Raw genomic sequence first — 57,671 nt, 5'->3', positions numbered from 1 at the left:
GTTGATATACCAGTGCTAATGGCTGGTCGTATGGAAAACCCAGATCTTGCTGCCCACGCTGTAGAAAATGGCATTGCAGATGGCATTAGTATGGGGCGCCCACTGTTAGCAGATCCTGACGTGGTGAATAAAATTCGTCGTGGCCGCTTTGATGAAGTGCGCCCATGCCTTTCTTGTCACTTAGGCTGCTTGGGCAGAATGGCTGAGATAGGTAACCTTTCATGTGCGGTTAACCCAAGTTGTGGACGTGAAGAAGAATTCAAACTTACGCCCGCCTACAAACATAAGAAAGTGGTTGTGGTTGGTGGTGGTGTTGCCGGTATGGAAACCGCGCGTATTGCCGCTGATCGTGGCCATACCGTGACTTTGTTAGAAAAGTCTTCTGCACTAGGTGGTAATGTTATCCCAGGTTCTCAGCCGGAATTTAAGCACGATGATAAGCTTCTTATTCAATGGTTTGAAGGTGAAATGACGCGCAAGAACGTTGATGTTCGTTTTAATACCGAAGCGAATAAAACAACGATCGAAGATCTACAGCCAGACAGTGTTATTTTCGCGACAGGTTCACGCCCGTTAGAACTAAATTGGCTTGAAGGTAAAGATCTAGAGCATGTGATGACGGCAGAGAAACTGTTGATGTCACCAGATCTTATTTCAGGTGAAAACGTGTCTATTGTTGGTGGTGGTCTTGTTGGTGCAGAAGCTGCGCTTTGGATGGCGCAAAAAGGCAAACAAGTAACATTGATTGAAGCTGATGACGATATTATTGGTGGCCCACACGGGACATGCTTTGCAAACTATCAAATGCTGAAAGAGTTGCTGGTTCAAGAAAAAGTGACCACCTTGACGTCTACAAGGTTAGTGAAGGTAACGCCAAACGGTATTGAGGTGAAGCTAGAAAGCTCGGAGCTAAACCAAATTCAAGCCGATCATGTCATCTTAGCTTTAGGCTACAAAGCGGAAGACCATTTGCACGAAGCGTTGGCTAATGAATTGGATGTTGATGAAGTCTTTAATATTGGCGATAGCCAACAAGCAAGAACCATCATGACCGCGATTTGGGATGGTTATGAAGTAGCTCGTCACCTTTAGACTTAACTAACGACTCGCTCTAATACCGCCGACTTAAACAGTCGGCGTTTTATTTTGAAGATTATTATACTGGTAACAAGCATTAGCAAATACTGGTAAGCACCCTTACTGAGTGATCACCATCAACTGGGTTCTGATAACGAACTTGGCATCCATATTCTGTTCTATCTCCCGTTGTAGGGGCACTACTATAAAAAATGTAAATTTGATTCAGAGTGGTAGATTTATCAATAAAGAAAGGGGCTGCATCTGGATTGGCAACGATTTCGGTTTTACTGACGGTGTCGATATTTAGCCAAGCTTGAACTTGTTCGTTTAAATCATCAAAAGAGTCACTACCATCAACGGCTGGGTAGCCATTATAAAGTGGGACCGCAACACCTCCAATGGTGATTTCACCATCTCCGCTATCTTGACCGTCAATCACCGCTTGGCTGTAGATCAAGCTCAATGCCGACGTCATCGAACTTCCGACTGTCGTCATTACTTCTATGCGAGCATCCGATTGAAAATTAAGAAACCGGGGGGCAGCAATAACAGCCAACGTTGCTAAAATGACGATGGTTACGACCAATTCAATTAATGTGAAGCCTTTATGTACGCTCATATCATACGATTGCCCAATCACACTACAAGAAACGCTATCACGTAACTGAACAGAAATAGCGTAGTGCTTAACCTGTAAATTATAGGCTTAATAGGTTAAGACTGAAAAATTGGCTTTATTAAACGCAGTTTACAGCCGTCTATCTCACCTTTATAAATCAAATATAGTTAAAGAGCTTTCCCATCAGGTTAATGAAAATGACAGTAAGATAACCATAATTTGTACGATAAAATGACTGGAGAATAGACTGCTATACTTGAGAAAATCCATCGTTTAGCCGTACCGATGAAAATTCCCTTTATATTGCTTCTGCACTTACTCCTACCATTACATGTCATGGCGACAGAGATCGCGCTGTTTGTTCCTCGTAACGAGACCCTTGCATGGCAATCACAGATCAAATTTGCTCAGGCAGCAGCCAATGATCTCGGTATCACGTTGCGAGTTTATAACGCAAATAACCAGTCAAAAACGATGCTACGGCAGGTAAACGAAGCTTGTAAACAAGGGGTCGATGGGATTTTGTTTATGAACTATGAGCAGGTGGGCGAAAAAATATTAGCAATAACCGAGCGCTATAGAACCCCAGCAATTTTGTACAACACAGGCTTTATTTCCGATGATTTAGTCCCTAGAACGAAGTATAAATTTTGGATAGGAAGTATTACTCCTGACGATCAAAAAGCAGGTGCGTTGCTGGCTGAACAACTTCTCATTAGTGCGGATGAGGAGGAGATTAAACAAGTGAATATGTTGGTCATAAATGGCAATCAGAAAGAGCTTTCTGCACAACAGCGTAATCAAGGCCTTTACCAAATAATAAAGCACCATCCAAAAGTTTCGGTTATTGCTGAAGGTGATACTGGGACAAGTTGGAGCCGGATTGAGGCGAAAAATCAGTTTAAGAAACATTTCAAACAACACCCGGAAATTAATGTTATTTGGGCTGCTTCAGACGAACTTGCTTTAGGCGCTAGGGATGCAATGGCTGAGCTTTCCTTGCCAATGGATAGCGTCATTGTGGGTGGTATTGATTGGTTGCCGGAAGCGCTTGAAATTGTCAAAGGGCCATTACCTTATGTCTCTGTCGGTGGCCATTTTACCGAATCAGCTTGGGGACTAATCCTGTTAAAAGATTACCTTGCTGGTAATGATTTTGCTGCGGAGTCGAGCCAGTTTCATACCCGGATGTATGCAATTAATTGGAACAACATAAATACATTCGACAGCTTTATCAGTGACAGTTGGCAACTCATCGATTTTAAAGCACTCTCAAAAGAACACGATAACGAAAAGCTATACAATTTCAGCATCAAGCACCTACTTGATACTTATTATCAAAATACCAAAGAACTTGAACTGACCGATGAAGAAACGGATTGGTTGAAACAGCACAAGACTCTTCGGTTGGCCATTGATATCGACTGGCCCCCGTTTGAATACGTTAACAAAGAGGAGAGATACCAAGGTATCGCAGCTGATTATATAAATCTGATTGGTGAGCGCTTGGATGTAAAACTGATCCCAAGTATAAATATGAGCTGGGCGGAAGTGGTCAACGCTGCTAAGCGGCGAGAGCTGGATATCTACCCTGCGTTAGCGATTACTGATGGCCGGAAAAGTTATTTGAACTTCACTCAGCCCTATCTTAGTTTTCCAATGATGATCATCACCAATCAAGATATCCCTTATGTCGCCGACATTAACGCATTGAATGACGCAGAAGTAGCGGTTGTTAAGGGATATGCCTCTCATGAGCTGCTCCTTGAGCATCATCCAGGAATCAAGCTGTTTGAAGCTGATAATATCTCTGATGCATTGAAAGCGGTCTCTTCAGGTAAGGTTACTGCATATATTGGCAATATTGCGACGGCCAATTATGTGATGACGCGTGAGGGCTTTACCAATCTGAAAGTTTCTGGTGTTACTCCATATCGTTTTGAGCTGAGTATGGCGGTTCGAAGTGATTGGCCAATCTTACAACGCATCTTGCAAAAGGCGCTCGACTCAATTTCAGAAGCGGAGAAGAAGGCGATCTATTCTCGATGGGTGACGGTTCGTTATGAGCACGGTGTTGATTACAGTCTTGTTTGGACGGTTGTGGTTGTATCGTTACTGGTTTTGATGCTGCTCAGTTACTGGACTCGGAAGCTCTCAAGCCTGAACCACAAGTTGAACAACGAAGTTATGGAGCGAAAAGAGATTGAGCAACAACTGCGGCAGGAAAAAAAGAAGATTGAAAAACTTGCCATCACTGATTCTCTGACTGGACTATTTAATCGTCGCCATTACAACGAAGCATTACCTTCTGAGATTCACAGAGCGAAACGAAGTGAGGAATGGCTCAGCTTTGTGATTCTAGATATCGACTATTTTAAGCAGTACAACGACAACTATGGCCACCATAATGGTGATCACCAGCTGATCTCGCTTGCTAATGTTTTGATGGAAAAATGTCACCGAGCATCAGATTTCTGCTTTCGATTGGGGGGCGAGGAGTTCGGGATTATCTTTTCAGGTCTCTCTCCTGAAGAGGCTGAAACCTTTGTTGAAGGGATTAGACAAGCCATTGAGGCATTACAGCTTGAACACAAATATAGCAACGCAGCATCCGTGCTGACAGCATCATTTGGCCTTGTGACCTCTAAAGCGCCAAAACAAAAGATGGAGGAACTGTATGAGGCAGCAGATGCAGCGTTATACAGGGCCAAAGATACTGGGCGTAATCGAGTTGAAAGCTTAGTACTCTGATTGGTGTTGTTAACGGGCTTAGGGTTAGGGATTAGAGGTTACGGCCTCTGTATTCGAAGGTCGCCTATGACGGATTCTTCACGCCAATAATTCACATGACAGAATATAACCAGCGCCTCGCCACTTACCTAAATGCGACATTATAGTGCATATAAGCCTGTAATGAGCCCAGCTTTGGTTCAATCTTACTTTATCTCTTGGAAATATCTTTATATTACAGTCTGTTAATCATTGGAACGATATTTGTACTGCATTACTTCATAGGATTTAATGATTAAATTCGTAATGGACGTAATTAGGGAGTGATGGATATGAAAGAGACGTTGACGGTAGTACTCGCCGGAGGAATGGGGTCACGCCTATCGCCACTGACGGATAATCGAGCTAAGCCCGCTGTGCCTTTTGGGGGGAAGTTTCGAATCATTGATTTTACGCTCGCCAATTGCCTTCATTCTGGGCTACGACGAATCCTAGTGCTGACGCAATATAAATCGCATTCACTCCAGAAACACTTACGGGACGGGTGGTCAGTGTTTAACCCTGAGCTTGGAGAGTATATTACGGTCGTTCCACCACAGATGCGTAAAGGCGATAAATGGTACAGTGGAACGGCAGATGCTATCTACCAAAATTTGTGGTTACTATCTCGAAGTGAAGCGAAATACATTGTCGTGCTGTCAGGCGATCATATCTATCGAATGGATTATGAACCAATGTTAGAGCAACACAAAAAGAGCGGTGCAGAGCTGACGATTGCTTGTATGAACGTTCCGGTAAAAGAGGCAACAGAGTTTGGTGTTATGGCCATTGATGAACAAAAGAAAATTGTCTCTTTTGAAGAAAAACCAGAAACCCCAGCGTCACTTCCCGATGATCCAGACCATAGCCTAGCTTCTATGGGCATTTATATTTTTACTACTGAAGCGCTTATCGATGCGCTAGAAAATGATGCACAAACTACGGGTTCAAGTAACGATTTTGGTAAAGATATCATTCCAAAACTGATTGATAAGGGGAAGGTATTTGCCCACAAATTTGGTGGTGATGATGGGCGAGTTACGAAAGATGCTTATTGGCGAGATGTCGGTACTATCGATTCATTTTATCAAGCCAATATGGATCTTTTAACGCCCGTACCACCTATGGACTTGTACCAAAAGGACTGGACTATACGTACGTACGAGCGTCAATTACCTCCGGCAAGAACGACATCCTCAGCCACAGGCAATGAAGGCATCTTTATTAACTCACTGATCTCAAGTGGCGTGGTTAACTTTGGAGGGGCGGTTCAGAACTCCGTACTTTCATCAAATGTTAAGATTAACGATGGTGCGACGGTCGCTGACTGTATTCTCTTTGATTACGTTGAAGTTGGAGAAAGCTGCCAATTAAAAAACTGCATTATCGATAAACATGTCAAAATCCCTTCTGGTACGGAAATAGGGATTAACCCGGCAGAAGATGCTAAAAAATTCACGATCTCTGAAAGAGGAACCGTCGTGGTACCGGAAAGCTATGTGTTTGCGTAACCATAATCAAAAGAGTTAACGGGAATTCTAGGCTGCAATATCGTTCAATACTGTAAATCCGTCATCATTTATCTTGTCTGCATAAAAGGAGAATGATGATATGAACAGTTTATTTTTTGCCATGGTGGTGTTTGCATTTGTAGGTGCTGTTACGCCCGGTCCTGTTAACTTATTGGCGACAAGTACCGCGGTGAATAGTGGTATGAAAGAGGCATTAAAGCATGTGACAGGCGCTTCAATTGCTTATGCTTTAGTTGTTTTTTTTTCCGGTAGCGTGCTGCAGAGTATGGCCAAATTATTGCCTAAGTTAGAGCTTGTTATGCAGCTGGTTGGTAGTGCTTTTCTTCTCTATCTTGCTTATCGAATATACACAGCGCCCACTGCCTCAATTGAAACTCAAACCAGTAACGGCATGAGTTGGTGGGTTGGCGCATTGACTCAACTACTAAATCCTAAGGCTTGGCTCGTAGCCATGTCAGGGGTAAGTTTGTACGTGATAGGCCAAGACAGCCCCCAGCAGTCGCTGGTTTTATTTACTTCGGTTTCACTCGTTGTTTGCTTTATTGGCGTCGGAGTTTGGGCAGTGATCGGGCAACTATTAGCCAAAAAACTTGAAAATCCAGTAAAACAGCGTCAGTTTAATAGAGTGATGGCGGTGATGCTTGGAGTGTCGGTGAGCCTGATCTGGGTTTAATTTTTTGTTTATTAATCGAATTACTTAGGGATGGGTGATGAAAAAGGATAACAGCGCGAGCTTTAAGCAGAGTACGTTGATCCCTTGGATAGAGCTCAGAGTTGCCGATCGTAGCACTGCTTGTTATCAAGCTCACTCCCATGATGAGTTTTCTTTTGGTCTGATACAGCAAGGTCGTGCTGCTTATCAAAATCGTGGTTCAATCCACCAGATCGGAGCGGGCGATATCGTAACAATCAATCCTGCTGATGTGCACTCATGTAACCCAGAAGCAGGAACATGGTCTTATAGCATGCTGTTTGTCGATACCTTGAAAATGGGTGAGTTTCAAAAAGAGGTATTAGGCTATGACCGAAAAATGCCGCTGGCAGATTACACACCATTTCTTCATGATCTAGAGCGCAGTCATGAAGTGGCTGCCAAATTTCAAACACTATTTGGCTCATTGCAGTCAGAGTCTAGCCCATTACAAGCACAGGCATGCTTGTATGATTTTATTGAGGCAAGTTTAGGTAAGGCATCCGCTCAATCTAAGAGAGAGCAGCAGCATCCTCATCTTAACCGTGTTCGCGAGAGACTTTTGGATGGTATCGATCATGTGATTCAGTTAGAAGAGCTAGCGGAAGAAGTGGGTTTAAGCCGTTATCAGTTATTGAGAGCATTTAAAAACCAATATGGTTTACCCCCTCATGCGTATTTGATGGACGAGAAAATCAAGCGTTCTAAACGTATGCTGAAAACAGGACAAGATATCTCTGAAGTCGCCTATCAATTGGGATTCTCCGATCAAGCCCATTTTCAACGCCAGTTTAAGAAAAAACTCGCGGTGACGCCGAAGTTCTATCAATCTCACTTTATTACACCAAACATAGCCATCAGCAAATAGCACTGAGCTATACTCTTTTATCTCGATATTCAGCTCCTACAACAAGTAACTCGTTGAACCTCTTCCCCAATCCCACTCTTTATATTTGATAAGTGAATACATGCACTGAACTCTGATGCTTTGTCTATTTTGTGAGCTATTTATAATTATCATGTTGCGATAATGTTAATATCGACAGTAAGTTAACACTATTTCTCATAATTAAGACGTAGCTCACTCGACAGAAGGGATCCGATCATGTGGCTAAATTGGCTAACGAATGTTTCATTTCGAATCAAGATGTATGTGCTAGTAATGGGTATTATCGCTATTACTATTATTACCTCTTACTTAAGTGCGAATTACTTTATTGGTAAGTCGGTACACGAGATGGATTCAAAGAACCTTGATATTCAAATGTCGTTAATTAAAGACAAAATTCAAGGTGATATTGAGCAGCAAATTAGCATGGCTGAAAACCTTCAATTCAGTTTGTTAGACATTACAAGAATCGTTGAAACTACCAATTTTTATGACGTTGTTAAAGTTACCATGGGTATCTCTTTCTCTAAAGATGGTGCAGTGGATGATGAGGTTCGAGCTGAGCTATTTCAAACCATGCTAGAGGCCGCAAACGGAGAAGTACAGGTGAGTAATATCATCACTCACGATGGCAAACCTATGCTGACCGTAGTGGTTCCTAGAAGGAAAGGCCTTGGGGATATTTTCTATATCGACCTGACTCAAACCCAGAACCTATTTGATGACTTTTCCAGCCAAGGTTTCAATTTCGTATTAAACGATGTGGCTGGGAATGAACTAAAAAGTGGCAATCTTGTTGGTAATTTCATCGAAATCCCAGACAACTTCAACATAAAGGGTGCTCAATGGAGTTTAACTGGCTACATTGATGCGAATGTTATTCAAGAGAATGTCTCTTCAATTAATCAACAAATCACTTTGGCTCTATTTATCTCTTCATTGGTGATTGCGCCATTGGGGATTGTTCTTATTAATGTCGCCTTTAGGCCCATTGTTTCTTTACGTCAGATCATTCTTGACCTTGCCAGTGGTGATGGCGATCTTACTCAGCGTTTGTCGGTCAAAACGAAAGGGGATCTTGGTTGGATAGCCGATGGTGTAAACCGATTTATTGAGAGTTTGCAGCTGATGATGATTGATATCAGTAAGTTTACCCAACAGACGAATGGCGAAGTGCAGACATTGCAACAGCGAGCGGAATCGAATCAAGCGTTATTGAATGAGCACCAGAAAGAGACCGAGCTTGTTGTGACTGCCGTTGAAGAGATCAACGCAACGACCAGTTCTGTCGCTCAAAATGCAGCTGTTGCAGCAGAGCTGACGACTCAAGCGGCGCAAGAGGCGTCAGAAGCAAAAGAGATGGTTAACGTGGCAGTAAACAGCGTGAACGCTCTTGTTGAAGAAGTCGATAGTATGTCTCATTCGGTAATGACGATGAGTAACGACACCAAACAGATAGCCGACTCGTTGCATGTGATTGGAGAGATTGCGGCGCAGACGAATTTACTTGCGTTAAATGCAGCAATTGAAGCGGCGAGAGCAGGGGAGCAAGGCCGAGGCTTTGCGGTTGTGGCTGATGAAGTCAGAAACCTAGCGTCACGAACACAAAATAGCACTACTGAAATTGAAGAGATGCTGAATAAACTGCGACAAGCCAATGACAAGGTTGTCTCGAACATGGACATCACTAAATCCAGTTGTCATGAGACCGCAGAAAATACCAGCCAAGTTATCAACTGCCTTGATGCGGTGAATACCTCGGTCTACAAAATCAGTGACTTATCAGCAGAGATCTCAGTAGCAGCTGAAGAGCAGAGTCAAGTCTCTGAGGAAGTAAGTCGTAATATGTCAGCCATTGGAAAAGTGATCCATACCATTAATAACAACGGCCTTGAAAGCGTTAAAAGCGTGACAGAGCTAAGCTTACATAACCAACAATTGGCTAGCATTGTTGGCAAATTCAAGGTCAGTTAACTACCGAGGTGTGCCCGTAACTTGAAGTTTGGGCACACTAGCCAAAGCTATTTTCCTATGTTAAGTTACCCGCAGGCTGATTGGACGCCTACCTCGCAAAAGCATCCGTACCAATATCAGCAACCTAATCAGTTGCACATACAATTTATTCAGTTTATACGCTGCTAGATTTTAAAAATATTAACTTCTGAAACCGATAGCGAGTAGGTTCAATATAGGGGAATATTATGCGTATTGAACAAGTAAACCTTGTCGAAATATGGCTTTATGAAGCCAAGCTATTACAAAAATCAACCAAATCTGATCAGCTTTCAAGCTCTCTGCCGATTTTACGTCGACTGTTAAAACACAGTGTGCTCGTTGGGTTATCATTGCCTGAATTGCAAAAAGACGTGACCATTATTCAGCGTAAGCACTTACTTCAGCTTATCTCGATAGAGAACGGTTTTAAAAGTTGGGTCGAGTTTAAAAGCGTTCTCGAATCATCAATCAACTCTTCTGATAAGTACCTACCTCAGCGCATTAAGCTGAAGAATATTGGTTACCCTGCACGATGGTTTTCAACCATGGAAGAGGCACAATCGTATGCCAATATTCATGGTGGCGAGGCTATATCAGTGGGTACTCAGGCGGTGATCGCGCCAAGCAATGATGAATAAGCTTTAACGATGGTATTGGTGCTACTCTCCTTGTTATGTAACTTGCGAGAGTGGCATTTTTCGTTCTCTCTAGTTTGGATAATGTCTTATTTTTCTTTAAAGTTGGCCTGTTGAAAATTCACTTTGAAGCCAAGATCTCAGCGCTAGGACACTCTCAGATTTTAACTTTTCAGGTAGGCACGCAAAATAGAAGCTCTGCTTAGGGTGTTTGATTGAGCTACCTACTTCGACAAGCATGCCGTGTTTGATTTCGTCTTTAACAAACTGTTTGTGAGTCACAAATACGCCGAGTTTTCTTGAGGCGGCTTGCACGGCGTGGACAGAGGCAATAAAACTCAGGTTTCTGTGTTGGCTTGGTGTCGCGACTTGATTGGCATGGCACCAATACTGCCAATCCCCGTCTCGGCGATCATTGGTGGCAAAAATAGCGGGGAATCGGTCCAAAAGCTCTTTGACTGTAGAGCCCTCTTCAGCCAAATCTGGGTGACACACCATCACCAGTTCATCATCGCCCAACTTTTCGCAGTGATAATCTTGCCAATCTTCATGTGTCCCATGAATCAGCGCAACATCGACGTTCTCTCGTTCAAGATTGAAAGAGCCAATGAGGTTGGACACACGCACATCGAGTTTAGGCGCATGCTGCTGAAATTCTTGCATACGTGGGATCCACCAATGAATCGCCAATGAGTTCACCATATTCAAAGTAATACGATTGGCGTGTTCAGGCTGCTGAATGGATACCGAGGCATCAACGATCTGCTCAAGGGCAGGCGCGACCTTCTTATAATAAATTCTTCCCTGAGTGTTTAGCTCTACCTGCCTACCAACTCGTTTAAAAAGTGGAAGGCCGAGTTGTGTTTCTAAGCTCTTTACCGATTGGCTGACGGCAGAGTGGCTGATATTGAGTACCTGTGACGCTTTCGTCATGCTGCCAGTCTCTGCTACGGCAATAAAAGCGTAGATACCTTTAAGGGGAACGAGTGTTTTCATTATTTATCCCACTGCTCTATTTGATTAATAGCTTATTTGGCTAATGGACTGTTTTAACAATAAGGTAATTGTTAAGTTTTTCTAACAGGTTTGGTTAATATTACTCGCTTTTTTGTTGTGCGTCATTTCCCTACTCTATGTACAAGAAAGGTACGCGCATCAAAAGAGAGTTGTATGTCCACTGAATATAGAGCCGCACTGCTTATGCTGTGCTCGACCTTAAGTCTATCTATGACAGGCCTTGTCGCCAAGTTTCTGACCGGAGAGTTTAGTCTCATGACTTTACTGTTTTTGCGTCTGTTTATTCCCGCAGCCTTAATGCTGGCAGCAGTGGCGAGTATCCAATTTGTTCTTCCTAAGAAAAACTTAATAAAACCAATAATGACGCGAGCTGTGTGTGTCGTCGGGTGCCAGATGTGTTTTCTTGCATCCTTAACTCAATTAACCTTGGTTGAAAGTGTGGTGCTTTTTGCAACGGGGCCACTGTTTATTCCTGTGCTTGAGCGCGTATTTTTTGGCATCAAGATTAAGACAATTACAAAGCTTGCTCTGTTGGTTACGTTTTCCGGCGTGCTACTGCTGACAAGTGATGGAAGCAGCATAACCTTTAAACCTGAGATGTTGATAGGCTTGGGAGCAGGGATGTTCAACGCAGGATCGCAGTTGAGTTTATATCGCTCAACTAAGGGAGATATGTCGCCAAGTGCCATCAATGGATGGAGCTTTCTCTTCAGTTCGATATTGGTGTTACCAATCAGTTTATGGTTTGGGTTATCAGAGTTGGACGTGGTTATTCTATCGGCGCCAACAGAGTACTGGCCGATATGGCTTGCCCTATTAGCGTTAGCAACGGTGACGATTAGCAATCAGATATTCCGCTCTATGGCGTATAAATTGGCAGACAGCAATTCGCAACTAGCACCGCTTATTTTTACTCACTTATTGTTTACTCTGGCTTGGCAGCTGATGTTTTTCGATGCGGAGATGACGCAAGAAAAAATACTAGGTGTAACACTGATTGTCGTTGCAAGCTTAATGCAAACGATGATGCCTAAATTGAAGCAGATATTTAAGTCGAATGGTCTACCAAAGTTGATTCGGTTGCCTAAATTGCAGAGGATAGAAAGGCTGTAAGGTAGGAAAGCTGTAGGTTCGGTAACGTTAGTCGCTTACTTGTATTTTCTCTTTTTATTAGAGATGCTTCAGCAAAGAATATGAGTAAGTAATACAGGTGGAAAAATGCAAAAAATCGATTTCTCAAAAGGAGAACTGGGCGAGCATGAGCAGAGCCAGTTGACCGAAGGATTTGAAACTCATAGCCAAGTTCAAGAGGCGCCTCCTTATCAAAAAGATCGTCTAAATTGGACGGTTAAAGATGATCACGGGAAGCTTGTTGCAGCCATGACTGCTGATCTTTTGTGGGGATGGCTGTATATCGATGAGCTATGGGTGCATGAAAGCTGTCGAGGAACCGGAATGGGGAAGCAGCTGATGAATAAGGCTGAACAGCACGCTAAGTCGGAAGGTTTATCGGGGATATGGCTGTGGACTCAAAGTTGGCAAGCGCCAGGTTTTTATCAAAGTTTAGGCTACGAAGAATTTACCCGATTTGAGGATTTCCCCAAAGGGCATAATCGCATCGGTTTAAGAAAATATTTGTAGGGAAAGGATTGTAAGAAAATGCTTTAAGAATGTATTTATAAAAAAAATATGGATAAGCAAGTTCAAGCCCTTTGCTGTCGAAGGGCTGATTTTCAATTCATATCTAAAGTGCTTATTTCTCTAAACAGTACATCAATACCAAGATTCAGGAATAGGATTGTCGTCGAGAAAGACGTCTTGGTTTTGCTTTAGAAAGGTTGTCGTGATATCGGCCATCTGTTTCGCACTGGCAAGAAAAACTTTCGCTTCTCCTACTTGTCCCCAGTGGCCAATACCAAGCTTGATAAAGGGCTTTTCTAGTTTGCCATAATGTTCATGGATACTTTTAATCGGACTCTTGTGGCGATGTAAGACCGTGTCAATAATATGCTCACCTTTGACAATCTTGATTGCTTCTGGGGTTAGGTCTATTCGGTTCGGGATCTCGCACCACTCTTCCACACCATGAATATAGGTATTTCGTGTCAGCGGACAGCCGAGAAATAGAATTTGTGCATCTGCATCATACAACTTTCCCCATACTCCATCTCTTGGACAGGGTGAAGTTGCCTTTTCCTCTCCAGCAATAAATTGTTCGGCATTGTTTCCAAGAGCAGCAACGGAGTGGGTAGGGTGAAGCGACCGAACGACGCCTGTTCTGTTTCTAAATAACTCACTTAATATCCCCACACATGTTGGCTCTTTCTCTGGATCAAATATGCCATCAGCCAGATTGTGCTTGTCCCAACTGTGAGTGGGTAATAATAGTAGACCGTTAGACATGAGATCAGACAAGGCATCGAGTACGGTGTCAGCACCACCTTCAACAGATCCTATTGCCTTCATGGACGAGTGAATAAGCAAAACACCATTAGGGTCGACGCCAAGACGATTTAAATCATCAATAAGATTTTGTTTAGTGAACATAATGGCTTTTTCTTCTATCTTCTATGTAGGTAGAAATGGGTAGAAAGCTATTTTACAAAACTATCAGTGAAAAACCACTCTCAGCGACAAGCATAACTTGTAACGAAGAGTGGCTAAGCGGCTGAAGCTATTCGGTTGCAGATTGGGCCATTGGCACCAGAATTTGACCTGATTGATATTCCAACCCATTGATTTCTGGCACGCCTAATAATACAGGACCGTCTAAATCAACAACCTCAGCTCTTGTTGCAATGGGTAACGCGGCTTTCATCGCGATGGATGTTCCTAGCATACAACCAACCATGATACTCAATCCTTGCTGCCTAGCTTGGCGCTCCAGATTGAAGGCTTCTGTTAGCCCGCCTGTCTTGTCGAGCTTGATGTTGATCATTTCATAGCAGCCTAAAAGTGCAGGGAGATCTGCTGAAACATGGCAGCTTTCATCGGCGCACAGTGGAATAGGGTGCTCGATATGACGCAAACATTCATCTTCCCCTTTCGGGACAGGCTGTTCAATCATGGCCACTTGATAACCAGCTAATTCGTTAAAGAGCGACTCTAACGGTAACCCTAACCATGCTTCATTAGCGTCTAAAATTAATTTGGCTTCTGGGGCTGCGCCACGCACGGCAGCAACACGCTCGATGATTTGTTCACTGTCCAATTTCACCTTTAGAAGTGTCGCTCCTAACTCTACATAGCCTTTCGCCTGCTCTGCCATCGCTGATGGAGAGTCTATAGAGACTGTCATTGCGGTTTCAATTTGTGAGGAAACATCAAAATAAGGGCTTGGGAATGTACTCTCTGCTTGTAGAGCCGAAAGCTGCCATAGTGCACAATCAATTCCATTACGAGCAGCGCCAGCGTGGACTTCATCTTGCAGTAATTGCTTAACTTCATCAGCACTCGGTGGAGACGCTAGAGATTGCATTTTGTTGGAAAACTGATTGATTTGTTCTATGACGGATTTCACTGACTCGCCATAACGCGCATAAGGCGTACACTCACCAACAACCGTTGTTTCACCATGCTCTATCGCGACACGCACGACATCAAGGTGAGTACGAGTTCCACGAGCAATACTAAACGGTCTCGCGAGTTTAATGGCTACGTGTTGAGCGGATATTTTCATGCGACTCTCCTAAACAAGCTGATCGATAATGCTTTCTACACTAAATCGTACTGGGTCGGTAACCGGAAGTTTATAGTGTTCACTCCACTGCGCACAAAGCTCTCTGGCTTCATCTTCTGTGAGACTAGAAGTATTTAAACAGATGCCGACCACAGATGCATTAGGGTTGGTCAATCTTGCCGCTTGTTGATTAGCTGAAATAGTCTGTTCAATCGTGGGTAGTTTAGCGTGAGGAAGGTGTCGGATATGTTGGCGACCTATCTCATGGCACAGTACCATTGCATCTGGTTGTGCGCCATGCAAAAGCCCCATACTCACACCCGCAAATGAGGGATTAAATAGTGAGCCCTGACCTTCGATAATATCCCATTCATGATCCGTAAAATCTGGGCTTACCGCTTCAACGGCACCTGATATAAAATCGGCAACCACGGCGTCAATAGAAATGCCGCTACCTTGAACCAAAATACCGGTTTGTCCGGTTGCTTTAAATTGGGCATTAACGTTACGCGCTTTAAGCGCTTTCTCTATTGCAAGAGCAGTAAACATTTTACCAACAGAGCAGTCTGTCCCCACTGTTAATAAGCGTTTACCAAGGCGCTTTTTACCTGACCCAACATCTAGGGGCTCGTCAAAATGACGTACATCATGCAAGCGGGTTTTCCCTGCTTCTTTTAGTGCTTGTAAAGGATCTAAGTCAGACAACCTTTGGTGCATTCCGGACGCAATTTCAAAGCCCATTTCAGCCGCCGTAGTGAGTGTCTCTTGCCAGCTTTCAGGGATCACGCCACCCGCATTTGCCGTACCAATCACCAATGTTTTGGCGCCTTGAACTTGCGCTTCTTGCAAGGTTAAGTCGTTCAACCCTAATGACACTGTTTCTTCGGTCAAACGGAGTTGTCCAACGCAAACATGAGGTCGCCATTGATGAATACCGCGCGCTGTTTTAGCGGCTAGTGGATCAGTAACATCACCAAGAAAAAGTAAATAAGGTTGAGAGATAGACATAAGAATCCTTGCGTTATAGCCATTAACAGTTGAAGTGTCAGCTTAAGCAATACTGCCCGCCGTGCCGAATACCTATCTATTAATAGCCTATAACGTTAGGTTATATCTGGCTAGGAAATCGCCTCTTTTAACTGCTGAATGAATTGCTGCGCGGTGATGGAAAGGGGCTGATGTTCGGCATGTAAAATCGAGACATGCAAAGGAATAGTGGGTTCTAGTTGTAGGATCTGAACCTCTTTTGAATGTTGATACTGCTGCGCCGTCCATGGATCTACAATCGCTGATCCTGCTTTGTGTCGAACCAACTCTGCGGCAGCACTGTAGCTTCGCACTGAAATTTGGTGATGGTAGTCAGGAGCCGCACGCCCGATAGCTTGATGCAATAACTGCCCAAGCGGATCACGAGGATCCAGACCGATAAGTGGCAATGAATCTTCCAGTAACTCTGTCAGAGTAATGGTTTTTTTCTCTTGAACCATCGGCGTTAGCGTCACCATACAACGGGTCAATAGCCTTTCATGGTTGACGGCTGCTGGTGCGTCGTCGCCAAAACAGACGGCAACATCCAATTCGTTTTTGAGCAGTGACTGGCACAGTTCATCACGATTCGCTGTCGACAGTTCAACAGACAAGTTTTTATCGTCACATAGAGCAGAGATAATAGGGCTGAGTAAAGCGCTGGCCAGAACAGGAGGCGCACCAACTCTTAGGTGCAAGTTTCCTTTTTTTACCTTGTTGGTTAAGGAGCGAAACTGGCCTAATTGTTGATAGATGCGTTCGGCTTCAGGTAACAGGGTTTTCGCTTCTTGGGTCGGTACTAAGCGACCTTTGACACGGTCAAACAACTGAAAACCAAGCTGCATTTCGGTATGAGACAGGACTCTTGTCACATTGGGTTGAGAGACATGGAGGTTTTTGGCCGCTCCCGAGATCGTTCCCGCTTGCATAATGGCATAAAAAATTTCGAGTTGTCTCAGGTTCATTACGATTCAGTCCTTAAAGTCACGATTTCATTCTATTACAGCCGAAAATTGAAAGCTGTAGCTGAACACTAAATTCAAACTATCTGATGGGTGAAGTGGTTGTTGTCCATTGCTGTGTATGTAAGCCACTGCGTTTATTCTTCCTCATCCCAATAGGGAGTATCTCCAAAGTAACCGCTGACAAAATCAATAAAGGCGCGTGTTTTTACAGGCAAAAATTGGCGGTTAGCGTAGATAAGGTATAACCCAATCGGTTTTGGTTGATGCTCGGGTAAGAGCTTAATTAGCTGACCACTCTTAATCGCATCTCCGGCGATAAAGGTCGGCTGGATGGCGATTCCGCCCCCCCAAATTGCAGTATTAACCAATAGGTCTCCATTATTGGCAGTAATTGCGCAGCGAAGGTTTCTATCTGACACACTTGTTCCGAGTATGTTCATCACCAAGTTTTGATCGGCATACGAATAGTTTAGAAAGTCATGTTCTGCGAGATCTTCCTGCGTTTTCGGTGTGCCGTGTTTCTGCAAGTAATCAGGGGAGGCTAACAGGGCAATCTGAATGTCGGTGATCCTTTTAGCGATGATGGTTTCACTTTTTAAATCACCGATTCTAAGAGCGACATCAACCCCTTCTTCGACGATATTGACCTTGTGATCGGTGAGATTCAAATCGATTTTCACTTCAGGATAACGCTGTTGAAAGTCGATGAGCAGCTTTGGCAAATGACGATGACCAAAAGACATTGGCGCGTTGATGGTCAGAACGCCTGCCACTTTTTGGTGCCAATCGCCTAAAGAGTTTTCCATTTCATTAATATCACTCAGCACTTGAGCACATCGAATGGAATAGAGGTGGCCCGCTTCGGTTAGATTGATTTTACGTGTGGTTCGATGTAGTAACCGAGTTTGAAGATTATCTTCGAGTGCTGAAACGTACTTACTGGCCAGTTGTGGTGAGATTCCCCGTTTCTCGGCCGCTTTAGAGAATGCGCCTTCTTGGACCACCGACATGAAGGTTTTCATCATTTCTAGTTTATCCATACGTCACCTTTATAAACACTGTGTTGATAATTATTCAATGTTAGCGTTATTTATCAATAAATACACTTCAATTAATCTAGCTACATCAACACGAACCTTCATAACAATAACGTCGAAGTCCAAAAAGGAATAGAGCCATGAATACTCAACTAATCAACAAAATATTTAACTCAAACAATAGCTTTGCACCACTTCTTCTTCGCCTACCACTAGGCCTAATTTTGATGGGTCACGGCGCTCAGAAACTCTTTGGTTGGTTTGGAGGCTACGGGTTAGAAGCCACAGGGCAATGGATGGCGAGCATTGGTTACACCCCCGGTTTTCTAATGGCATTACTGGCTGGTAGTGCAGAATTCTTTGGTGGGTTGGCATTGGCAATCGGCGTGTTAACGCGTCCAGCCGCAATTGTCAGCGCATTCACTATGCTGATGGCCATGATGGTACATATCGGTAACGGCTTGTTCTTAAGCAACAACGGCTACGAGTTTGCTCTTATCTTGCTTGCATCTACGTTATTCCTTGCTGTATCTGGCGCAGGTCGCGTATCAGTCGACAAACTCATCAGCGCCAAGCTGGCTAAAGCCTAAGCATTAACCAAAGCCTAATTGATTAAGACGTGGGCAATAAAGGAGATGAGCATGAATACTAACAAACAACCGGCGTATTTTATTTCCCACGGGTCACCGATGCTGGCGATAGACAACAGCGAAACGGCTCAGTTTTTACAGACGCTCGGCCAGACAGTTAGTAAACCTAAAGCTATCGTTGTGTTCTCCGCACACCTAGACACACAGGACTCTATTACGATTACATCGGCGAAAAATCCGACATTGATTTATGACTTTTACGGTTTTCCTGCGCCTTTATATGATATTCAATATCCAGCATCGGGTGATCCTAAGTTGGCACAAAGAATAGATTCGATGATTCGTAAAACAGGGCTGTCCTCTCAATTGGATTCTCAGTTAGGGTGGGACCACGGAGTCTGGATACCATTGAACTTGATGTTCCCATTAGCGGATGTTCCAGTGGTGCAGGTGTCAATCAGTAGCACTCTTGGCCCTGAAGTAAACTACTTATTAGGTCAAGCGTTAGCCCCATTGCGAAACGAAGGTGTCATGTTGATTGGGTCGGGAGGCATTAGCCACAACCTTCGAGAGCTATCAAGTATTCGACCAACGCCGAACCGTGAGGGGAAGGTGAAAGAGTTTACTTCGTGGATAGCTAAAAAACTGAGTGAAGGCGATCACCCATCGTTACTCAACTATCTCGATGATGCACCGTACGCTCAGTTTAATCACCCGACACAAGAGCATTTTTTGCCACTACTAGCAGTGCTGGGCAGTACTTTAGATGAGACTGGCAGCTCAGAGAAAATGGCTAACTCGAGCGATATGGTTCAGCGGCTGCATAGCGGTGTACAGCATGAAATACTGGCAATGGATGCTTATCAGTTTGGTTAGTTGAATATTATCGTAGATTGAATCTTAATGTAGATTGAAACTAACCAACTTTCTGATTCACTCTGTAAATAAGAATGAGCGGGAATGTTTCCCGCTTGGCATCTCAATCGACAGATTGATATGTCGCCTCTTCTAAATTAATAATCGATTTTCGTATCTCTTCTGGCAGTTCCGCTTTAGCGTTGATTTTAAAATTAAACATCACGCACGTAGCTTGGCCGACGGTACTAATTTTTCCTAACTTCTTACTGGCGATATGATATTCCATCGTAAATCGGTCAGATTGAATATCCGTAACTTTAGTGCCAATTAATAGCGTGTCAGGGTAGGTAATCGGAAGCTTATAGCGACAGTTCGTTTCACCGAGAACGGGGCCAACTTGGCTTTGCGCAATATCCACAAGCAGACCAATCTTTTCGAAGTACTCTAGCCGAGCTGATTCAAAATAACGAAAATAGACGGCATTGTTAACGTGCTGTAGAGCGTCCATCTCCCCCCACGCGACTGGGATTTCAGTGATAACGGGAAACCCTTCCAATAAATTGTCCATTGCTGTTCCTTGCTTAGATTATTAATTGAGTTTTTATTCTAAATTGTATTTTTGCCGCTAGGTGATTGTTGTTAATGAAATGTGATCTTCGATTGAAGCAGCTTATTGCAGAAGCGTTATAAGGGCGCTACTTAACCAAGTGTTTCAACGTCGTCTAAGCTCCATTCTCTGCTAGATTTAAGAGAGTCGATACAATTGAAGTAGGGGGCAGTGAATGATATTAACGGCTAGAGTCGTTTTGCTACCTGCGTCCATTTTAATCGTGCTTGGTATTCTCGGCTTGGTTATGATTGACCAGCAATTACGTGGCAGTATGGCGTCAAGAGTAGAACATGAATTACATCGACTGGCCGAGTCATCATTGGTTACTCTAGAGGAGGTCAATCGTCCTTTATCTATCGTCTATGTAGACCCTGTATCTAAGCGTCTTGGTAAGGCTGGTCAAGCGAGAATCACCTTTGTGGACGCTTTCGGTGTCGTCTCCGGAGACTCGAACGTTGAAGCTGGTGCTGTGGAATCGATGTCAAACCACCTTGATCGAAATGAGTTTGTTGATGCGAAGAGCGTGGGCTGGGGTCAGGCTATCCGATACAGTGAAACGCTAAGAAAAGACTTCTTCTACGTTGCTGTTTATCGGCCAATAGAGATTCAGGGAGAAAAAATTTACTACTATGCTCGTGCTTCGGTGTCATCCGATGTACTTAAACATCAAATTACTCAAATGCGAATGGCGCTGCTTTCGATATTGTTGGCGGGGGTGATTCTCATCAGTGCTATCGCTTTCTTGATTGTTCGTCGAGCTGCACTGACCACATTAATGCGTCAAGCTTCGTTAGAAAAAGAAGTGAATGATAAAACTGCAGAGATAGAACGGATGCACGAATTGGATTCACTCCTTAATGCGTGCAGTGATTTGAACGATGCGAGCAAAGTGGTCGGTAAGATTATCCCCACATTGCTCAATAATACATCGGGTGCAATTTCGGTTTACAAATCGTCACGAAATCAACTGAAAATGCAGCTTTTCTGGGGGAGGATCTGGGGGGATAGCCTCTATTTCAATTCTGATCAATGTTGGGCTCTGCGTAAAGGACATGAACACCTATCACGGCTTGACTCATCGCAAGTCGAATGTGAGCATTTCACTCAGCCAAAAGATAGGGCGAACTTGTGTATACCGTTGCTAGCTCATGGTGAAACCATAGGAGTAATGCACGTTCTAAAAACTCAATTTGAAGAGGATGACCTGACTATAGCTAAGGCAATTTCGAAGCGCTTAGCGATGTCGATTGCCAACATTGATCTAAAAACTAGTTTGCGGAAAATGGCTTTTAAAGATCCATTAACGCATCTGTATAACCGACGATATCTGTATGAAACTCTTGAACAATGGGTCTCGCTTTCACACAAGAAACAGACTGAGATCGGTATCATTATGATAGATCTCGATCACTTCAAACAGCTGAATGACAATTATGGACATGACGCGGGTGATAAAGTTCTTAAAGGTATATCTCGTTACTTACTTGAAGCAACGCGGGCTAGTGATATTGTTTGCCGTTATGGTGGTGAAGAATTTTGTATTGCTATTCCAGATATCACAGCCGAAGAGCTTATCCAAATGGCGCAAAAGTTGTGTGAAGAAATGGCAGTGGTGTCGATTGAAATAGGCAGGACGCAAAGCCTTAACGTAACTAGCTCAATGGGTGCTTCAATTTTTACGAACAAGTGCAGCTCTATTGAAAATACGATTAGCGAAGCCGATGAAGCTTTGTACAACGCAAAAGAAGAAGGACGAAACTGCGTCCGGTTCTCTAGTTTTTTGAACAATAAACTAACCAAGTCTGGTTGAACCGAACAGGGATCCCATTACTAATTGAGAAAGTGAACGCATACGATCATCCCCATGATTAGCATGCGTTCTTATCCCGTTTACTACTTTACGGTAGCCGGTATTGAAGCGACAGAATGCGAAGATTTTGTTGGTCTCACTATCAAACTGATTCCGACCAGAAATAGGCTACATGCAACAACCTGAGCTGTCGATAATGTCTCTTCGAAAATCACAAAGCCACTTAATAATGCGAATACAGGAACCAATAGACTCAGCGGTGCAACGGTACTGATTGGGTAGCGGATCAGCATTTTGTTCCAGACCCAATAGCCAAACAACGTGGTTGGGTAGGCTTGGAAACCAACGGCTAAGGTCGTGTTCCAGGTCCAGTGCTGTATTGAATCCCAAAGTACCTGTTCACCATGGATAAAAATAGCCAGTAGAAGAAGTGGCAACGGCGCAACCAACATCCCCCATACGTTAAATACGAAAGCATTTTTGGTTTTCGATGCTTTGACGATTAAGCCAAAGGCGGTCCAAGAGACGGCGGAAATAGACACCAAAAATAGCCCGAACCCAGTGACGTTACCATTGGTGAACGCGATTGAAATGACGAGTGCAATCGTTGCGATAAGAGCGCCGATGAGCTTACGAGTAGGCAAACTCTCTTTGAGAATGAAAACACCGACCGTCATACCAATTAATACATTGGTTTGAAGTAGCACTGATGACATCCCAGACGAGAGCCCTGCGGTAATTGACCAAGAGGCCATTCCCCAAACGCCAACACCAAAAAGCAGTCCATAACTAATGACATAGCGCCATGGCACATCTGGTTTTGGAATAAAGAAAACCACGGGAATAGCGGCGATGGCGAAGCGAGCTGCCGTTGAAACCAGTGGGTTCACATCTGAAACCCCAAGCTTGATCATTGAAAAGTTAAACCCCCAAATGATCATCACAGTAATGCTGAGTAATAAATCCGTTCTGTTCATAATGCTCTCCCTTGTTTGTAACGGCCCCTCCGTTGAAAATGAGTATCTCTTGAATCACAATTAGGATACAGATACAATTTTTTACAATTAAAGCAGTACAGTTTGCTGTCTGTTGCGTTAACACAAGCGGTGAGTCTAAAAAACTATGAGTCTATATAAGAGATTGGCAAAACAGTTTATTGATGACATTCAATCTGGTCAGTTAGCCCAAGGCAGTCGGCTGCCGTCACTGCGTCAACTATCCAAACAGCACTCGGTGAGCCTATCGACGGCGGTGAGTTGTTATCAAGAGCTAGAGTCAATGGGGTGGATCACCGCTCGGCCTCAGGCAGGTTATTATGTTAGTCAAAAGTCATCACCTCACTCGACGCCTAACTGGGCAGCGTTTAAAAGCCGAGTGTCCACCCCCTCATCAAACTCTCCGGTCTATTCTCAATTCAGTGGCCCGCTAGGTGTTTCTAATTCAGATATCACTGACGGTACGGCGTTAGAGTTGGAACGCAGTTTTCGGCGAGTGATGAAGCGAATGGGAAAACGACTGACACGCTATCCGGAGTTCCAAGGAGAGTTACTGCTTAGAGATGCGTTATCCCATCATTTCTCAAAGCAAGGTATCCATTTTCAGTCACAAGATCTAGTGATCACCTCTGGGTGCTTGTCAGCTATCAAAGCAGCGCTAGAGTCTTGCAGCCATGAAGGTGATGCCATTGCGATAAGCTCACCCTGCTTCAATGGAATCATTGAACTGCTCGGCCAGATGTCTCGTAAGATTGTTGAAATACCATCGTTGGAAGACGGCATCGACTTAGACCAATTGGAAACACACTTTCAGCAGGGGAATGTTCGCGCTGGAATATTTTGTACATCTCATATGAACCCGCAAGGGATCACCATGTCGACGCAGCAAAAGCAGCGCTTGGCAATAATGGCAAACCAATATCGGATTCCCGTGATTGAGGATGACGTGTACGTTGAGCTCTCTTACTCTGATCACTACCCTTTACCCGCCAAATATTACGATACCGATGGCTATATTTTATGGTGTGGCTCGATCTCAAAAAGCTTATCACCCAGCTATCGATTAGGGTGGTGTTTACCGGGACGTTATCTTGATAAATACCGGAGTCGGTTTGGTTCGGGCTGTTATGGCGTCGCAATTCCGCTTCAATTAACGATTGCTGATTTTATTGAATCAGGCCATTACGCAAAACACCTCAAAAGAAAGCGTTACGATTTGCTGACGTATCGTATTGACTACCTCAATTACTTGTCTAAACACTTGTCGGCAGAGGCATTGATCAGTGATTCGCAGGGTGGATTGGTTCTATGGCTACAAATACCGGGTTTGGATGGGGAAAAATTGGCTCGTGACGCCATTCAGCAACAGCTTGATATTAGGGTAGGCCAGACGTTCACGACGCTCGATTTCTATAAGGATTGTGTCAGAATCAATATCGGTCACCCGCTGCAAGGGCAAGCCAAAACAGACTTGCAGCTATTGATTGATCTAATTGAACAAAATCTGAGTTAAGGAGAGAGCACAAGGATGGATAGGGAAGACCGTTAACCCGTCACTAATAGACGGGTCAATAGTTATGGATCAGGGTTAATAGTTAAGGATCTCAGCTTTAATACTGCCCTTAGCTTAATCTAGAAACTCCATTACCACGGAAGTGAGTGCGGCAGTGCCTGTCGGTACAGCGCCTTGCTCAACCACGAATCTTGGATTGTGGTTGATGACTTCAGGCATTTTACCTTCATTGATGAATCCATCCCAAACGGCTTTTTTGGCTGCGCCGACTTCAACGTAAACAATTGGTACCTCAGGGTATGGATGAGACAGCATATGGAAATCTTCAGAGCCCATCACTGGCGGGAACCCTGCGTAAACGCGCTCTGCTCCTAGTGCCTCTTTCATTGCATTCGCGGCAATTTCACTTTCTGCTACAGGGTTGATCACAGGCGTAGAATAGCCTTTCATTTCGTAGCTAGGCATTTTGTCTTCAGACATACCGTACATGCGAGCAACGTTATCAGTGACATCTTTGATGCCCTTTAGCATCGCGTCTCGCTCTTGAGTGCGATACCAGCGTAAGTTTAGTTTTAAGGTTGCGCTATCAGGAATGATATTGTTTTCAGAGCCCACATCAATCGCGCCAACGGTGAGTACCGCGGGCTCACCTTGGTCGGTCATGCGAGAGATGATGGTTTGGTAACCCATGACCGACATCGCTGCCATCACGACAGGGTCTTTCGCTGTGTGAGGTGTTGAACCATGACCACCGACGCCTTGGATGGTGACATCAATTTGGTCTGTCCCTGCCATTCTTCGGCCATCACTGATCGCAACAGCCCCTTCAGGAAGGACAGGATGCGTGTGACCCGCAATCAAAATATCAGGAACAGGGACTTTGTCGTATAGGCCGTCTTCAACCATGGCAGTGGCACCCATGATCATCTCTTCTGCTGGTTGAGCCACCAAAATAACCGTACCCTGCCATTCGTCTTTTCGTTCGACTAACTGTTTTGCCATGCCAATCAACCAAGTGGTATGTGCATCGTGACCACAGGCGTGCATCGCCCATATGTCATTTCCAAAGCGGTCAACGCTCATTGTTTGAGATCGGTAATCTAGGTCTGTCTGCTCTTTGATTGGTAGGGCATCCATATCTGCTCGAAACATAACCGTCGGCCCATCACCATTTTTCATGATGCCTGCAACGCCAGTACGTGCGATACCTTCATGAACTTCAAAACCAAGCTCTTTTAGTTCAGTTGCAACCAGTTCAGCGGTTTTAAACTCCATGAACCCAATCTCAGGGTTAGCATGAAGGTGTTCAAAGATTTCAACAAGTCGAGGAGTGTCGTCTTCAACTGACTCCAAAATAGTCGATTCAGATGCCAAACCAACACCACTCCATAGGCCAGTTGTAATGATTAAAGTAAGCAGTGATTTCTTCATGGTTAACCCTCAATGAGTTGTAATAGTCAGGTAACTAGACGCTTGGCCTAGGCTGAAAGGTCGATTTACACTCAATATACAAAATAGGATTAGTCAGGTTAAATCACGTGTGATGGATCGAATCCTCACATTGCTTTAAGGGGGGCAGAGGTGTTGAATTGAATACTGTGATTTTGTTTCGTCATAAAAAAGCCACAGACTCAAAGGAGCTGTGGCTTAATCGTTTTATTCAACAGAGTTTGGGTTATTCGTTACTCTTTGATAAGAGGAAGAATATCAAACTTACGGTTTGGCTGTTCCATTGCTCCTTGAAGCGCTTGAACGTTCGCTGCTTCACCAGAGAATCCTGCCATACCCGTTTCAAGTAGCTTACCTAGCGTCACTTGCTGAAGCAGTACGTTAGAGAAATCCGCTTTGTGGATGAAGAAAGTCGTATCCGCATCTAGCTGTTTGTCTGTTTGTACCGTTGTCATGTTGCCGTTTGATACTTCAGTGTAGAAGAACTCATTCGTATCTGGATGAACGGTCGTCAATGTGAAGTCCAGACCAGCTTCGATGGCTTTCACTGAATTTACACGAACTGCGAACATATCAAAGATTTTAGCCGTTGGAGCGTTAGCAATGATGTCGGCAGACATTTGATCCACACCGTCTTTCACTTCATTTGTACGTAGTTCAACTGCACCTTGTAGGTAGCTGTTACGCCATGCCATTGTTTCTGACTGGTAACCTTGCTGTTCAAAACTATCAGCCAGTGCGTTACGGAATGTTTCGTTGGCTGGGTCACACTGAACAAGGTCATTAAACAGCTGTGACGATTGTTGGTAACGACCCGCTTCAAAGTGAACCATACCGGCATTGTATAGCGTATCTGCGCCTGCTGCTTCAACATAAGTACATGACTTGTCGATAGTTGTCAGTGGGTTTGTGTTCACTGGGTTCATGTCATGGTAACCCAAGTACAGGTTAACAACAGCGCGAGCATTGTGGCTGTATGAGCCGTGGTAACCATTGGTGTGCCATGTATTAAACTGCACTTCAGGGATGATTTTTTCAATTTCACGGCCCACATCGTTAATCGTTACACCGTTGTTGGCCAAACGCATTGACTGGTTGTGAATGAAGCCGTAGTTATCACGTTGAAGCGTGATGTACTCATTGATGGCTTCTGTTTCCCAAACAGGTGCTGAGTGAGATGAAGTCAGTGCTTCGATACGGTCACCGTAAGCAATCTTGATTTCAGTTAGGTACTTAGTCCAAGCAAGAGAGTCACGTACTTTTGCGCCACGGAACGTATAGATGTTGTGCATGCCGTGGTAGGTTAATTCACCCGTAAAGAGCGTTTTGTACTCTTCAACCCACGTTAGGATTTCAACTGGAGCTTCTGCGCCTGGTACGTTAGTAAATTCAAACGTTAGGCCATCAATTTTGTGTTGCTCAACTTTATCAACGATTTCAAAGTTAGGCGTGATAAGTGTTAGGCCACCTTTGGTGCCTTTCGTTAGGCCGATAGCCATGTCAACTTGACCACGAGCGTTTAAGCCAAGAGTCGTGCCGTATTGGTAGTCAGTACGACGTGACATGGCATTACCCGCAACCATGTTTTCATCAGCAAGCGCGGCTACAAAACCTTCAGGAGCTATGATTTTTACATCTTCAGCAAAATCAGCTTCCAGACCTCGAACGCCTCCAAAGTGGTCACCATGCGGGTGAGAATAGATCACCGCGTGAATAGTGTGAGGTGCTGGAAGGTGCAATTTAGCGAATTCCCACGCATCTTTCGTTGTATCGTCAAGTAGGCCTGGATCGTTGATTACGTAGCCTGTTTCTGTACGAAATACTGTGATGTTAGAAACGTCACTACCGCGGATCTGGTAAACACCTTCAACGACTTCATAAAGGCCTTGAGCTTGATAGTTCATCAGGCCTTGGCGGAAGATAGAAGGGTTCACTGTGTCAGGGTATTGCTCTGGGTTAACATTTTGCATGAAATCAATGAATGGAATACGCGCTAAGCCTGCATCGTGGTCGCCAAATGAAGCGATAAGGCCACGTTTTTGCTCTTCAAATGCCGTGCGGTTTTTAAAGGGAAGGCGCTCGGCTAGTTGACGGTGGGCTTCAATCGTATGTTCAGTCGCTGCATTACCTTTGTAGCGTGCCATTTCATAAGCGTCGAAGTGCTCATGATCGTGTGATTGCGCCGCAACATTTAAAGACAGTGTACTTAGAATAGCGATAGATAGAGTCGTATTTCGCATCATTGTTTCTCTCAAATATAAGTAACAAGTAGTGGTATGTATCGGCCCCTTCGCAGATTCATTTTCTGCTTGGCCTTTACCGTTGTCGATAGAATACTCCTGCCCTCAATGCTCTCCAATAAACCAGACTTTAGTTAAAACATGAATAAATCGTATGTTTAATTTATATTTGGCTTAATTATTTTGTATATGAATTATGATTAATTGACCTGATGTTTGATCTGTATCACTAATGAATATTCGGAAATAGATACTTTATAAGCTCAATTAAGGTAAGAGTTGCTATGGAAAACAGATTTGATTTTAATTTGCTGGTTATTTTTCTAGAGGTCTATCAACAGCGTTCGATCACCTTGGCGGCCGACTCGTTAGGTCTTACGCAGCCAGGTGTGAGTTACGCTTTGAAGCGATTACAAAAGACTTTGGGTGTTGAGCTGTTTGTGCGTGAAGGTAGAGGGATCTCGCCAACATTAAGTGCGATACAGTTAGCGAACCAAATTTCACCAGCGTATAGCACAGTTAACGATGCGATCAGTAATGTGTCAGGTTTTGACAAACAAACGCCGCGCTCTTTTCTTGTGCACGTTAATGAATCGATGATGAATCTTTTGTTGCCTTTGACACTTCAAGATACTGATATGGGCAATTGTGAAATCGAATTTAGGCTAACGCCAGACAGTGAAGATGAACTGCTACAACAACTTAATCTACAAAAAGCAGACTTGGCGATCGATATTGGGAGCCTTCCGAGTCAATCCTACAACAGTGAGTTTTTCTTCCAAGAAGAAGCAACATTGGTGTGTAGCAAAGAGCATCCCCGTATTCAAGGTACAATTACTCGCCAGCAGTTTTATGAAGAGAAGCACATTACGTCGAAACTACGACGAGGAGACTTAACGGTTTTGGAGTATATTTCTGATGAGGTAATGTCTGAACGAAAAGTAAGCTGTGAATGTAGTTCACTGGTTTCACTTATGGGGTTGGTTTCTGAGAGTGATTGCTTAGGGATAACCTCAACCAGTATCGCCAATAAATACTCAGAGAAATTAGGTCTTCAATGCTTAACGCCACCAATAAAAAGCAAACCCGTCGTCCACAATATGATGTGGCATAAACGCAACGAATTTCATCCCGCTCATGTTTGGTTGCGCCATAAACTCACTTCTCTGATTGCTAATTGAAGCTAAATTTACGTCTTTGCCCTTTCATTTAGTCCTTATTTTTCATCTTAATATTTCATGTCTTTTTTATTCAGTTTCTAACGCTCATAAATTCTTAAAACACGGTGTTGTATGAGCGTCTTATCTTGCGTTTTATTCGTGATGAAAACGGGCGAAAACTATCTTATTTATGCACTATAAAAGAGCGTTTCTAGTGAGTGCATAATGAAAATAGATTAGAGTTCTAACCATTTTGTTTTGAGTTAATTGCCGCTATATGTTGATCAAGATCGCAAAAATTGGTGTTTGTTTTACCAATGTTTGATTTTGGTCTCCTAATATGGACGATAGTGTTCAAAAGATTTGTTTAGAGTTCAAAGGAAATGTATCTACATATGATCGCATCAGCACCTTGGGTTATGTACCCAGAGATAGGTGAAGACCCTATTAAAAAATGGACTTTTTTTGAGCCTAAAGCTGAAGACGGAGATGATGTTTATAGCTTGATTGCTTCGTGTCCCCCCCTCGACGTTAACTCGTCATATTGTAACTTTCTTCAATCAACGCATTTTAGCCAAACCTGTGTTCTTGCACGATGCGATGGTGACATTGCAGGCTTTATTTCCGGCTATCGAAAACCAGATGAACCCAATACTTTGTTTGTTTGGCAAGTGGCCGTTTCTCCTCGATATCGAGGTAAGGGTTTGGCGTATAGCATGCTAGAGGAGTTATTGAATAGGGATATTCTTAGCGACGTAGATGCTGTGGAAACCACGATCACTGAAGAAAATGATGCGTCTTGGGCACTGTTTAAAAAACTGGATAAATGCAATGGGGAGCGTGGTGAAGTCAGCACATTTCTCGATGAAAAAACACACTTTAAAGGAAAGCACGATACCGAATATTTGTATCAGATTCCCTTAATTCAATTACCTAAAAAAGGAATATAAACCGTCTATCATGGATATTTTTAGCAAGCAAGAATCTAAAGTACGTTCATACTCGAATAGCTTCCCAGTTGTCTTTAAAAAAGCGAAAGGGTGCTGGCTTGAGACCAACAAAGGTGAGCGTTACTTAGACTTTCTTGCCGGTGCGGGATCACTTAATTACGGCCACAATAATCCTATTCTCAAACAGGCATTACTTGAATATATCGAGATGGATGGGATCACTCACGGTCTTGATATGCACTCAAGCGCAAAGGCGAGCTTCTTAACGGCACTTGAGCAACATATTCTTAGCCCTCGTGACCTTAAGTATAAAGTCCAATTCACAGGCCCTACAGGAACCAATGCGGTTGAAGCGGCCCTTAAACTGGCACGTAAAGTTACTGGTCGTAGTTCCATCGTTGCGTTTACCAATGGTTTTCACGGCTGTACTGCTGGGGCTCTTGCTGCCACAGGTAATCAGCACCACCGCCAAGGGGCGGGGATGAGCCTTAACAATGTCACGCGAATTCCTTTTGAGGGTTATGCGGGCATTGACGGTCTTAAGCTTTTTGAAACTATGCTTGCTGATAACTCTGCGGGTATGGATAAACCAGCTGCTGTGCTTCTTGAAACGGTTCAAGGAGAGGGCGGATTAAACGTGGCGTCGAATGAGTGGCTTCAACGCCTGAGCGAGATCTGTAAGCAAAACGATATATTGCTGATCGTTGACGATATTCAAGCAGGCTGTGGCCGAACTGGCACGTTCTTTAGCTTTGAACCTTCGGGCATCAAGCCTGATATGGTGACGCTGTCTAAATCTATTGGTGGTTACGGCTTGCCTATGGCGGTGGTATTGCTAAAACCTGAGTTAGACATTTGGCAGCCGGGCGAACATAACGGCACATTTAGAGGAAACAATCATGCCTTTGTCACTGCTGCGAAAGCTCTAGAAATATATTGGTCTGATAATAAATTTGAAGCGCATATTACTCAATGTTCAAACACCGTTTCAGCGGTTATTGAACGCTGTATTACCCGTCACCCTAAACTGTTTGTTCAGCAAAAAGGTCGAGGCATGATGATTGGCGTTGAATGCGTCAATGGTGATCTGTCGAGTGAGATTGCTAAGGTCTGTTTTGATAACGGTATGGTGATTGAAACCGCTGGCCCTGATGATGAGGTGGTGAAATTTTTCTGCCCGCTAACCATCACGAGTTCAGAGCTTGAACAAGGCTTAAGCATTTTTGAAAATGCGGTTGAACTTGTTGTCGCTAAGCACTTTAAAAAAGCATCTTAAAAAGAATCCAAGTTAAGGAAAATAGAATGATTGTAAGAACGCTGGATGAGTGTCGCGACAGTGATCGAAGAGTAGCATCAGAAACTTGGGAAAGCGTTCGTATGCTACTCAAAGATGACAAGATGGGTTTCTCTTTCCATATTACGACCATCTTTGAAAATACAGAGTCTCACATTCATTATCAGAACCACCTAGAGTCGGTTTACTGCATGAGCGGTGAAGGTGAAATTGAAGTGATTGGTGGTGAAACTTACCCAATCAAACCGGGTACGCTGTACATATTAGATAAGCACGATGAGCATTACCTAAGAGCGTACAAGGATAAAGAGATGGTTATGGCGTGTGTCTTTAATCCGCCAATTACCGGAAAAGAGACGCACGATGAAAATGGTGTTTATCCGTTGGTTGATTAATTTTTGAACTTTGTGATACTAATATAAAGCGAGTAGGACAGGTGTTCTGCTCGCTTTTTGCTTTGTTACACAGTCTCAACTTATGGTGTGAATGGTATGTCCACCCACGTCAGAGAGGGTAAAGAACCTTTCTGTAGCTCAAGTTTTTCGATTTAATGGATTACTCTAAGGATTGGAGGATAGATTTGGAAACATCGAAAATATGGCGAAACGAAACGTTTTCAGGTGTAGAGCTTTTGTCCGCAAGTTACACCACGTTTGAGTTTTCCAAACATTGGCACGACGAATTGGCGATAGGCATTATCGAAGAGGGTGCTGAAGGCCTGCTCTATCGTGGAAGTAATCTAATCATACCCAAGCACCATATCGTCGCGATCAACCCTTCTGAAGTTCACACCGGATTTTCAGGTGGTTCTGATGGTTGGCGCTATCGAATGTTCTACTTCAATCTTGAAGAGTTGGCTCATCAATTTGCTAACCATGGCATGCCAATTAACCCGATTATTGAACGTCCACTGATCTTTGATGAAGCACTGTTTGATGAATTATTGCAGCTTCACATATCGTTAGAACAGTCAGCCTTTGAGTTGAGCAAAGAGTCGTTCTACATACTGGCACTTGAGAAGCTGTTTACTCGCTACGGCTCTGCGAGGGAAGATAAAGCGTATAGCGTTTGTAACCAAAGCAGTTATTTAGCGAGAGACTTTATACGCGATAATTTTGATTCCAACCCTTCTCTGACTGAATTAGAACAAGTCTCTGGTTGCTCAAAGTTTCAATTGATTCGAAGCTTTAAAGCCGTATTTGGTATTACTCCGCATCAATACCTTCTTTTGATAAAAGTGAAGCAGGCCAAAGCGCTGCTAGCGCAAGGCTCAAGTTGTGTCGACGCTTCGCTAGCCTGTGGCTTTTATGATCAAAGCCATTTTACGCGTAATTTCAAAAAGGCGTTTGGCATCTCCCCGTCGAACTATCGAGCTCGATAAACCCTATCGTCAATTTTGTACAAGATCTCACATGCCGGATTGATTACTGTTTCATTTCTTTTTCAAGGAGGTGAAATATGAGTCTGTTTTTGACGTGGTTGGGGGTAATGTTCCCTCTGGTGTTTAGCCCTGGCCCTGCCAACATCGTGTTTGCGGCATCAGGTGCTAAGGTAGGTGTTAAGCGCTCTGTAGCCCTAGTGGCTGGCGTAGATTGCGTGTTCATTATTAAGTCGGTCATTATTGGTTATGGGCTAGGGGAAGTTGTTCAATCTCACCCAAGCGTCATGAATGTGATGCAGTTGGTCGGCGCAAGTTATCTCGTTTATTTAGCGGTAAAGTTCATCAAATCGAGCGGTTCAGACTATGACAAGTCATCAAAGGAGCTGAGTTTCTTTGATGGACTGATCATTCAGCTATTAAACAGCAAAGGCTGGCTGATGGTTTTTCTGATGTTCACTCTGTTCTCAGCACAGTCTCAGGAAGCGTTTGGCGGATATGGCATTGCGGTCTTGATTGTTTGGCTGGCGATTTTGAATATTTCGACGCACTTTCTCTGGGTGTCAATTGGCGAAGGCCTGGCTAAAATCTCCAGTAATCCAATGTATGAAAAGTCGCTAAATCTCTTTTATGCGGGCTGTTTACTCGTGGTCAGCCTCTGGCTAATGCTTGATAACCCGATGATTAAATCTTGGTTGGTGCAAAGTAGTTAAGGGACAGAGTCAATTGAAGTCGTGGGTGATGTTTCAGTTAATTTGGTGAAAACTGAATTAACTGAAACATTGGTGAGCTTTTAAACTCACCGATGAACGACGACTAACCTAGTGGTAGTTCAGTGCAATTAAGTGCCACAAAACGTTCGATAAGGGCCAAGATTGCTTGGCGTAGGCTGTGCGTACTCTTCACAATCATCTTGTACTTCAAATGGGTTCATCAGTACAGCCAATAATCGTTCAAAGGGTTGGAAGTCATGGTGCTGCTCAGCAGCCGATAATGCTTCTTCCACTTTGTGATTTCGTGGGATATACGCTGGGTTGTGGGTGTTCATTAACGTAACCCTTTCTGCGCTTGATATTTCACATGTTTCAAGCCGTTCTAGCCACTTAGTTTGCCACTCTTCCCAACGTTCAGTTTGAGTAAAGAGAGCGATAGTTTTGCTTGAATCGCCACTGGCAGCATTGGATAAAGAACGGAATAAATTGGTAAAATCGACCTTCTGTTCTTTGAGTATTGTGAGCAGTTCTTGAACGAGCTCGTAATCCCCATCCTCTTGATTGCTTATGCCAAGTTTGGATCGCATACCGTCAAGCCAAAGGCCTTGATAACATGCTAAAAATTCGTGAAGCGTGTTAGTGGCAAGTTCAACGGACTCTTCTTCATCTTCTGAAATAAGGGGCAGCAGAGCCTCAGCTAAACGAGCCAGATTCCACTGGGCAATATGGGGTTGATTACGGTAAGCGTAACGACCCTCGGCATCAATAGAACTGAAGAGCGTATTGGGGTCATAGTGATCCATAAATGCGCATGGACCATAATCGATAGTTTCACCGGAAATAGTGGTGTTGTCGGTATTCATTACACCATGAATAAAGCCCACCAGTTGCCACTTGGAAACAAGCTCAGCTTGGCGCTTACAGATAGATTTCAGTAACTGGAGATATGGGTTTTCGGATGCTTTGGCTTCAGGGTAGTGACGCTCAATGGTGTAGTCTGCGAGTTGCTTAAGCTTACCTTGATCATCGTTGGCGGCAATATACTGGAATGTGCCTACGCGGATATGGCTTGCCGCAACGCGAGTGACAATAGCGCCTATTGCGGGTTGATTACGCCAAATTTGTTCGCCTGTCGTGACCGCTGCTAACGCTCTCGTTGTGGGAATATTAAGTGCGTGCATCGCTTCCGACACGAGATATTCACGCAATACTGGCCCGATAGCTGCTCTGCCATCACCTGAGCGAGAGTAGGGTGTGCGGCCAGAGCCTTTAAGCTGAATGTCTTTACGCAGGCCTGCGGTATCGATAACCTCGCCGAGAAGCAGCGCTCTACCATCCCCCAGTTGTGGGTTGTAATGACCAAATTGATGCCCTGCATACACTTGGGCGATCGGATCTGCTCCAGCAATTGGCAGGTTGCCAGAGAACACTTGAGCCAGTTGTTCGTCATCGGTCGATTGAATGTCGATATTTAATGACTCAGCTAGCGAGTCATTAAATTTGATGAGTACCGGAGAAGGTGCGGGTTCGGCACTTTGTTGATGATAGAAACCAACCATATCTCGTGCATAACTGTTATCAAACGGAACATGGAATGTGGCTCTATTTTCTGAAGTGACATATTGGTCTGTTTTATTTTTGGCCACGGTAACATCCTATCTGTTGGCAGTAATTATTTGTTTCAATGAGCAGGTGTACACTTTCAATTGTACTTTGAAGGCTAGCTTTACATATCTTGGTGCGGACGGCTAGAAAAGTGTATCTGCGTTTCATAGTTCACTTGGGTTTGATGCTGGTGGTATTGCCAACCCATGCGCTCGCAAATTCGCCCAACAATGACCAGACCTACGCCATAGCCCCCTTGTTTATTATCGCCTAATTCACCGCAGGGATTACTTATCGACAAGGTTGTATTCGATAAGGAGATGGCGACCGTATCAGAGCTATAGCTGAAGGCATTTTTTAATAAATTATTGATGACGACAGTGACTAAGCTTGCTGGTGCGTGGCAAGTCTCAGCCTCATTAATGGTGAGCAAGTATCGCTCACTATTGGTTTGTTCGGCTAATGGAATTACGCTGGTCAGGGCGTCAATCTGTCTACGCAGTAGTCGCTCAAGGTCTATTTGTGAGAAGGAATCAACGTCGATAGTTTCTTTACCCAGAATCAAAAAAGCATCGGTTAGAAGTGCCATCTCATCGCTAGCCCGTTCAATACGATTAATGGCCTTGATCGCGATAGCAGGTTGGTCTGGGATCTTTTTCAGTAATTCTGAGGAGCCTTTTATCACCATAATAGGCGATCGAAGCTCGTGGGAGGCAAAGCCGCTGAACTCTTGCTCTCGTTGGAAGCTTTTAGCAATGGCTTGCTTACTTTCAAGGAGCACTTTTTCAATTTCTCTGGTCTCTTTAAACTGGGTATCTACCGTGAAATCAGGATGCTCTGGCGTTACGTTATGAATTTTGTTCTCGATCTGACTGAGTGGCGCAGAGAGTGAGCGAATTAAATAGAGGCTATAAAGCAGCATCCCAATTCCGACTAGGCCCCCTAATATGAGTGTGGTTAGGTGTAGTATCGCTTCATAGTCATCAAGGTAATCGTCTGCTTCATCTTTAAATACAATGTAAAAAAGCCCCGTCCCAGAGGGGTGATTGGTAACAAGAAAGTGTTTTTCTTCTTTTAAAAATCGATGTGCGTAGAACCCAGGTTGATCATACTTCTTGAGCCAATCTGGACGATCTTTTTCGCTCCAATAGCTATAGAATTCATTGGGGTTTGGAGCTGGGGCTAATTCACCAACGTTTTGATAATCACGGTGGTATCGGCTCGATTCGGTATCAATCCAATGGTGAAGGCTGATCACTTCCATTTGGTTTTCCGCCCAATAGATCATGCCCCAAAATATCGCGAATAATATCAGTGCAGGCAGGCCAACTCCCCAGCGAATCTTTTTATAAATACTTGGGTAGGGATTACGCTTTGATTTTGTAACCTTGGCCATGAACGGTCTCCAGCCTTGAGTGTGTGAAGCCTTTATCCAGTGCGAGCCTTAATCCATAGACATGACTTCGAAGCGCGTCGCTCGACGGGGTGTCCTCGCCCCAAACATGATGAATGACATCCGTTCTAGATACGAGATTAGGGGCTTTCTGAACCAATAGCGTCAGTATTTTATATTGAATTTGAGTCAGTTTTACGGGTTGATCTTGTCGGTAAGCTTGCTTTGTTTCGGTGTTAATCGAGATGTCTTCGTATTGAAGAAGACCAATGTCTTTTCTCTCTCCACGATGTGATAGTGCTCTTAACCGAATCGCTAGCTCTTCCATGGCGAAGGGTTTAACAAGATAGTCATCTCCCCCTGCGTTGAACGCTGAAATTTTGTCTGCTAATGAGTCTTTAGCGGTCAAAAATAGAATCGGTGTGCCGCAGTACAATTCTTTACGTAGTTTTGACGTTGTTAAAATTCCGTCAAGTTTCGGCATCATAATATCCATGATAATTACGTCATATTTTTGTTCTGAGGCCAATGAAATAGCGGCTTCACCATGGTAACAGCAGTCAACAATAAACCCCTCGAGCTCCAAGTAATCAGAGATGGTTTCGGCAATTTGTTGATGGTCTTCGACGACAAGTACTTTCATTAATAGGTTCTACTTTCTTTCTTCACGTTTGCTTCACGACCTGATCGCTAACATGGCGGCAAATTTTTCAGCTCCAGTTTGTCGAGCGATAATCCAAATAGGTAAAAAATGAATAAGTCGATATTGGCACTGTGTGTCGCGCTGTCATTAACTGCATGTCGTAGTGGCGATGATAATCAAAGTATATCAAATTCTAAAACGGGCATGGTTGATGGCCAAGTTAATCAGCTGTCAGTTTCTAATCAGACCCTTGAAGTCAACGGTTACCCATTACGTGGCAGCAATGCACAAGTATCGTACCGTGATATCGATATGTCTTTCGAACATCTGGATAACGGCATGCGTGTTCAAGCTAACGCGGTTGATAATAACATCTCTGAGTTAAAGCTTGATCCTTCATTAGTGGGTGAGGTGACGTTTAAAGAGGGTAACCGCTTTACAGTAAACGGCGTTGACCTAGAATTTTCCAACCTAGCCAATATCCAAGTCGGTGATTGGGTTATGGTGACTACTTATCCGCAGGTAGATGGCACTATTGAAGTCGTGTCTGTACAGCTTATGCCTCAAATCGATTTTGTTGAGATGGAAGGCACAGTGACTAATTTTAACGCTAGTCAGTATCGCTTTGCGCTCAACGGGGTTGAAGTCGAGTACAGCAATGCAGTAATCAAAAATGAAAGTGATCTTAAAAATGGTGCGTGGGTTGAAGTGTTTGGTGACATGGCGGCGAACAAGCTAATCGCAACCGACATTGATGTGACCGATTACAGTAAATACGACGGTGTTGAGATTGAAGGTATTCTGACTTGGGTGAATAGTGATAAGACTATGATCCAGCTAAATAACCACCTCAATATTGCAGTTACGGATCGCACGGAGTTTGATGATGATAAGCGCGAAGATCTTGCCGTTGGTCGTTGGGTTGAAGTTGAGTTGCTTTACCGTAATGGTCGCTTAATTGCCGATGAAATTGAGTTTGAAGACGACGGTGATTTTGTCAAAGGCAAAGAGTTTGAAGTTGAAGGTAAAGCAGACTATCAAAATGGCGTGTTTAAGATAAACGGCATCGAGATTGAAATTAACCATAACACGGACTTTGATGATGATTTAAGACCGGGTAACTTAGATGGGAAGTGGGTTGAAGTGGAAGGTCGTTACCTCAACCACCGCTTTGTTGCGCATGAGATTGAGCGTGAAGATAAGGATTATGACATCGAGCTAGAAGGGCCAGTGGTTAACTATACGTTATGGGGTTATGAAGCAGGGGATGGCTCTCTTGATAAATACAATGGTGGTTGGGTTGACCTAGATTGCGACTTCTACGGTAATAAGCTCTACGACTGTGATGACTAGCCACGTTATAGAAAAGACATTGGTAATTTAAATACCGGTATAAACAGGGCCGTATTGAAGTGCGGCCCTTAGTGTTTATTTAGATCTTTATTTCGGAACAGTTAGCCTTCCTAGTGTAGAAAGCCCTCGGTCTTTTTTCTGAATTTCGCTGCTATATTGCGGGAACTCGATGGGATTATCACGAAAACTCTTTAGTGGTTGCCCTAGGCCGTGAATACCGCGCTCACGGGTGCGCCTTACCCGTGACAAATCCAGCTCTACCGCAATGACTTGCTCAGTTCTGTCTGCTTGGTAGACAACATCACCTTCTGGGCCAACAATGATTGATTGCCCATTCCCTTGGTCACCGGCACCGTTGATATCTACAAAATAGCATTGATTGGTGATCGCATGGGTTCTAGCGATACAAAGCTCTAACTCCCGATCGATGGTTCCGGTCATTGTGGGGTGAATGATAACCTCAGCACCTAGGCAAACGAGCGCACGAATGGTTTCTGGGATCCACATGTCGTAACAGATTGAAACACCAAATGTCCCCACTTCGGGTACGTCAAAGGTAATAAATTGCTCACCATTCGCAACGTCTTTTTCGTAGGGAAGAAATGGGTAGATCTTATTGTATCTTACGACAATTTCACCTTGCGGATTGATCACCGTAAGGTGGTTCAATATGTCGTTATCGACACGCTGATAATACGATCCTGGAACAAGCCAAATATTGAGTCGTCGTGCTAAATCGCACAGTGCTTGTTCTAACACCTCAGTGTCTTTAATCATATTGTGCTTTCCTGCGCCAGTAAGTGCTAACTCACTGTAGACCACCATATTGACCCATGGGTAAAGTTTGCACGTCTGCTCGGTTTTATTTATCAGAGTATCGAGGTTGTTGTGCATCTCGAGCTCTAGCTGTAGCCCTGCAATCGAAAAATAGCTCATGAAGGCTCCTTGATCTGGTGACTAACGGCTTGGTACTGCTGAGGGAAGTGACATGCGACTGAGTGACAGTTCTGAGTTAGTAGAGGTGAAGACGTTGTGCAATTTTCTTGTGCTTCAGGACAACGCTGGTGGAAATAACATCCTTTGGGCTTATTAAATGGGCTAGGGATTTCGCCCTTTAATGCTTTTAGCGTATGCCGCTTAGTCGGATCTATTGAAGGGATTGAGGCTAATAACGCCTGTGTGTAATGGTGCTTTGGCTGACGAAAAACTTGTTCAACAGGGCCAGATTCGACGATTTTTCCAAGGTACATAACCAGCACTTCATCAGCGACTTTTTCGACTAATGCCAAATCATGGGTGATAAATAGGTAGCTAAGCTGACGCTCTTCTCGTAATTGGTTAAGTAAGTTAATCACGGTTGCTTGTACTGATACATCAAGTGCAGCTGTCGGCTCATCTAGAATCAGAAGTTTTGGTTTTAATACCAAAGCGCGAGCAATGCCGACACGTTGACGTTGGCCACCCGAGAGCTCATGAGGCATACGCTTTCTCATTTGCTCATCGAGACCAACGGCTTGTAACGCTTCGAATACGCGTGATTCCCGCTCGGCTTTGTTGTAATTGAAGTGCGTGGTGAGAGGCTCTTCGATGAGTTTATAAACGCTCATTCGAGGATTCAAGCACGAGTACGGGTTTTGAAACACAATACCGTAGTGCTGACGCAATGTTTTCATTTCACTGTCGGTTAGGGTTGATAGGTTCACACCGTCAAATTCAACGCTGCCACTGTCGGGCTGAATCAGGTGTAAAACACTCATGGCAATCGAGCTTTTTCCACACCCGGACTCGCCTACTAAGGCTAAGCAGCGACCTTTTTCAATATCAAACTCAACATCTGAAAAGGCTTGCAGTGCTTTGCCTTCAATTAGGTAGCGTTTGGATAAATGACGTACCTTTAAAATGGGTGGGGTAGATTGACTATGCGCAGAGGTGGTTTTCATTTTCTTCCTCCTTTGATTGAGTTTGATCTGTATGTGTGTCAGAGACTTCAAGAGTCATTGGGGAGTGATGACAGCGCACCATGCGTCCTTGTTGCCAATGCTCAACCGGTGGTTGTTTTTGGCACTGATCGCTGCTCATCTGGCAACGATCCAAAAACGCGCACCCTTTTGGTGGTTTCCGCATATCAGGTAAGCCACCCTTGATCGCATAAAGTGTTCGGCTGTGGTTACCAAGCTCTGGTACCGATTGCAGTAATCCTTGTGTGTAAGGGTGAAGCGGGTTGGAAAAAAGTTGTGTGATTTCAGCTTGCTCGACTATTTTTCCTGCATACATGACCGCGACGCGATCGCACATTGAAGCAACTACTGAAAGGTCATGAGTGATGAATATAACCGATAGATTTTCACTGTTGACGAGCTCTCTTAGCAGAAGAATAATTTGTGCTTGAATAGTGACATCGAGCGCTGTCGTAGGTTCATCTGCAATGAGTATTTTGGGCTCACAGCTTAACGCTATCGCAATCATAATTCTCTGTAGCTGCCCACCTGAAAATTGATGGGGATACTTATCGAGTGCCATGCAAGGATCAGGCAGGTGTACTTTGTTAAGTGATTCGAGTGCTCGTTCTTGTGCTTTTGATTTGGAGCACGAGTGGTGGGCCGTGATGATGTCACGCATTTGCTGACCGATGCTGAAATATGGGTTCAACGCCGTCATCGGGTTTTGAAATATCATCGCAATGTCTTTGCCACGTAGCGTGCTCAGCGTCTGTTCTGTCGCATTGAGAAGGTTTCTTCCGTCATAAAGTATCTCCCCTGAGATCTGCGAATTTTGCGGAAGCAGCCCTAAGCAAGCGGTTGAGGTAAGAGATTTACCACAGCCAGACTCACCCACTAATCCCAATAGTTCCCCTTGTTTCAATTCAAGATTACAGCCGTTAATGGCGTGCACCTTAGAAAGGAACCCAGGAAAATGTACGTGTAAGTCTCGAATCGACAATATGGTTTCGTCCATCGCTCTTATCATGGCTTAATCCTTACCAGTAAATTTCGGGTCAAGTGCATCACGCAGACCATCGCCTAATAAATTGGCCGCGAGTACGGAGATAAATATCGCCAATCCAGGAAATACAGCGGTCCACCAATATTCTAAAAACAGCGATTGAGCATTACCGATCATTAAGCCCCACTCTAGAGTGGGTGGCACGGCGCCTAATCCTAGAAAGCTAAGGGCTGCTGCCCATAAAATTACGTAACCAAAGTCCATGGAAACTTGCACGAGTAGAGGCGTCATAGCATTAGGTAGTAGGTGACGAAACATAATTGAAATGTGGCTTACACCGATAGATTTAGCGGATTCAACATACAGCTCGTGTCTTACTGTCATCACTGAAGCTCGAAGGATTCGTGCATACCAGGGGAACCAAGAGAGTGCGATTGCAAGCATGACGTTAAACAGTCCAGGACCTAATATCGCAATCATACAAATCGGCAGTAACATCGGTGGAAAGGCGAGGAAGATATCGGACAGTCGCATCAAAATGGTATCAATGCGGCCTCCACTGTAACCTGCGATGAGACCGATAGGTAGGCCAATCAACAGCGATAAAACAACGGTCACGACACCAATGGTTAATGAGGTTCGCCCTGCATAAACAACTTGAGAAAAAATATCACGCCCTAGGTTGTCGGTACCAAACCAGTGTTGTGCATTGGGCGCTTGCAGCTTGTGAGCAAAGTTAATTTGGCTTGGATCATAGCTGGCGATCCAGGGTGCAAAGGCTGCGGTTAGTATCATAAACAATAACAGTGCCGCGCCAATAAACAACAGCGGGTAACAGCCAAACTGATACTTAAACCAAGCCCATTTATACGCCAGTGAGTGAGGCGATGGAGCTTGAGTGTGTGGTGAGATCGTATCCATACGTTACTCCTGAGGTGTCAATCTTGGATCGACTGAGAAGTAGATCAAATCGACAATAAAATTCACCATGAGGTAACTGCCCGAAAGAAACAGTGTTACCCCCATGACAGCGGGAAAATCATTGGTAATAACGGCGTTGACGACATAGCGCCCTATACCAGGCCAATCGAATACAGACTCGACGATGACGCTATTGCCTAACATGAAGCCATAGGTCAATCCGACAACGGTAAGTAACGGAATCAAAGTAGCCTTTAAGGCGTAGAAAAAGTAAATTCGTTTTGGACTCAGTCCGTAGGCATGCCCTGTACGTACATAATCTTGCTTGAGAACTTCGACCATTAAGTTTCGCGTGGTGCGGACAAAGATAGCGAGTGTTGAAAGGCTCAACGTGAGAATGGGCAGAATCATATGACGCAGTACATCATTAAAGACTAACCAGTTTTGACTGATCACGGAATCCAGTAAAAAAAAGCCCGTAATCGGTGTGAAGCCACTGTCTATCATTAATTCTGCGGAGATCCTCCCCTGTAATGGTAGCCAACCAAGCACACCGTAAAACAGCATTTGCAACATGATAGCGAGAAAAAATGAGGGTACAGCAACCCCAATGATCGACACACTTCGTGCACTTTGATCAACGAGAGTGTTCCGCTTTACGGCTGACCAAACTCCTATGGGGACACCAATAAATATCGAAAGAGTAATAGCAATAGTCACCAATTCAATTGTCGCTAGCATGTGAGATTTGATATCAACGGTGACAGCTTGCCCTGTACGTAAGCTGACGCCAAAGTCGCCCATCAATGCATTTTTCACGTAGCTTGCGTATTGGTAAACGAGTGGTTGATCTAACCCCAGTTCTACCTTGGCTTGTGCGACTTGCTCTGCCGTTGGTTTGGCACCTAACATCATCTCAACAGGCGAGGAAGGTAGCACTCGAGTTAAGAAAAAAGTGATGGTCAGAACACCGAACAATATGCCCAGTAACATCCCCAAACGCTTAAACATATATCGTTTCATCTGACCATCTCCTTATGACTAGTCCTTAATGGATAAGTATTAGTCTTTGGTTAATGGATAGAAGAACGTTGCTGTATATGCGGGGTTTGCTCTTACACCAGCCAACTCTTTACGATAAATATTACGCCCTTTTAGATCGGCATAGAATATCGCGACGGCATCATCGACCAATATGCGTTGTGCTTGTTGATATAGATCGATCGCTTGAGGTCTATCCGAGCCTTCCAGTTGTACGCCCCTATCAACCAGTTCATCGTATTGAGTATTGGAGTAGTGTGAGAGGTTAAAGGATGCGCTTTCTTCGGTACGGAACAGACCTACCAACCAATCTGATGGCGTTGCGTAAGTTGGCCACCATGTCATGGATTGCAGGTTCGGCGCTGTGCGAAGGTTTTTAGCATCGTTCCAAATCTTGCCCCAAGGTCCTGGTTTTAGCTCCAAAGAGACACCGATTTGTCGTAAGTTCTCTTGGTACAGAAGTGAGGCGTTTTTGTACGATTCCGAGGAGTTAATATAAGCTAAAGAGATGTTCCAATCGCTTTTAGGAACACCTGATTGTTTCAGTAATTCTCTTGCTTTCGCTAGGTTAAACTCGGGTGCTTTGATGCTGTCATCTGCGCCCCACATAGTGCTTGGAATGACCCCTTTTGCTACGGTTGCCCCGCCTGCATAAACATAATCAACAACCGATTCATAATCCCAAGCCAGCGACAGTGCTTGACGGAACTTAACGTTATCGGTTGGGTATTTTTGTGTATTGATTAAGAACTGAGAGTTTTTCCACGAGGCAGTATCTTGCACTACGATGTTCTTATCATTAGCTAAAGATTGTACTAAGTCGGCTGAAGGCAAAGAGATGAAATCTGCGTCACCTGCTTTGATCATTTGAACTTGAGTGGCTGGGTTAGACACGAGCTTTAGCACGACGCGATCAAGCTGCTTATCGTTCCATCCACCCCAAAAAGAATCATTTTTATCGAGAACGACATGTTGCCCTTTCTGCCACTGCGACACTTTGTAAGGGCCAGTTCCGGCCGCATTGCCTTGGTTAAACCACTCACTGCCTTTGTCTGCAGCGGTCGGTGAATAGATGTAAGCACCGTATTGGGACGAGGCGATGAGATCTATCGCTGCAGGTGATTTGGTTTTGATTGTTAGTGTGTAGTCGTCACTGGCTTCAATTGAGTCGACTGATGACCAGATATAGTAAGCGCCTTTTTTCATGTCGATAGTGCGCTGTAGAGACAATTTCGCGGCTTCGGCATTGAAAGGGCTACCATCATGAAACGTGACATTCTTTCGTAGGTTGAATGTCCATGTCAGTCCGTCTTGGCTGACATTCCAATCCGTAGCCAAAGCCGGAGAAAACTTCTCGTCACTTCCAGGAGGGTTGTACCAAAGAAGTGGTTCGTAAACATTACTGAGCATCACTACTTCCATAGAAAAGGCGATGGCGGGATCCCAGTCCTTAATATCGGCATACATAGCGTACGTTGCCGAATTAGGGGCAGATGCGATAGTTAGAGGCGTGTATAGAGCGCCGAGAGTGACAATTCCAGACAGAGCGATACGAGCAGGCAATGAATTTAATTTAAGCAAAGACATACTAATTCCTTATAGAAATGATTTTACCGATTAGTAACGTTTAATTAACAATAATCACACTAGCAAAACACCCATATAGCGGATAGAACCAACCAAGCAGTGTTGATGGATCCAGATACGGGCAAGAGGAAATTAGGGGTTTACGGAGGTTGAACGTGGAAGAGAAAGGGGGGACTTAAGTAAAGGGGCTCATGCAGTCAGGGTCTAGACCATCACCACAGAAAGCCGTGTAGATCCTTGTGAGTTGGAAGCTTTTCGACTTAGCTGGTTTTTAACGATATGGCTGGTTTATAACAATACGAGTGAGTGGCCGAGAATCGTGTCGACTGATATTATAAACATTTAGTTACAATTCGAGAATGAAAGAAGGCGCATTTTACCGACGTTGAAGAAGGAGAGTAGTGAGTATTGAATGCATCGGACTGTGAAAAGGTCAATGATTACGGCTCGATATCTGAGTTCAACCCCGCGGCTCTAAGGCACTCTTCAGCATGACTGGTGACCAAGAAATGGCTGGCTCCATCAATGACATGTTTATCGCTGTTTGGTAAGTGTTCGTTTAGGTGATCACAAATCGCATTCGCGACTGGATTTGATAGAGTTCCACATACGAGATGAATAGGTACTGTGCATAATTTTAAATCTAACAGAGTGTAAGAGGCAGCCAAATCCATATCCCAATGGCGAATGTTATTTTCAACCAAGGGTTCCATCCCTTGCTTAATAAAATCAGGGAGTGAATCGAACGCGCCTTCCCCAGCCCAAAAGTCGATAACCTGACCACAAACATAAGGTGCTTTCTTGGCAGCACCACGTCGATAGGTGGATAAAAACGTGTCGACTATATTGGTCATATCATTATCTTCTGAACGCCTTAAAACCCAGACGGATACAGGTTCAAATAGGGTGACTTTTCGCAGCTTTAAGCTTCCTTCTAAAGCTTGGGCTAACGCAATGCTGGCTCCAACTGAATGACCAACTAGGTGAATAGGCTGATCGGTTAACGCTGTGACAACCTGTTTCAATAGGGTTAGCTCGGTTTCCATGGAAGGGTTAGAGAAATCAGTCGGTTCAGGTGCACCGCAATGGCCGGGAAGCTTAATCAAAATACAGTGATAGCGCTTGCTAAGCTGTTCAACCATCTTTTTCCATGTGGATGTAGACGCGTAAGAGCCGTGGAGAAAGACGATGGGGTCTCCATTTCCATACTGCTCAAAATAGGGCGCTATGTTCATAGGTATTCCAACTGAAGAATGAAACGATGGCAATGTCTAAATTATCAGTATAGAACATGAAAAAGAGGTGACTTCGTATAAAAAACCAAATGAAGTGTGATGTTTAGCACACATTCAATGCCTTGGAATAACAGCGATTTAGGTGTTTTAACAAGGTAGTGGGGAGCAAAACACTAACTGCCTTATCTAAAGCCATTCACAATGTCGGTGGTTGCCCTAATTACTTCATTTGAGGCTGTCATTTACTCATTAGCTCAAAACATGCTCTCACTGGTAACATGCTGTTTTTTCAAGCTGTTCTGATAAATAAAATCTGGCCAGCATGGTCTTTATCAGTCTGAGATTCGGTATTATGGATAATCATGTAGAGTTTACCTTTGAAGTGCTTGAGGGAGCTTATGACTTTAAAGTCGAGAGTTTTCAAGTGTCTGAAGCGGTTTCCTGCCCTTTTAGTGTCACGCTTTCGATTTTGTCTGAAGCGAACGACATTACCTTTGAAGATTTAAGCCGCCAAACCGGAGTTCTTACACTCTTCGGTCAAGGTAGTCGTTCAGCGCGTCAATTTAATGGACTCATCAGTGAGCTTAAATATCTTGGTCAAGGCCGTCGATTCACTCGTTATCAAATCACCATGGTGCCTCATCTATGGTTCTTAACTCAGCGCAGTGATTGCCGAATTTTTCAGCACCAATCGGCTCCTGATATCATCAAAGCCGTATTAGGTGATGCTCACATTGATGACTATCGTCTAGATCTTCAAGGTGAATACCCAGCTAAAGAGTATGTGCTTCAATACCGAGAGACGGACAGTCAATTCATTCAACGATTATTGGCTGAACACGGAATGTGGTTTTACTTTGAGCATACTGAATCGGCTCATACGATGGTCATCGTAGATAGTAACGATGCAATCCCAGATCTTATCAGCTCACCGCTCAACGCTTCTTATCTCGGCCCTGTGATATACCATGCCGGAGGAGGCGGTAATGCTGACCGTGAACATATTTACGGATTAGAGCAGATAAACAGAGTTAGAACTGGTCATGTAAGCCACAGTGATTATAACTACCTTACTCCTAACATTCCGCAAGTTACAGAAAGCTTTGGTCACCTTGATACCGATTTACAGCTGTTTGATTATCCGGGTCGATATAGCGCGTCACCTGCTGGGCAAATACGTTCAGATGAATGGATGTCGGAGTTTCTGGTCGATAATCTACAAATAGATGCTTCAAGTGACGTAATGCGTTTTGTTGCCGGGTGTTGCTTTAATGTCAGTGAGCACCCGCGAGACGGTATTAATCGAGACTACCTAATGCTGTCAGTGAGCCACATGGGCTATAACCCCAGTGTCCATGAGGAAGAGTCTTCAGAGCAACCTGCAACTTACCATAACCAGTTTTGCTGTATCCCAAGAGATATTACCTACAAAGCGCCAAAACAACCCGCACCAGTGGTTGATGGTGTTCAAACGGCCGTTGTTGTTGGGCCTGAAGGCGAAGAGATATACACCGATGAATATGGACGTATTAAAGTTCAGTTTCATTGGGATCGTTATGGCGAGAATAATGAGCACTCAAGTTGTTGGTTGCGAGTAAGCCAAGTGATGGCTGCACCTAACTGGGGAGCGGTGTACCTACCACGAATAGGCCATGAAGTAATAGTGACCTTTTTGGACGGTGACCCTGATAGGCCATTAGTCACGGGAGCGGTGTATAACGGGTTGCATCAGCCACCCTATGCCTTGCCAGAGCACAAAACGCGAACAGTACTGCGAACTCAAAGCCACAAAGCAGAGGGGCACAACGAGCTCTATTTTGAAGATGAAGCGCAGCAGGAAGAGTTCCACTTCCGCGCTCAAAAAGACATGAAGACTGATGTGCTGAATAACCGCTACAGACACATTGGAAACGATGAAGAGCTCACCGTTGGTCGTGATCAAGAAAATACTATTGATGGTAACCGACGAGAAACCATCGATGGAGACAAAACGTCTATCACTAATCAAACCTTTACTGAGACCGTTGAGCAAGACGTCACGGTAACCTATAACGAAAATGAATCAGTGAATGTGGCTAATGATCGAGAGTTAACGATGGGCGGCCATAGAAAAACGGCCATTGGTAAGAATGACGAGCTAACCGTGGATGGTGATCAGTCAAGCGTTGTTTTTGAATCGCGCTCTTCTGAGGTGGCGAAAGAAGAGTCGCTCAATGTCGGTGGGAATTTGGACGTGCAAGTGAGGGGCAACACATCGATTAAATCCTCTGCTGAAACCACAGTCATTTCTGCCGATGAAATAAAAGTTCATGTTGGATCTGCAGGCATTACGCTGAAGAACAATGGCAATATTTCAGTCTACGGCTCTTCGATTATGGTGGATGGCAGTGCGAACGTTAAAATTCAGGGCGGTGCAGTCAAAATCAACCCATCAGCCGCTGCGTCTCGATTTGTGGGGGTGAACATGCGCCCTCAAATCGTCAAACCAAAACCAGAAATGACATCAGAATGTTACGCTGCGATAACCGAAGCGGGCAACATGATGCAAGAGCTTTGTCAATGCGATAAGGGGGGCGTATGTCAACTTCACAGCTAGACCCTTTATGGAATATTGATGTTAACCAACAGCCGACGATTCACTCTGAAGAACAGGTCTACGCGTTGATTGAACCAACAGTGTGGAAAGATTGGAAAGAGCAGTTATTGAATAAGAGTACTCGGGATGTTAGTCAAACTCAGGCTATACCATTATTCAATCAAACCCGATTTGCACAGGTTGAAAACGGCCCGGTTCTGGTTCATTTGAACAACAGTGAATGCGCTCTCAAACTCTGCATTGAACAATTTGAAACCAAGCCGAGTGGATGCTTTGTATACGCCGATGAATCAATTGAACTTTCAACATTATTGGCCTCGCTTCGCAGCCGCATCGTGGTGCAAAAAGGGAAAGCTGAGATGCTAATACGTTTTAATGAGCCTCGACAGCTAGTGATGTTAATGGGCTCAATGAGTGAGCATGAAAGAAGAGAGTTTTTTCCAGTACTGTCTCGCCTGCATTGGTACAACCGAGACTGGTTAAGCGTGGTTTTATCTCATATTCCCATCGATTCACTACCCTCTGATATTTGGTCACTGACTGAAGAGCGATTAGACACCATGCAGCATATCGCTTCTCAGTGGCGATTAAGTTAATGGCAGCGACTGTCACACATTCAGTGTTAACCGATTAATGGTAAAGAAGTATCTATCATGAGCAAAACATACCTTGTAAAACCTGGCGATACGCTACTGCAAATTGCCATTGAACAGAATACACAATTCAATACTCTGCTTGAGCTAAACCCCAAGTTTCAAACCAACCCAGATCTAATCAAAGTAGGAGAGGCCGTCATTCTTCCTGATGAGGAAGCGTTAGAGCCGATAGAGCTCAATGCGCCAGATGAGTCTCAAGATGAAGAGGCGTCATTTGATGAGTGTGGTGATGTGGTTGCTGCAAGTCTCTGCGCAACAATGGAAGTGCACGACATTCTCTTTGTCACAGGGGAAAGCCCATTAGAGTATTACAGCCTAGATGAAGCGTCTGTAGAAAAGCTCAATATTGAAGTGGGGAAGGTTAATAATCACCTTGAAGACTACACTAAACTGTGTGAGCTAGCACCAGGCAAAGGGGAGGTGGTGAGCACCCAGCAAGCCGAACAGTTACATGATGCTCGCCAAAGGTGGTACGCCAAAGCGCATAACAACCAAATATTACCCGCACCTTCAATGAGAGAGGTACCAGAGAAGCCAGCGGGCGATTCTACTCAAATTACCATTCGCGGCAAACTGGCTGAGCTAGAAAAGCGTCGTCGTATTGTCAATATGCATGGTGGATGGCTGAGTCAGCAATCTGAAAAATTCTTGAAAGCCGAAGTGTTAGCACGTATTGATTCAGAGCACGCTTACTACAAAAGCTTAGTGAGGGAAGAGACAAACGAGTCACTGACAAGGGGGCCCAAAAAAGCGACAGATAGCATGCCTCATCACCTCGTTGAAGTGTATTCGGTGAAAGAGAATAAGACTCTATACATTAGAAATAAAGAACTCGATAAGTCAAAAAAAACAACGGGCTGGCAGAAAACCGCAAGAGCCAAAGAAACAAGAACCGTCGTCAATAGTGGTGACTTACAAGGTATTGGTAAGGCCATTATTGATGACATTGAAAAAGATGTCATTAAAAAGTCACTAAGCCCTACGCTAAAGGATAACTTAGTGAAATGGCAGCCCAAGGGTTTTAAAGGAGCGGAATGGAAAGCAGCTCGTTATATCTTAAATGATGATAAAGAGACGGTGTTTGCTATTAGTACAGAGGCACAGATGTTGCGCTGGGCAGCGTCTGGCAGTGTTGACGCGGAAGTGGATGTTAGTGAAGCCGAGGCCAAACTAGGCATTGGGGCAGCTACCAGTTTTTCGTTATTTGAAGCGAAGGCTACCATTGCACAATATTACCCCTACGAAAATGGCTTGGCGGTTGGTTTTAGTTTTATCAACGCTAATAAAGAGACTGAATATTACCCATTTGGCTGTTTTCGCCTTGAAGGGAAGGCTGAAATAGGATGTTTCATTGGTCGAACGGCTGAAACCAGTGCGCAAGCTCACCCTAATCTTCCTCGTAGAAAAGATACTAGTGATCACCCATCAAAAGAAGCTGCTAACAATATAGATGAGAACGGCAGCAGTATCGGCGCTCTTTTCGTACCAGACATAGAGATGGGTCGCAGCCCTAAAGGAGACATCGGTTTTAAGGTAGATGTATTTCAAGGCGCGAAACTCAGCGGTCAATTAACAGGGGCGATGGAATGGTTGCCACCCGAAGACGCTCATACTGATAAGTTTAAAGCGTTAGCGAAGATCACCACTGAAGCGAATGTGGCCATAGGTAAAGGGTTTAAGTTTGATTTTCAACTAGCAATGCGTGGAACTAAGTTTTATGTCTACTGGTCTGGTCGTATTGTCTATGGTAAAGGCGGCGGAGGCAGTTTTGCTACCGAAATAGATTTGGGGAACCTCTGGGACTTAGCCAAGATTATTTTGCAAGGGTTACAGCATGTGGATTATAGGGTGTTGGGCAACATTGATAAGGCAACATATCAATATCTAGTTGATTCAACAATTATCGCATATGCATCGAAGTTAGTTAAGAGTCCAGTAGGAGCTTTTGAGAAAATTGTAACAAGTAGCCAAACTGAGTATGCGGAATTGAAATTGCGATTTGACCAAATGAAAGATCGTAAAGAAATGGCGTTAATTTTGGCTGAAAGAATTCTTAGCAATACTACAGGGGGTGACGTTTCTTTTGATAGCCTACAACCTGAAGCTATAGGGAGAATGTTATCTATTCTTGTTGAGCAGTTCCCTTTTAGCTTTAATCAAGATCAAGAAAATGCCATATGTAAACTTTTATCAGAAAGTACATACAGTTGGCATAAGTTTGAGGAGATTTTATTACATATGAGTACAGATGGAAGAAAAGGGGATGAAAGAACATTATTTTCAAATTTGGGAAGAATTAATGCAATTTTAGATGGGCGTCAGCAGCGTGATTTTAATCTTTGGGTGTCAGAGCTTGTAGCGGTAGATAAAGTTCAGAAGATAGATTCCGTACCTTACATAGCGTTAAGTGGTGAAGCATTAAGTAAGAAGAAGCTTATAGTTATAAGTCAGTGCGCAGAGCAAAATATCCCACACTGCTAAAGTCTGCCCCTATTTAAAGGGGCTTATATTTTACTATTTAAATGATGCTACTGACGAACATCGGAAAGAGATTACAGAATACCGTTCTAGTTTGGGTGGTTCATATGACCGATCAAAGGTCATAGTGTTTGTACCATCGCGTACTACTTTAAGAGTGCCGTCTTCAGGACCCAATGGGTTGTACTTAGGCGACACTTGATAGTAGTTTGGAGAATACCAGTCATTAACCCATTCTCTAATTTGGTTACTCATATCGTATATACCTAAAGGAGTAGGAGGGTATTTTCCTATAGCTGCACTGAGGCTTACAGGAGCATTTACTTCTTCATGTTTGATTTCAATATATATTCCACTCTCAGGTATGATGTATGAATCACCATCAAATTGCAGGTATCCGTTATTTGTTGCGTAATAGTTTTTCTTACCTTCACTACGAGCGGCGTACTCCCACTGTGCTTCCGTTGGTAAATCGAAAGGTAATGATGTTACTTCACCAAGCCATAAACAATAGTCTTTAGCTTCTTGCCACTTTTTTGTCCACGCTATAAGATTGCTGCCATTATCCATAAGTTCATGGTATGTACTGGAGTTTCTGTTAATATCCGCGTTCGGTTGATCATACGAGTTATAAGCAACTGGTAGTCCGTTTATTTGCCTCATCCACTCCATATCAGAAAAACTGGTCTCATAAGCTGACATAGAATATGAGTCTAATGTGACATCATGCAAATACGCAGCCCCGGTTTCAACACTGGTTGGTGAGCTCAAACATTCTACATCTGGGGTCCAGTCAATGCGGTTTACGGTGCCACTGGGTACTTCACAAGGCATACCAAAATCCCCCATGTCAAAACTGCCACCTTCAACAAAGACAAGGTTTTCAATCGCACGAACGGCCACGTCGGCTGCATTGTATTTCAGCTCGTCGCTTGCGCCAGGATAGAGCTTTTCGATGTTGTTGGAAATGGTCTCTATCTGCTCTTGCGAAGCGTTATCACTACTGAGTTTACTGGCCCAATTTGTATCACTGCATGCCCCTACGACAGGTAGCAATATAACCAATCCTAACCATTTGTGTTTCATATTTATTATTCCCTATTCTAATGCATGTATTTTAAACAATTTTTGCTGATCTAAGTAGGGATGCGAGAGTGAGAAGGTGGAACGAAGTTCAAATAAATATGGGTAGTTATTCTTCATTAATTAACTAGCTGTAAGAACCAACTCGTTGAGATGAATTTAGAGGCGTGATTTTGGTTGGTTTTTACGTCTAGTGAGAGGCAATTAGATAGCGTAAGTCTATTATTTTCTTAAAATAATAGTAAAATCCTCATTCGCGTACCCTTCAATTATTTCAACGTTAGGACACAAGGTTTTGCAGTAGAACAAAACACCTTGTTTATTGTATCCAGTAAGTAAGGTTTGTTTAGGAAAAGAACTAGCGTCGAGCAGGTTAAATATGACGGTTTCATGTGCCATTTCATACATACGAGTAATTATCTTGGTGATGTAGTCAGGATCTCGGCTTCGATAGTTTAAAGAGCCGCTAGCAACGACGATATCCGCACCCTCAATAATGAATTGGCTGATATCGCTACGGATAAACTGGCAGATATCTCGTTCATTGAGCAGTCTTCGTTTTGCTGCTTTTAAAAACTGGTGCTGCTGATCAACACCCGTGTACGTAGACAGTTGGGAATCGAGAGAAAGATAATCATAGAGTTCACCATAGCCGCACCCAAGATCAAGCAGGTGCTTACCATTGAAATTAGCAGCCTGCTTAATCACCTCGAAGCGTGAAAATTGGGATTTGTCGCTAGACCAACCTAGGATCTTTGAAAAGTTTCCTGACCACTTTTTAGTACGATTGTAGTGGAATAGATAAATGTTGAGTCGGTCTAAAAGATGCACAGTTTAAGGGCCTTAGGTTACTTTCTGTAATATAAACATTTGATAACCAAACTCGCCTAAGAAGTGTTGATAGATCTCTACTTCTTTTGCTATGTCTTGAAGCGCTTGCGCTGTTGGCATCGTGGCTGTGAGATCTTCAAGACGCTGTTTTAATGGCATCCAGTAGTTTTGCCAAGATTGCTGGCTAAGCGAGAAGTGTTGAACCACTTCATAACCTGCTGCTTTGATCTGCTCTAATCTTTTGTCGACAGTTTGAATGTCGGGGTATTCACTCGCCCAAAACGTAGAGGTTTCTTCACTTGGAGAGTCGGTTAACCAAACTAGGTCGCTCACCATTAGCATACCATCATCTTTAAGTAGTGGTCGCCATTGTTTCAGCGCATTGGGTGTACCCATAATATACGCACTGCCTTCTGCCCAAATTAGGTCAAAGCTTGCGTTATCAAAAGGCAGTTCTGTCATACTAGCGCAGACTGGTGTTACTCGTTCCGTTAATTTTTCGTTCGCTAACGTGTTATTAAGGCGCAGCAGGGCAGACTCTTCATTGTCTACCGCTGTGATTGGAGCATCACATTGATTCGCAAGAACCGTGGTCGCTGAACCATTGCCGCAGCCAATCTCTAAAATTGAGCGTGGCGGTTTAGGTAAGTGAGTAAACGCTTTTAGTGTATCGCTTTCACTGCCGGGGCCCCAACGTTCTAGTGTTTCGAAGACGGTCATAAAGTCCGCCATGTATTGTTCGTGTTCGTTCATGTCTTTTGATAGCCATTTTAAGCGCAGTGCTTCTTTCTCGTTAAAACCCTGCTTAATTAACCAATCTAAATGTGCATCAGGCGCAAGCTTATCGACGCTCTCGTGCCAAGCTTTGAGGTCTCCCTCACCAAGCATGGAGGAAAGTAGCTGTCGAGATTGCTGCTTTTTTTTGATCTCTTGATCTAGTGTGCGAAGCCGATTCTCAAGCAGAGTTCGGTCTACTTTCGCTTCTAAGCACGCCTTACACTCATTGAGCGTTAGACCGCCTGCTTGAAGTTGCTGAAGCAATAGCACGCGCTGAACATCTTTGTCTGAATAGACTCGATAGCCATTAGCCTGCCTTTGCCCTGAAATCAGCTTCTGCTTTTCATAATAGAGTAGGGCGGTACGTGATAGCCCTACTTTCTTAGCCAGCTCTGAGATGCGATACGCCATTGAATGATCCACATAGTTAGAGTTTATACCTTAAGTATATAGAGACTTTAAACTGTAAAGCTATAGACAGGTCAATCAAAGTCTCAAATATTATTAGGCACTATTTAGAGTTCGAAAGCTGGGGAATAATATTAGCTAGTGAAGTTGTAGTGTATTTGGCACCTAATGTCGCTTTCATTTTCCGTCCATCTAAAAGAACTGGTTGTTGCCATAGGTAACGCATTTTGAACACCTCCCTAACTAGCGGTACAAAAGGAACTATGAGTTTATACGCCCACCAATGAAACCGTGTGACCTTGAGCGTAATGTTGTGTGAAGTAAAAGCGTGTTGCCAATCGACTTGGGATAGCCTTAAACCGGGGTCATGCCACACTTCAAATTGAGATTGTGGTTGTGAAAGTAACTTTGCGCAATTGGTGCATAAGTCAGGTAAAAATGACCAAAAGTGGATGTGGTTTTCATTGTGGGGAAACGCTATGGTAGCTCGACTCTCTTTCTGTTTTAGTGTCATATCTAACCAAGTAAAATGGGTATCAGGGCCAATGAAATCACCAGCTCTTACTATGGTGACCTTCGCGCCATTTTTAGTGGCTGTTCTTAGTCTATCTTCCATTTGCACCCGAATCTTTCCTTTCTCTGAAATAGGCTTCATTGGCGTATCTTCCGCAATTAGATCTGAACTAGGGGCGAAATTGTAGACATTGCCAGGAAATAGAATGCGAATGTTCATTTTCTCAGCGACGCGAACGGTAGGCTCTAGCAAAGGAAGAGCCTCTTCGCCCCAGCGGTAATAGACCGGATTGACTGCGTAAACAATTAAATCAACACCTTCTGCAGCGTTGGTCACGTGTGATTCATTGTTTGCGTTGCCAACCATAATATCTTGCGACGGAAGCCATGTCGGTGCTTTGGATTTGTCTCTCATCAACCCGCGAATATTCCAACCTTCTGCTATTAAAGCGAGTGCCATCTGTTTACCAAAGTTGCCTGTAATGCCTAGAATAAGTGCTGTTTTCATCTTGTTTCCTCCAGTTGATGGCACTATTCTACAATTTGATTTCAAATAGAGAATAGGCAGGATTTACTAATGGATATTCACATATGAATAGCAATAACTGGCAATGGTGGCACTATTTTTTATCAATAGCGGAAAAGGGAAGCCTTAGTAAAGCCGCTGAACAGTTGGATGTCTCGCAACCGACATTGAGTCGTCAGTTGCTTTCTATGGAAAAACAGTTGGGGCATTCACTGTTTGATCGTAGCACTCAGGGCTTAACGTTAACCAACTTTGGCGAGAGCTTAGTTGAAGAGTGCAGGCAGATGCAGGCAAGCGCAGAGCGATTAGAAAGATTAGCTGCTGGGCATAAATCAACCTTGAGTGGTCGTGTTCGTCTTGCTGCCAATGAGCTGGTGGCACTTTACTACTTACCTAAAATTTTGCCGCTATTTATGCAGCGCTATCCTGAAGTATCCGTTGAGGTCGAGGTGAGCAATCTCGCAAGTAATCTCGATAAACGAGATGCTGATGTTGCGGTACGTATGTTTGCGCCAACCCAGCTTGATTTGGTTTGTCGCCGAATCATGGAGATCCCACTTGGCTTTTTTGCCAGCAGTGAATACTTAACTAAAAATGGTGTTCCTAAGTTTCCCGATGAGATCTTTAAACATCGGGTGATTGGTTATGACCGCGATAAGCAGTTTGAGAACGCAGGGCAAAAATTGGGCTGGGAAGTGAATAATGAGCACTTTTTAATGCGAACAGATTTTATGCCGATGCACCTTGAGTTTGCTCGTCATCATGGGGGTATTGTCGTCACCCATAAGAACCTTTGCTTTGAAGCTGGCCTTAAAGAGATAAACGCCGGTATAGACTTACCACCCTTGCCTGTTTACCTAGCTTGTCATCGTGATGTTCAGCACAATAAGAAGATTCGAGTATTGATGGACTTTCTAGCTGAGCATTTGCCTGCTCTTATTTGAGGTATAGCTCATTACGTTAAGCTGTATCTGTTGGTGAACGCCTATATCAGGCCTTACTACGGTGGCTTTAATCACTGCTTCAAGTGAGTCAGCCCTTCATACAAATAATCAAGAAATGCTCTTAACTTTGGCGTCGCCCCTCTATGGCTAGGGTAAATGGCATATAGGTTAACGGGTTCAAATTCCCACTCTGGCAATACCTTGACTAACTCTCCTCTTCCGACTAATTCTTTTACCATGTATTGAGGCAGTTCAGAGATTCCCATTCCGTCGACCGTTAACTGTTTTAAAACACTAAAATCATCGCACTTTAGAACTGGTTTTATCGCGATTTGTACCGATTCTGTTTGGTTCTTCAAGGTCCAAATAGGTTTGCGCTCTTTGGCACTCATTAATAAACATTCGTGATTCGTCAGGTCGTTAGGCTCTGTTGGTAACCCCCGTTTCTCTTGATAACCTGGAGAACAGTAGAGCGATAAACAAAGACGCGATAGCTTTTTAGCGACTAGATTGGAAAGGCTGAGTTCTCCGACTCGAATAACCACATCGTAGCCCTCTTCCAACACATCAACCCTTCGATTAGTTAAATCGAGCTCAATATCGATATCAGGGAAACGTTGATGGAATGTAGGGATGAGTCCTGC

The 57,671-nt window shown here is 43.9% G+C and carries 50 protein-coding genes (2 of these 50 only partly in view); 24 read left to right on the top strand and 26 right to left on the bottom strand.

Going from position 1 to position 57,671, the window contains the following annotated elements:
- A protein-coding gene (locus L4C54_RS08945; RefSeq protein WP_428807909.1) for an oxidoreductase crosses the window boundary here: on the top strand, positions 1-1,092 show its 3' portion. Its footprint begins 933 nt before the window's first position; 1,092 of the gene's 2,025 nt are visible here — the last part of the coding sequence; its start codon lies off the left edge, out of view; its stop codon occupies positions 1,090-1,092.
- A gap of 82 nt (positions 1,093-1,174) precedes the next feature.
- Here L4C54_RS08945 and L4C54_RS08940 read toward each other — a convergent pair whose 3' ends face one another.
- Positions 1,175-1,699: a pilus assembly FimT family protein gene (locus L4C54_RS08940; protein ID WP_428807908.1), complete on the bottom strand. Its 525-nt coding sequence runs from the start codon at positions 1,697-1,699 to the stop codon at positions 1,175-1,177.
- Positions 1,700-1,984: 285 nt separating this feature from the next.
- On the opposite strand from L4C54_RS08940, the gene L4C54_RS08935 reads away from it, so the two are divergent.
- From L4C54_RS08935 to L4C54_RS08910, 6 genes are all read left to right on the top strand, one after another.
- The gene (locus tag L4C54_RS08935; RefSeq protein ID WP_428807907.1) at positions 1,985-4,450 is read left to right on the top strand and encodes a diguanylate cyclase; all 2,466 of its coding nucleotides are present in this window, start codon (positions 1,985-1,987) and stop codon (positions 4,448-4,450) included.
- Positions 4,451-4,761: 311 nt separating this feature from the next.
- Entirely contained in the window at positions 4,762-5,979 is a 1,218-nt protein-coding gene (gene glgC, locus L4C54_RS08930; protein ID WP_428807906.1) for a glucose-1-phosphate adenylyltransferase, read from the top strand.
- A gap of 100 nt (positions 5,980-6,079) precedes the next feature.
- A complete protein-coding gene (locus tag L4C54_RS08925; RefSeq protein ID WP_428807905.1) occupies positions 6,080-6,673 on the top strand; it encodes a LysE family translocator in 594 nt (197 codons plus the stop codon).
- A 37-nt stretch (positions 6,674-6,710) separates the two neighbouring features.
- Positions 6,711-7,559: an AraC family transcriptional regulator gene (locus L4C54_RS08920; protein ID WP_428807904.1), complete on the top strand. Its 849-nt coding sequence runs from the start codon at positions 6,711-6,713 to the stop codon at positions 7,557-7,559.
- A gap of 237 nt (positions 7,560-7,796) precedes the next feature.
- Entirely contained in the window at positions 7,797-9,554 is a 1,758-nt protein-coding gene (locus L4C54_RS08915; protein WP_428807903.1) for a methyl-accepting chemotaxis protein, read from the top strand.
- Positions 9,555-9,781: 227 nt separating this feature from the next.
- Entirely contained in the window at positions 9,782-10,213 is a 432-nt protein-coding gene (locus L4C54_RS08910; RefSeq protein ID WP_428807902.1) for a hypothetical protein, read from the top strand.
- Between the two features lie 96 nt (positions 10,214-10,309).
- On the opposite strand, the gene L4C54_RS08905 is transcribed toward L4C54_RS08910, so the two are convergent.
- Complete coding sequence (locus tag L4C54_RS08905; RefSeq protein ID WP_428807901.1) at positions 10,310-11,206, bottom strand: LysR substrate-binding domain-containing protein; 897 nt, start codon at positions 11,204-11,206, stop codon at positions 10,310-10,312.
- Positions 11,207-11,380: 174 nt separating this feature from the next.
- On the opposite strand from L4C54_RS08905, the gene L4C54_RS08900 reads away from it, so the two are divergent.
- The gene (locus L4C54_RS08900; RefSeq protein ID WP_428807900.1) at positions 11,381-12,340 is read left to right on the top strand and encodes a DMT family transporter; all 960 of its coding nucleotides are present in this window, start codon (positions 11,381-11,383) and stop codon (positions 12,338-12,340) included.
- 105 nt (positions 12,341-12,445) lie between these two features.
- Positions 12,446-12,868 (top strand): GNAT family N-acetyltransferase, encoded by a 423-nt coding sequence (locus L4C54_RS08895; protein ID WP_428807899.1) that lies wholly within the window; start codon positions 12,446-12,448, stop codon positions 12,866-12,868.
- Positions 12,869-13,000: 132 nt separating this feature from the next.
- Here L4C54_RS08895 and L4C54_RS08890 read toward each other — a convergent pair whose 3' ends face one another.
- The 5 genes from L4C54_RS08890 to L4C54_RS08870 all read right to left on the bottom strand — a co-directional run bounded on the left by L4C54_RS08890 (position 13,001) and on the right by L4C54_RS08870 (position 17,937).
- Positions 13,001-13,774, bottom strand: a complete 774-nt coding sequence (locus L4C54_RS08890) for an AAC(3) family N-acetyltransferase (protein ID WP_428807898.1) — start codon at positions 13,772-13,774, stop codon at positions 13,001-13,003.
- Between the two features lie 127 nt (positions 13,775-13,901).
- Positions 13,902-14,906, bottom strand: coding sequence for a dipeptide epimerase (locus tag L4C54_RS08885; protein WP_428807897.1), 1,005 nt, complete (start codon positions 14,904-14,906; stop codon positions 13,902-13,904).
- A gap of 9 nt (positions 14,907-14,915) precedes the next feature.
- The gene (gene dgcN / locus L4C54_RS08880; RefSeq protein ID WP_428807896.1) at positions 14,916-15,914 is read right to left on the bottom strand and encodes an N-acetyltransferase DgcN; all 999 of its coding nucleotides are present in this window, start codon (positions 15,912-15,914) and stop codon (positions 14,916-14,918) included.
- 110 nt (positions 15,915-16,024) lie between these two features.
- Positions 16,025-16,897 carry a LysR family transcriptional regulator gene (locus L4C54_RS08875; protein ID WP_428807895.1) on the bottom strand — a complete coding sequence of 291 codons (873 nt, stop codon included), beginning with the start codon at positions 16,895-16,897 and terminating at the stop codon, positions 16,025-16,027.
- Between the two features lie 134 nt (positions 16,898-17,031).
- Entirely contained in the window at positions 17,032-17,937 is a 906-nt protein-coding gene (locus L4C54_RS08870; protein WP_428799562.1) for a LysR family transcriptional regulator, read from the bottom strand.
- Between the two features lie 137 nt (positions 17,938-18,074).
- Between L4C54_RS08870 and L4C54_RS08865 the strand changes: the two genes are divergently transcribed.
- Positions 18,075-18,524 carry a DoxX family protein gene (locus tag L4C54_RS08865; RefSeq protein ID WP_428799563.1) on the top strand — a complete coding sequence of 150 codons (450 nt, stop codon included), beginning with the start codon at positions 18,075-18,077 and terminating at the stop codon, positions 18,522-18,524.
- Between the two features lie 51 nt (positions 18,525-18,575).
- A complete protein-coding gene (locus tag L4C54_RS08860; protein WP_428807894.1) occupies positions 18,576-19,400 on the top strand; it encodes a DODA-type extradiol aromatic ring-opening family dioxygenase in 825 nt (274 codons plus the stop codon).
- Between the two features lie 103 nt (positions 19,401-19,503).
- On the opposite strand, the gene L4C54_RS08855 is transcribed toward L4C54_RS08860, so the two are convergent.
- Positions 19,504-19,950: an acyl-CoA thioesterase gene (locus L4C54_RS08855; protein ID WP_428807893.1), complete on the bottom strand. Its 447-nt coding sequence runs from the start codon at positions 19,948-19,950 to the stop codon at positions 19,504-19,506.
- Positions 19,951-20,164: 214 nt separating this feature from the next.
- Between L4C54_RS08855 and L4C54_RS08850 the strand changes: the two genes are divergently transcribed.
- Positions 20,165-21,802 (top strand): sensor domain-containing diguanylate cyclase, encoded by a 1,638-nt coding sequence (locus tag L4C54_RS08850; RefSeq protein ID WP_428807892.1) that lies wholly within the window; start codon positions 20,165-20,167, stop codon positions 21,800-21,802.
- 83 nt (positions 21,803-21,885) lie between these two features.
- On the opposite strand, the gene L4C54_RS08845 is transcribed toward L4C54_RS08850, so the two are convergent.
- The gene (locus L4C54_RS08845; protein ID WP_428807891.1) at positions 21,886-22,779 is read right to left on the bottom strand and encodes an EamA family transporter; all 894 of its coding nucleotides are present in this window, start codon (positions 22,777-22,779) and stop codon (positions 21,886-21,888) included.
- Positions 22,780-22,924: 145 nt separating this feature from the next.
- On the opposite strand from L4C54_RS08845, the gene L4C54_RS08840 reads away from it, so the two are divergent.
- Entirely contained in the window at positions 22,925-24,310 is a 1,386-nt protein-coding gene (locus L4C54_RS08840; protein WP_428807890.1) for an aminotransferase-like domain-containing protein, read from the top strand.
- A 114-nt stretch (positions 24,311-24,424) separates the two neighbouring features.
- Here L4C54_RS08840 and L4C54_RS08835 read toward each other — a convergent pair whose 3' ends face one another.
- Both L4C54_RS08835 and L4C54_RS08830 read right to left on the bottom strand, forming a co-directional pair.
- On the bottom strand, positions 24,425-25,741 hold the full coding sequence (locus L4C54_RS08835; protein ID WP_428807889.1) for an amidohydrolase: 1,317 nt from the start codon (positions 25,739-25,741) through the stop codon (positions 24,425-24,427).
- 251 nt (positions 25,742-25,992) lie between these two features.
- On the bottom strand, positions 25,993-27,999 hold the full coding sequence (locus L4C54_RS08830) for an alkyl/aryl-sulfatase (protein WP_428807963.1): 2,007 nt from the start codon (positions 27,997-27,999) through the stop codon (positions 25,993-25,995).
- 284 nt (positions 28,000-28,283) lie between these two features.
- On the opposite strand from L4C54_RS08830, the gene L4C54_RS08825 reads away from it, so the two are divergent.
- The 6 genes from L4C54_RS08825 (at position 28,284) to L4C54_RS08800 (ending at position 33,494) form a co-directional block, all read left to right on the top strand.
- Positions 28,284-29,180: a LysR family transcriptional regulator gene (locus L4C54_RS08825; protein ID WP_428807888.1), complete on the top strand. Its 897-nt coding sequence runs from the start codon at positions 28,284-28,286 to the stop codon at positions 29,178-29,180.
- A 374-nt stretch (positions 29,181-29,554) separates the two neighbouring features.
- On the top strand, positions 29,555-30,109 hold the full coding sequence (ectA, locus tag L4C54_RS08820) for a diaminobutyrate acetyltransferase (protein WP_428807887.1): 555 nt from the start codon (positions 29,555-29,557) through the stop codon (positions 30,107-30,109).
- A 10-nt stretch (positions 30,110-30,119) separates the two neighbouring features.
- Positions 30,120-31,385 carry a diaminobutyrate--2-oxoglutarate transaminase gene (ectB, locus tag L4C54_RS08815; RefSeq protein ID WP_428807886.1) on the top strand — a complete coding sequence of 422 codons (1,266 nt, stop codon included), beginning with the start codon at positions 30,120-30,122 and terminating at the stop codon, positions 31,383-31,385.
- A gap of 26 nt (positions 31,386-31,411) precedes the next feature.
- Entirely contained in the window at positions 31,412-31,798 is a 387-nt protein-coding gene (locus tag L4C54_RS08810; protein WP_428807885.1) for an ectoine synthase, read from the top strand.
- A gap of 185 nt (positions 31,799-31,983) precedes the next feature.
- A complete protein-coding gene (locus L4C54_RS08805) occupies positions 31,984-32,784 on the top strand; it encodes a helix-turn-helix domain-containing protein (protein WP_428807884.1) in 801 nt (266 codons plus the stop codon).
- A gap of 77 nt (positions 32,785-32,861) precedes the next feature.
- On the top strand, positions 32,862-33,494 hold the full coding sequence (locus L4C54_RS08800; RefSeq protein ID WP_428807883.1) for a LysE family translocator: 633 nt from the start codon (positions 32,862-32,864) through the stop codon (positions 33,492-33,494).
- A gap of 128 nt (positions 33,495-33,622) precedes the next feature.
- Here the strand turns inward: L4C54_RS08800 and L4C54_RS08795 are convergent, their stop codons facing one another.
- From L4C54_RS08795 to L4C54_RS08785, 3 genes are all read right to left on the bottom strand, one after another.
- Positions 33,623-35,140, bottom strand: coding sequence for a protein adenylyltransferase SelO (locus L4C54_RS08795; protein WP_428807882.1), 1,518 nt, complete (start codon positions 35,138-35,140; stop codon positions 33,623-33,625).
- 80 nt (positions 35,141-35,220) lie between these two features.
- The gene (locus tag L4C54_RS08790; protein ID WP_428807881.1) at positions 35,221-36,495 is read right to left on the bottom strand and encodes a sensor histidine kinase; all 1,275 of its coding nucleotides are present in this window, start codon (positions 36,493-36,495) and stop codon (positions 35,221-35,223) included.
- Positions 36,467-37,135 carry a response regulator transcription factor gene (locus L4C54_RS08785; protein WP_428807880.1) on the bottom strand — a complete coding sequence of 223 codons (669 nt, stop codon included), beginning with the start codon at positions 37,133-37,135 and terminating at the stop codon, positions 36,467-36,469. The genes L4C54_RS08790 and L4C54_RS08785 overlap by 29 nt, the downstream gene beginning before the upstream one ends.
- A 108-nt stretch (positions 37,136-37,243) precedes the next feature.
- Between L4C54_RS08785 and L4C54_RS08780 the strand changes: the two genes are divergently transcribed.
- The gene (locus tag L4C54_RS08780; protein ID WP_428807879.1) at positions 37,244-38,488 is read left to right on the top strand and encodes a DUF5666 domain-containing protein; all 1,245 of its coding nucleotides are present in this window, start codon (positions 37,244-37,246) and stop codon (positions 38,486-38,488) included.
- 87 nt (positions 38,489-38,575) lie between these two features.
- Here the strand turns inward: L4C54_RS08780 and L4C54_RS08775 are convergent, their stop codons facing one another.
- From L4C54_RS08775 to L4C54_RS08745, 7 genes are all read right to left on the bottom strand, one after another.
- Positions 38,576-39,424 carry a carbon-nitrogen hydrolase family protein gene (locus tag L4C54_RS08775; protein WP_428807878.1) on the bottom strand — a complete coding sequence of 283 codons (849 nt, stop codon included), beginning with the start codon at positions 39,422-39,424 and terminating at the stop codon, positions 38,576-38,578.
- Entirely contained in the window at positions 39,421-40,428 is a 1,008-nt protein-coding gene (locus L4C54_RS08770; RefSeq protein WP_428807877.1) for an ABC transporter ATP-binding protein, read from the bottom strand. The genes L4C54_RS08775 and L4C54_RS08770 overlap by 4 nt, the downstream gene beginning before the upstream one ends.
- Entirely contained in the window at positions 40,406-41,455 is a 1,050-nt protein-coding gene (locus tag L4C54_RS08765) for an ABC transporter ATP-binding protein (protein ID WP_428807876.1), read from the bottom strand. The genes L4C54_RS08770 and L4C54_RS08765 overlap by 23 nt, the downstream gene beginning before the upstream one ends.
- 3 nt (positions 41,456-41,458) lie before the next feature.
- On the bottom strand, positions 41,459-42,352 hold the full coding sequence (locus L4C54_RS08760; protein ID WP_428807875.1) for an ABC transporter permease: 894 nt from the start codon (positions 42,350-42,352) through the stop codon (positions 41,459-41,461).
- Positions 42,353-42,355: 3 nt separating this feature from the next.
- Entirely contained in the window at positions 42,356-43,375 is a 1,020-nt protein-coding gene (locus tag L4C54_RS08755; RefSeq protein WP_428807874.1) for an ABC transporter permease, read from the bottom strand.
- Between the two features lie 39 nt (positions 43,376-43,414).
- Positions 43,415-44,980 carry an ABC transporter substrate-binding protein gene (locus L4C54_RS08750; protein ID WP_428807873.1) on the bottom strand — a complete coding sequence of 522 codons (1,566 nt, stop codon included), beginning with the start codon at positions 44,978-44,980 and terminating at the stop codon, positions 43,415-43,417.
- A 440-nt stretch (positions 44,981-45,420) separates the two neighbouring features.
- Positions 45,421-46,215, bottom strand: coding sequence for an alpha/beta fold hydrolase (locus tag L4C54_RS08745; RefSeq protein WP_428807872.1), 795 nt, complete (start codon positions 46,213-46,215; stop codon positions 45,421-45,423).
- A 352-nt stretch (positions 46,216-46,567) separates the two neighbouring features.
- Here L4C54_RS08745 and L4C54_RS08740 point away from each other — a divergent pair, with 352 nt between their 5' ends.
- Genes L4C54_RS08740 through L4C54_RS08730 form a run of 3 tightly spaced genes read left to right on the top strand, consistent with a single transcriptional unit; the run spans position 46,568 to position 51,948 of the window.
- The gene (locus L4C54_RS08740) at positions 46,568-48,811 is read left to right on the top strand and encodes a type VI secretion system Vgr family protein (RefSeq protein WP_428807871.1); all 2,244 of its coding nucleotides are present in this window, start codon (positions 46,568-46,570) and stop codon (positions 48,809-48,811) included.
- The gene (locus L4C54_RS08735; protein WP_428807870.1) at positions 48,793-49,407 is read left to right on the top strand and encodes a DUF4123 domain-containing protein; all 615 of its coding nucleotides are present in this window, start codon (positions 48,793-48,795) and stop codon (positions 49,405-49,407) included. Before L4C54_RS08740 ends, L4C54_RS08735 begins: the two co-directional genes overlap by 19 nt.
- Before the next feature lie 57 nt (positions 49,408-49,464).
- The gene (locus L4C54_RS08730; RefSeq protein WP_428807869.1) at positions 49,465-51,948 is read left to right on the top strand and encodes a LysM peptidoglycan-binding domain-containing protein; all 2,484 of its coding nucleotides are present in this window, start codon (positions 49,465-49,467) and stop codon (positions 51,946-51,948) included.
- 33 nt (positions 51,949-51,981) lie between these two features.
- On the opposite strand, the gene L4C54_RS08725 is transcribed toward L4C54_RS08730, so the two are convergent.
- The 4 genes from L4C54_RS08725 to L4C54_RS08710 form a co-directional block, all read right to left on the bottom strand.
- Positions 51,982-53,031, bottom strand: coding sequence for a formylglycine-generating enzyme family protein (locus L4C54_RS08725; RefSeq protein ID WP_428807868.1), 1,050 nt, complete (start codon positions 53,029-53,031; stop codon positions 51,982-51,984).
- A 219-nt stretch (positions 53,032-53,250) separates the two neighbouring features.
- Entirely contained in the window at positions 53,251-53,859 is a 609-nt protein-coding gene (locus L4C54_RS08720) for a class I SAM-dependent methyltransferase (protein ID WP_428807867.1), read from the bottom strand.
- A gap of 12 nt (positions 53,860-53,871) precedes the next feature.
- Positions 53,872-55,047, bottom strand: a complete 1,176-nt coding sequence (locus tag L4C54_RS08715) for a MerR family transcriptional regulator (RefSeq protein ID WP_428807866.1) — start codon at positions 55,045-55,047, stop codon at positions 53,872-53,874.
- 100 nt (positions 55,048-55,147) lie between these two features.
- Positions 55,148-56,065, bottom strand: coding sequence for an NAD(P)H-binding protein (locus L4C54_RS08710; RefSeq protein WP_428807865.1), 918 nt, complete (start codon positions 56,063-56,065; stop codon positions 55,148-55,150).
- An 83-nt stretch (positions 56,066-56,148) separates the two neighbouring features.
- Here L4C54_RS08710 and L4C54_RS08705 point away from each other — a divergent pair, with 83 nt between their 5' ends.
- Positions 56,149-57,027 carry a LysR family transcriptional regulator gene (locus tag L4C54_RS08705; RefSeq protein WP_428807864.1) on the top strand — a complete coding sequence of 293 codons (879 nt, stop codon included), beginning with the start codon at positions 56,149-56,151 and terminating at the stop codon, positions 57,025-57,027.
- A 71-nt stretch (positions 57,028-57,098) separates the two neighbouring features.
- Here the strand turns inward: L4C54_RS08705 and L4C54_RS08700 are convergent, their stop codons facing one another.
- Positions 57,099-57,671: the 3' portion of a LysR family transcriptional regulator gene (locus tag L4C54_RS08700; RefSeq protein ID WP_428807863.1), read on the bottom strand. 321 nt of this gene lie beyond the right edge of the window; the window shows 573 of its 894 coding nt (coding positions 322-894); the start codon falls outside the window, past its right edge; its stop codon occupies positions 57,099-57,101.

It is taken from the genome of Vibrio lamellibrachiae (genome assembly GCF_050337265.1).
Lineage (GTDB): Bacteria > Pseudomonadota > Gammaproteobacteria > Enterobacterales > Vibrionaceae > Vibrio > Vibrio kyushuensis.
This window is presented reverse-complemented; position numbering and strand designations above follow the sequence as displayed.

What these genes read in the sequence shown, in the direction of transcription:
- L4C54_RS08875 (WP_428807895.1), bottom strand. Translation starts at nt 16,897, where the DNA reads ATGAACCTGAGACAACTCGAAATTTTTTATGCCATTATGCAAGCGGGA.
- glgC (WP_428807906.1), top strand. Translation starts at nt 4,762, where the DNA reads ATGAAAGAGACGTTGACGGTAGTACTCGCCGGAGGAATGGGGTCACGC.
- L4C54_RS08715 (WP_428807866.1), bottom strand. Translation starts at nt 55,047, where the DNA reads ATGGCGTATCGCATCTCAGAGCTGGCTAAGAAAGTAGGGCTATCACGT.
- L4C54_RS08885 (WP_428807897.1), bottom strand. Translation starts at nt 14,906, where the DNA reads ATGAAAATATCCGCTCAACACGTAGCCATTAAACTCGCGAGACCGTTT.
- L4C54_RS08780 (WP_428807879.1), top strand. Translation starts at nt 37,244, where the DNA reads ATGAATAAGTCGATATTGGCACTGTGTGTCGCGCTGTCATTAACTGCA.
- ectB (WP_428807886.1), top strand. Translation starts at nt 30,120, where the DNA reads ATGGATATTTTTAGCAAGCAAGAATCTAAAGTACGTTCATACTCGAAT.
- L4C54_RS08850 (WP_428807892.1), top strand. Translation starts at nt 20,165, where the DNA reads ATGATATTAACGGCTAGAGTCGTTTTGCTACCTGCGTCCATTTTAATC.
- L4C54_RS08915 (WP_428807903.1), top strand. Translation starts at nt 7,797, where the DNA reads ATGTGGCTAAATTGGCTAACGAATGTTTCATTTCGAATCAAGATGTAT.
- L4C54_RS08740 (WP_428807871.1), top strand. Translation starts at nt 46,568, where the DNA reads ATGGATAATCATGTAGAGTTTACCTTTGAAGTGCTTGAGGGAGCTTAT.
- L4C54_RS08785 (WP_428807880.1), bottom strand. Translation starts at nt 37,135, where the DNA reads ATGAAAGTACTTGTCGTCGAAGACCATCAACAAATTGCCGAAACCATC.
- ectA (WP_428807887.1), top strand. Translation starts at nt 29,555, where the DNA reads ATGATCGCATCAGCACCTTGGGTTATGTACCCAGAGATAGGTGAAGAC.
- L4C54_RS08735 (WP_428807870.1), top strand. Translation starts at nt 48,793, where the DNA reads ATGTCAACTTCACAGCTAGACCCTTTATGGAATATTGATGTTAACCAA.
- L4C54_RS08855 (WP_428807893.1), bottom strand. Translation starts at nt 19,950, where the DNA reads ATGGACAATTTATTGGAAGGGTTTCCCGTTATCACTGAAATCCCAGTC.
- L4C54_RS08825 (WP_428807888.1), top strand. Translation starts at nt 28,284, where the DNA reads ATGGAAAACAGATTTGATTTTAATTTGCTGGTTATTTTTCTAGAGGTC.
- L4C54_RS08790 (WP_428807881.1), bottom strand. Translation starts at nt 36,495, where the DNA reads ATGGCCAAGGTTACAAAATCAAAGCGTAATCCCTACCCAAGTATTTAT.
- L4C54_RS08920 (WP_428807904.1), top strand. Translation starts at nt 6,711, where the DNA reads ATGAAAAAGGATAACAGCGCGAGCTTTAAGCAGAGTACGTTGATCCCT.
- L4C54_RS08745 (WP_428807872.1), bottom strand. Translation starts at nt 46,215, where the DNA reads ATGAACATAGCGCCCTATTTTGAGCAGTATGGAAATGGAGACCCCATC.
- L4C54_RS08905 (WP_428807901.1), bottom strand. Translation starts at nt 11,206, where the DNA reads ATGAAAACACTCGTTCCCCTTAAAGGTATCTACGCTTTTATTGCCGTA.
- L4C54_RS08940 (WP_428807908.1), bottom strand. Translation starts at nt 1,699, where the DNA reads ATGAGCGTACATAAAGGCTTCACATTAATTGAATTGGTCGTAACCATC.
- L4C54_RS08845 (WP_428807891.1), bottom strand. Translation starts at nt 22,779, where the DNA reads ATGAACAGAACGGATTTATTACTCAGCATTACTGTGATGATCATTTGG.
- L4C54_RS08765 (WP_428807876.1), bottom strand. Translation starts at nt 41,455, where the DNA reads ATGATAAGAGCGATGGACGAAACCATATTGTCGATTCGAGACTTACAC.
- L4C54_RS08870 (WP_428799562.1), bottom strand. Translation starts at nt 17,937, where the DNA reads ATGGATAAACTAGAAATGATGAAAACCTTCATGTCGGTGGTCCAAGAA.
- L4C54_RS08840 (WP_428807890.1), top strand. Translation starts at nt 22,925, where the DNA reads ATGAGTCTATATAAGAGATTGGCAAAACAGTTTATTGATGACATTCAA.
- L4C54_RS08710 (WP_428807865.1), bottom strand. Translation starts at nt 56,065, where the DNA reads ATGAAAACAGCACTTATTCTAGGCATTACAGGCAACTTTGGTAAACAG.
- L4C54_RS08835 (WP_428807889.1), bottom strand. Translation starts at nt 25,741, where the DNA reads ATGAAGAAATCACTGCTTACTTTAATCATTACAACTGGCCTATGGAGT.
- L4C54_RS08775 (WP_428807878.1), bottom strand. Translation starts at nt 39,424, where the DNA reads ATGAGCTATTTTTCGATTGCAGGGCTACAGCTAGAGCTCGAGATGCAC.
- L4C54_RS08730 (WP_428807869.1), top strand. Translation starts at nt 49,465, where the DNA reads ATGAGCAAAACATACCTTGTAAAACCTGGCGATACGCTACTGCAAATT.
- L4C54_RS08750 (WP_428807873.1), bottom strand. Translation starts at nt 44,980, where the DNA reads ATGTCTTTGCTTAAATTAAATTCATTGCCTGCTCGTATCGCTCTGTCT.
- L4C54_RS08935 (WP_428807907.1), top strand. Translation starts at nt 1,985, where the DNA reads ATGAAAATTCCCTTTATATTGCTTCTGCACTTACTCCTACCATTACAT.
- L4C54_RS08910 (WP_428807902.1), top strand. Translation starts at nt 9,782, where the DNA reads ATGCGTATTGAACAAGTAAACCTTGTCGAAATATGGCTTTATGAAGCC.
- L4C54_RS08725 (WP_428807868.1), bottom strand. Translation starts at nt 53,031, where the DNA reads ATGAAACACAAATGGTTAGGATTGGTTATATTGCTACCTGTCGTAGGG.
- L4C54_RS08830 (WP_428807963.1), bottom strand. Translation starts at nt 27,999, where the DNA reads ATGCGAAATACGACTCTATCTATCGCTATTCTAAGTACACTGTCTTTA.
- L4C54_RS08860 (WP_428807894.1), top strand. Translation starts at nt 18,576, where the DNA reads ATGAATACTAACAAACAACCGGCGTATTTTATTTCCCACGGGTCACCG.
- L4C54_RS08705 (WP_428807864.1), top strand. Translation starts at nt 56,149, where the DNA reads ATGAATAGCAATAACTGGCAATGGTGGCACTATTTTTTATCAATAGCG.
- L4C54_RS08925 (WP_428807905.1), top strand. Translation starts at nt 6,080, where the DNA reads ATGAACAGTTTATTTTTTGCCATGGTGGTGTTTGCATTTGTAGGTGCT.
- L4C54_RS08900 (WP_428807900.1), top strand. Translation starts at nt 11,381, where the DNA reads ATGTCCACTGAATATAGAGCCGCACTGCTTATGCTGTGCTCGACCTTA.
- L4C54_RS08895 (WP_428807899.1), top strand. Translation starts at nt 12,446, where the DNA reads ATGCAAAAAATCGATTTCTCAAAAGGAGAACTGGGCGAGCATGAGCAG.
- L4C54_RS08755 (WP_428807874.1), bottom strand. Translation starts at nt 43,375, where the DNA reads ATGAAACGATATATGTTTAAGCGTTTGGGGATGTTACTGGGCATATTG.
- L4C54_RS08890 (WP_428807898.1), bottom strand. Translation starts at nt 13,774, where the DNA reads ATGTTCACTAAACAAAATCTTATTGATGATTTAAATCGTCTTGGCGTC.
- L4C54_RS08800 (WP_428807883.1), top strand. Translation starts at nt 32,862, where the DNA reads ATGAGTCTGTTTTTGACGTGGTTGGGGGTAATGTTCCCTCTGGTGTTT.
- L4C54_RS08810 (WP_428807885.1), top strand. Translation starts at nt 31,412, where the DNA reads ATGATTGTAAGAACGCTGGATGAGTGTCGCGACAGTGATCGAAGAGTA.
- L4C54_RS08770 (WP_428807877.1), bottom strand. Translation starts at nt 40,428, where the DNA reads ATGAAAACCACCTCTGCGCATAGTCAATCTACCCCACCCATTTTAAAG.
- L4C54_RS08760 (WP_428807875.1), bottom strand. Translation starts at nt 42,352, where the DNA reads ATGGATACGATCTCACCACACACTCAAGCTCCATCGCCTCACTCACTG.
- L4C54_RS08865 (WP_428799563.1), top strand. Translation starts at nt 18,075, where the DNA reads ATGAATACTCAACTAATCAACAAAATATTTAACTCAAACAATAGCTTT.
- dgcN (WP_428807896.1), bottom strand. Translation starts at nt 15,914, where the DNA reads ATGTCTATCTCTCAACCTTATTTACTTTTTCTTGGTGATGTTACTGAT.